Annotated in this window: 61 protein-coding genes (2 of these 61 cut by a window edge); 48 read left to right on the top strand and 13 right to left on the bottom strand. The window is 63.5% G+C overall.

Translation table 11 applies throughout. The annotated features are described in order from the left end of the window. The 12 genes from UNPA324_RS08015 to UNPA324_RS07960 all read right to left on the bottom strand — a co-directional run. On the bottom strand, positions 1-68 hold the start of the coding sequence (locus UNPA324_RS08015) for a class I SAM-dependent methyltransferase (RefSeq protein ID WP_141934322.1). 598 nt of this gene lie to the left of the window's left edge; the window shows 68 of its 666 coding nt (coding positions 1-68); the start codon lies at positions 66-68; the stop codon falls past the left edge of the window. A gap of 25 nt (positions 69-93) precedes the next feature. Further along, a complete protein-coding gene (locus UNPA324_RS08010) occupies positions 94-486 on the bottom strand; it encodes an LIC12192 family sporadic carbohydrate cluster protein (RefSeq protein ID WP_141934321.1) in 393 nt (130 codons plus the stop codon). Then, complete coding sequence (locus tag UNPA324_RS08005) at positions 479-1,285, bottom strand: sporadic carbohydrate cluster 2OG-Fe(II) oxygenase (protein ID WP_141934320.1); 807 nt, start codon at positions 1,283-1,285, stop codon at positions 479-481. The genes UNPA324_RS08010 and UNPA324_RS08005 overlap by 8 nt, the downstream gene beginning before the upstream one ends. Beyond that, the gene (locus UNPA324_RS08000; protein WP_141934319.1) at positions 1,282-2,400 is read right to left on the bottom strand and encodes a DegT/DnrJ/EryC1/StrS family aminotransferase; all 1,119 of its coding nucleotides are present in this window, start codon (positions 2,398-2,400) and stop codon (positions 1,282-1,284) included. Before UNPA324_RS08000 ends, UNPA324_RS08005 begins: the two co-directional genes overlap by 4 nt. Further along, positions 2,390-3,496 carry a DegT/DnrJ/EryC1/StrS family aminotransferase gene (locus UNPA324_RS07995; RefSeq protein ID WP_141934318.1) on the bottom strand — a complete coding sequence of 369 codons (1,107 nt, stop codon included), beginning with the start codon at positions 3,494-3,496 and terminating at the stop codon, positions 2,390-2,392. The genes UNPA324_RS08000 and UNPA324_RS07995 overlap by 11 nt, the downstream gene beginning before the upstream one ends. Before the next feature lie 8 nt (positions 3,497-3,504). Then, the gene (locus tag UNPA324_RS07990; protein ID WP_141934317.1) at positions 3,505-4,464 is read right to left on the bottom strand and encodes a transketolase family protein; all 960 of its coding nucleotides are present in this window, start codon (positions 4,462-4,464) and stop codon (positions 3,505-3,507) included. A gap of 10 nt (positions 4,465-4,474) precedes the next feature. Continuing rightward, the gene (locus tag UNPA324_RS07985) at positions 4,475-5,323 is read right to left on the bottom strand and encodes a transketolase (RefSeq protein WP_141934316.1); all 849 of its coding nucleotides are present in this window, start codon (positions 5,321-5,323) and stop codon (positions 4,475-4,477) included. After that, the gene (locus tag UNPA324_RS07980) at positions 5,298-6,335 is read right to left on the bottom strand and encodes an aminoglycoside phosphotransferase family protein (RefSeq protein ID WP_181769328.1); all 1,038 of its coding nucleotides are present in this window, start codon (positions 6,333-6,335) and stop codon (positions 5,298-5,300) included. Before UNPA324_RS07980 ends, UNPA324_RS07985 begins: the two co-directional genes overlap by 26 nt. Further along, positions 6,332-6,943, bottom strand: coding sequence for an HAD family hydrolase (locus UNPA324_RS07975; protein WP_246667137.1), 612 nt, complete (start codon positions 6,941-6,943; stop codon positions 6,332-6,334). The genes UNPA324_RS07980 and UNPA324_RS07975 overlap by 4 nt, the downstream gene beginning before the upstream one ends. 5 nt (positions 6,944-6,948) lie before the next feature. Beyond that, positions 6,949-7,950, bottom strand: a complete 1,002-nt coding sequence (locus tag UNPA324_RS07970; RefSeq protein ID WP_141934314.1) for an NAD-dependent epimerase/dehydratase family protein — start codon at positions 7,948-7,950, stop codon at positions 6,949-6,951. Positions 7,951-7,977: 27 nt separating this feature from the next. Continuing rightward, positions 7,978-9,543: a PfkB family carbohydrate kinase gene (locus UNPA324_RS07965; protein WP_141934313.1), complete on the bottom strand. Its 1,566-nt coding sequence runs from the start codon at positions 9,541-9,543 to the stop codon at positions 7,978-7,980. Between the two features lie 82 nt (positions 9,544-9,625). Continuing rightward, a complete protein-coding gene (locus tag UNPA324_RS07960) occupies positions 9,626-10,642 on the bottom strand; it encodes an SDR family oxidoreductase (RefSeq protein WP_141934312.1) in 1,017 nt (338 codons plus the stop codon). A gap of 141 nt (positions 10,643-10,783) precedes the next feature. Here UNPA324_RS07960 and UNPA324_RS07955 point away from each other — a divergent pair, with 141 nt between their 5' ends. The 45 genes from UNPA324_RS07955 (at position 10,784) to rplQ (ending at position 52,366) form a co-directional block, all read left to right on the top strand. Continuing rightward, positions 10,784-11,395 carry an SIS domain-containing protein gene (locus tag UNPA324_RS07955; protein WP_141934311.1) on the top strand — a complete coding sequence of 204 codons (612 nt, stop codon included), beginning with the start codon at positions 10,784-10,786 and terminating at the stop codon, positions 11,393-11,395. 12 nt (positions 11,396-11,407) lie between these two features. Then, positions 11,408-12,427: a lysylphosphatidylglycerol synthase transmembrane domain-containing protein gene (locus tag UNPA324_RS07950; protein WP_141934310.1), complete on the top strand. Its 1,020-nt coding sequence runs from the start codon at positions 11,408-11,410 to the stop codon at positions 12,425-12,427. Between the two features lie 85 nt (positions 12,428-12,512). Then, a complete protein-coding gene (locus UNPA324_RS07945; protein WP_141934308.1) occupies positions 12,513-13,781 on the top strand; it encodes a class I SAM-dependent methyltransferase in 1,269 nt (422 codons plus the stop codon). Positions 13,782-14,148: 367 nt separating this feature from the next. Continuing rightward, complete coding sequence (secE, locus tag UNPA324_RS07940) at positions 14,149-14,340, top strand: preprotein translocase subunit SecE (protein ID WP_128919604.1); 192 nt, start codon at positions 14,149-14,151, stop codon at positions 14,338-14,340. Beyond that, positions 14,340-14,894 (top strand): transcription termination/antitermination protein NusG, encoded by a 555-nt coding sequence (gene nusG, locus UNPA324_RS07935; RefSeq protein ID WP_141934307.1) that lies wholly within the window; start codon positions 14,340-14,342, stop codon positions 14,892-14,894. The genes secE and nusG overlap by 1 nt, the downstream gene beginning before the upstream one ends. 133 nt (positions 14,895-15,027) lie before the next feature. Further along, positions 15,028-15,456 (top strand): 50S ribosomal protein L11, encoded by a 429-nt coding sequence (gene rplK / locus UNPA324_RS07930; protein ID WP_128919605.1) that lies wholly within the window; start codon positions 15,028-15,030, stop codon positions 15,454-15,456. Between the two features lie 6 nt (positions 15,457-15,462). Next, the gene (gene rplA / locus UNPA324_RS07925; protein WP_141934305.1) at positions 15,463-16,155 is read left to right on the top strand and encodes a 50S ribosomal protein L1; all 693 of its coding nucleotides are present in this window, start codon (positions 15,463-15,465) and stop codon (positions 16,153-16,155) included. A 104-nt stretch (positions 16,156-16,259) separates the two neighbouring features. Continuing rightward, positions 16,260-17,213: a 2-hydroxyacid dehydrogenase gene (locus UNPA324_RS07920; protein WP_141934303.1), complete on the top strand. Its 954-nt coding sequence runs from the start codon at positions 16,260-16,262 to the stop codon at positions 17,211-17,213. Positions 17,214-17,797: 584 nt separating this feature from the next. Continuing rightward, positions 17,798-18,316, top strand: a complete 519-nt coding sequence (gene rplJ / locus UNPA324_RS07915; RefSeq protein ID WP_128919608.1) for a 50S ribosomal protein L10 — start codon at positions 17,798-17,800, stop codon at positions 18,314-18,316. 54 nt (positions 18,317-18,370) lie between these two features. Continuing rightward, positions 18,371-18,748, top strand: coding sequence for a 50S ribosomal protein L7/L12 (gene rplL / locus UNPA324_RS07910; RefSeq protein WP_100177007.1), 378 nt, complete (start codon positions 18,371-18,373; stop codon positions 18,746-18,748). Between the two features lie 516 nt (positions 18,749-19,264). Continuing rightward, entirely contained in the window at positions 19,265-23,383 is a 4,119-nt protein-coding gene (gene rpoB / locus UNPA324_RS07905; RefSeq protein ID WP_128919609.1) for a DNA-directed RNA polymerase subunit beta, read from the top strand. A gap of 129 nt (positions 23,384-23,512) precedes the next feature. Then, entirely contained in the window at positions 23,513-27,709 is a 4,197-nt protein-coding gene (gene rpoC, locus UNPA324_RS07900) for a DNA-directed RNA polymerase subunit beta' (protein WP_128919610.1), read from the top strand. Between the two features lie 192 nt (positions 27,710-27,901). Next, a complete protein-coding gene (locus UNPA324_RS07895; RefSeq protein ID WP_141934301.1) occupies positions 27,902-29,962 on the top strand; it encodes an FAD-dependent oxidoreductase in 2,061 nt (686 codons plus the stop codon). A gap of 134 nt (positions 29,963-30,096) precedes the next feature. Continuing rightward, positions 30,097-32,136 (top strand): ABC transporter ATP-binding protein, encoded by a 2,040-nt coding sequence (locus UNPA324_RS07890; RefSeq protein WP_141934299.1) that lies wholly within the window; start codon positions 30,097-30,099, stop codon positions 32,134-32,136. 879 nt (positions 32,137-33,015) lie between these two features. After that, on the top strand, positions 33,016-33,387 hold the full coding sequence (gene rpsL, locus UNPA324_RS07885) for a 30S ribosomal protein S12 (protein WP_007603006.1): 372 nt from the start codon (positions 33,016-33,018) through the stop codon (positions 33,385-33,387). A gap of 15 nt (positions 33,388-33,402) precedes the next feature. Next, on the top strand, positions 33,403-33,873 hold the full coding sequence (gene rpsG / locus UNPA324_RS07880; protein ID WP_008136420.1) for a 30S ribosomal protein S7: 471 nt from the start codon (positions 33,403-33,405) through the stop codon (positions 33,871-33,873). A gap of 33 nt (positions 33,874-33,906) precedes the next feature. Continuing rightward, a complete protein-coding gene (gene fusA / locus UNPA324_RS07875; RefSeq protein WP_128919614.1) occupies positions 33,907-35,979 on the top strand; it encodes an elongation factor G in 2,073 nt (690 codons plus the stop codon). Positions 35,980-36,019: 40 nt separating this feature from the next. Continuing rightward, the gene (gene tuf / locus UNPA324_RS07870) at positions 36,020-37,210 is read left to right on the top strand and encodes an elongation factor Tu (RefSeq protein WP_126258104.1); all 1,191 of its coding nucleotides are present in this window, start codon (positions 36,020-36,022) and stop codon (positions 37,208-37,210) included. 83 nt (positions 37,211-37,293) lie between these two features. After that, positions 37,294-37,602 (top strand): 30S ribosomal protein S10, encoded by a 309-nt coding sequence (rpsJ, locus tag UNPA324_RS07865; RefSeq protein WP_002712302.1) that lies wholly within the window; start codon positions 37,294-37,296, stop codon positions 37,600-37,602. A 99-nt stretch (positions 37,603-37,701) separates the two neighbouring features. Then, positions 37,702-38,415 carry a 50S ribosomal protein L3 gene (gene rplC, locus UNPA324_RS07860; protein ID WP_128919615.1) on the top strand — a complete coding sequence of 238 codons (714 nt, stop codon included), beginning with the start codon at positions 37,702-37,704 and terminating at the stop codon, positions 38,413-38,415. 1 nt (position 38,416) lies between these two features. Beyond that, the gene (rplD, locus tag UNPA324_RS07855) at positions 38,417-39,037 is read left to right on the top strand and encodes a 50S ribosomal protein L4 (RefSeq protein ID WP_074116741.1); all 621 of its coding nucleotides are present in this window, start codon (positions 38,417-38,419) and stop codon (positions 39,035-39,037) included. Beyond that, positions 39,034-39,336 (top strand): 50S ribosomal protein L23, encoded by a 303-nt coding sequence (locus tag UNPA324_RS07850; protein ID WP_028137022.1) that lies wholly within the window; start codon positions 39,034-39,036, stop codon positions 39,334-39,336. Before rplD ends, UNPA324_RS07850 begins: the two co-directional genes overlap by 4 nt. Before the next feature lie 12 nt (positions 39,337-39,348). Continuing rightward, entirely contained in the window at positions 39,349-40,182 is an 834-nt protein-coding gene (rplB, locus tag UNPA324_RS07845) for a 50S ribosomal protein L2 (RefSeq protein ID WP_028137021.1), read from the top strand. 12 nt (positions 40,183-40,194) lie between these two features. Beyond that, complete coding sequence (gene rpsS, locus UNPA324_RS07840; protein ID WP_008136357.1) at positions 40,195-40,473, top strand: 30S ribosomal protein S19; 279 nt, start codon at positions 40,195-40,197, stop codon at positions 40,471-40,473. A gap of 10 nt (positions 40,474-40,483) precedes the next feature. Beyond that, the gene (gene rplV / locus UNPA324_RS07835) at positions 40,484-40,867 is read left to right on the top strand and encodes a 50S ribosomal protein L22 (protein WP_128919616.1); all 384 of its coding nucleotides are present in this window, start codon (positions 40,484-40,486) and stop codon (positions 40,865-40,867) included. Between the two features lie 17 nt (positions 40,868-40,884). Beyond that, positions 40,885-41,610: a 30S ribosomal protein S3 gene (gene rpsC, locus UNPA324_RS07830; protein ID WP_014494500.1), complete on the top strand. Its 726-nt coding sequence runs from the start codon at positions 40,885-40,887 to the stop codon at positions 41,608-41,610. A gap of 30 nt (positions 41,611-41,640) precedes the next feature. After that, positions 41,641-42,054: a 50S ribosomal protein L16 gene (rplP, locus tag UNPA324_RS07825; RefSeq protein WP_008136349.1), complete on the top strand. Its 414-nt coding sequence runs from the start codon at positions 41,641-41,643 to the stop codon at positions 42,052-42,054. A 5-nt stretch (positions 42,055-42,059) separates the two neighbouring features. Continuing rightward, positions 42,060-42,266, top strand: a complete 207-nt coding sequence (gene rpmC / locus UNPA324_RS07820; RefSeq protein ID WP_011088144.1) for a 50S ribosomal protein L29 — start codon at positions 42,060-42,062, stop codon at positions 42,264-42,266. A gap of 13 nt (positions 42,267-42,279) precedes the next feature. Beyond that, the gene (gene rpsQ, locus UNPA324_RS07815) at positions 42,280-42,528 is read left to right on the top strand and encodes a 30S ribosomal protein S17 (RefSeq protein ID WP_128919617.1); all 249 of its coding nucleotides are present in this window, start codon (positions 42,280-42,282) and stop codon (positions 42,526-42,528) included. An 83-nt stretch (positions 42,529-42,611) separates the two neighbouring features. Beyond that, positions 42,612-42,980, top strand: a complete 369-nt coding sequence (gene rplN, locus UNPA324_RS07810) for a 50S ribosomal protein L14 (RefSeq protein WP_063682754.1) — start codon at positions 42,612-42,614, stop codon at positions 42,978-42,980. After that, on the top strand, positions 42,980-43,294 hold the full coding sequence (gene rplX, locus UNPA324_RS07805) for a 50S ribosomal protein L24 (protein ID WP_007603031.1): 315 nt from the start codon (positions 42,980-42,982) through the stop codon (positions 43,292-43,294). Before rplN ends, rplX begins: the two co-directional genes overlap by 1 nt. Continuing rightward, positions 43,287-43,844 carry a 50S ribosomal protein L5 gene (rplE, locus tag UNPA324_RS07800; RefSeq protein WP_011088141.1) on the top strand — a complete coding sequence of 186 codons (558 nt, stop codon included), beginning with the start codon at positions 43,287-43,289 and terminating at the stop codon, positions 43,842-43,844. Before rplX ends, rplE begins: the two co-directional genes overlap by 8 nt. A 46-nt stretch (positions 43,845-43,890) precedes the next feature. Continuing rightward, complete coding sequence (gene rpsN / locus UNPA324_RS07795; protein ID WP_018322268.1) at positions 43,891-44,196, top strand: 30S ribosomal protein S14; 306 nt, start codon at positions 43,891-43,893, stop codon at positions 44,194-44,196. Between the two features lie 14 nt (positions 44,197-44,210). Continuing rightward, the gene (gene rpsH / locus UNPA324_RS07790) at positions 44,211-44,609 is read left to right on the top strand and encodes a 30S ribosomal protein S8 (protein WP_128919618.1); all 399 of its coding nucleotides are present in this window, start codon (positions 44,211-44,213) and stop codon (positions 44,607-44,609) included. Between the two features lie 16 nt (positions 44,610-44,625). Next, entirely contained in the window at positions 44,626-45,159 is a 534-nt protein-coding gene (rplF, locus tag UNPA324_RS07785) for a 50S ribosomal protein L6 (RefSeq protein ID WP_128919619.1), read from the top strand. An 11-nt stretch (positions 45,160-45,170) separates the two neighbouring features. After that, entirely contained in the window at positions 45,171-45,533 is a 363-nt protein-coding gene (gene rplR, locus UNPA324_RS07780; protein ID WP_007603036.1) for a 50S ribosomal protein L18, read from the top strand. A 47-nt stretch (positions 45,534-45,580) separates the two neighbouring features. Further along, on the top strand, positions 45,581-46,177 hold the full coding sequence (gene rpsE / locus UNPA324_RS07775; protein ID WP_014494507.1) for a 30S ribosomal protein S5: 597 nt from the start codon (positions 45,581-45,583) through the stop codon (positions 46,175-46,177). Between the two features lie 25 nt (positions 46,178-46,202). Continuing rightward, positions 46,203-46,397: a 50S ribosomal protein L30 gene (gene rpmD / locus UNPA324_RS07770; protein WP_011088137.1), complete on the top strand. Its 195-nt coding sequence runs from the start codon at positions 46,203-46,205 to the stop codon at positions 46,395-46,397. A 76-nt stretch (positions 46,398-46,473) separates the two neighbouring features. Next, positions 46,474-46,959 carry a 50S ribosomal protein L15 gene (gene rplO, locus UNPA324_RS07765; RefSeq protein ID WP_028137015.1) on the top strand — a complete coding sequence of 162 codons (486 nt, stop codon included), beginning with the start codon at positions 46,474-46,476 and terminating at the stop codon, positions 46,957-46,959. 151 nt (positions 46,960-47,110) lie between these two features. Then, entirely contained in the window at positions 47,111-48,442 is a 1,332-nt protein-coding gene (secY, locus tag UNPA324_RS07760; RefSeq protein ID WP_100176995.1) for a preprotein translocase subunit SecY, read from the top strand. Positions 48,443-48,716: 274 nt separating this feature from the next. Next, on the top strand, positions 48,717-49,616 hold the full coding sequence (locus UNPA324_RS07755) for an adenylate kinase (protein WP_141934297.1): 900 nt from the start codon (positions 48,717-48,719) through the stop codon (positions 49,614-49,616). 185 nt (positions 49,617-49,801) lie between these two features. Beyond that, a complete protein-coding gene (gene rpsM, locus UNPA324_RS07750; protein ID WP_008549231.1) occupies positions 49,802-50,170 on the top strand; it encodes a 30S ribosomal protein S13 in 369 nt (122 codons plus the stop codon). A gap of 122 nt (positions 50,171-50,292) precedes the next feature. Then, a complete protein-coding gene (gene rpsK, locus UNPA324_RS07745; RefSeq protein WP_007603045.1) occupies positions 50,293-50,682 on the top strand; it encodes a 30S ribosomal protein S11 in 390 nt (129 codons plus the stop codon). A 114-nt stretch (positions 50,683-50,796) separates the two neighbouring features. Further along, the gene (locus UNPA324_RS07740; RefSeq protein ID WP_128919621.1) at positions 50,797-51,828 is read left to right on the top strand and encodes a DNA-directed RNA polymerase subunit alpha; all 1,032 of its coding nucleotides are present in this window, start codon (positions 50,797-50,799) and stop codon (positions 51,826-51,828) included. A gap of 121 nt (positions 51,829-51,949) precedes the next feature. Further along, positions 51,950-52,366, top strand: a complete 417-nt coding sequence (rplQ, locus tag UNPA324_RS07735) for a 50S ribosomal protein L17 (RefSeq protein ID WP_011088131.1) — start codon at positions 51,950-51,952, stop codon at positions 52,364-52,366. Between the two features lie 79 nt (positions 52,367-52,445). Here the strand turns inward: rplQ and UNPA324_RS07730 are convergent, their stop codons facing one another. Next, positions 52,446-53,423 (bottom strand): Bug family tripartite tricarboxylate transporter substrate binding protein, encoded by a 978-nt coding sequence (locus UNPA324_RS07730; RefSeq protein WP_128919623.1) that lies wholly within the window; start codon positions 53,421-53,423, stop codon positions 52,446-52,448. A 202-nt stretch (positions 53,424-53,625) separates the two neighbouring features. On the opposite strand from UNPA324_RS07730, the gene UNPA324_RS07725 reads away from it, so the two are divergent. The 3 genes in view from UNPA324_RS07725 to UNPA324_RS07715 are tightly spaced (at most 54 nt apart) and all read left to right on the top strand, a layout consistent with a single transcriptional unit that may run on beyond the window. Further along, positions 53,626-54,414, top strand: a complete 789-nt coding sequence (locus UNPA324_RS07725; RefSeq protein ID WP_141934295.1) for an SDR family NAD(P)-dependent oxidoreductase — start codon at positions 53,626-53,628, stop codon at positions 54,412-54,414. Positions 54,415-54,422: 8 nt separating this feature from the next. Further along, entirely contained in the window at positions 54,423-54,719 is a 297-nt protein-coding gene (locus UNPA324_RS07720) for a DUF1330 domain-containing protein (protein ID WP_141934293.1), read from the top strand. A 54-nt stretch (positions 54,720-54,773) separates the two neighbouring features. Then, positions 54,774-54,882: the 5' end (the start) of a chloride channel protein gene (locus tag UNPA324_RS07715; protein ID WP_141934291.1), read on the top strand. It continues 1,220 nt past the right edge of the window; the window shows 109 of its 1,329 coding nt (coding positions 1-109); it begins with the start codon at positions 54,774-54,776; the stop codon falls past the right edge of the window.

The following is a 54,882-nucleotide window of genomic DNA, read 5'->3' as shown; positions in this document are numbered from 1 at the left end:
ACCACGCGCTGGACGTAGTTCCGCCTCGTCGAGGCGTGCATCGGCTGGAGCAGGTTGATCTCGGTCATGGGGCCCAACCGGTCCGCGGCACCGTCACAGGATGGTCGCGTATCTATTGACCAGCAGGATGTCCTCGACGGCCTGGATGTCCTTCTGCGACGACAGCGTGATCTCCTCGACCGCTGCGTGGAGGTCGCAGCCTTCGCGCAGCACGCGGTCGTAGATTTCCCGCCGGCGAGCCTCGTCGGGCGGCAGCATGAAGATGCTGTAGAGAATCATGCCGCGCAGCTGCGGCAGCTCGTCCAGGATATCCTCGAGCACCATGTAGCTGCCTGGCATGGTGTGCTCGGCGGCACTGAGGAGATAGTGCAGATTCTTTCGCCGCGCGTAGTCGCGGATCACGATGTTCTGGACGTGCTGCGGGGTGCGGCTGCCGTTCAGCGGCCGGGCGCCGATATAGCCGCGATGGCCGGTGCGTTCAGCCATGGAAGCCTCCCGGCAGCTTGTACTGCATGCCGACCCGCGTCGCCGGGCGCAGCAGGATCGGCTCGAAGAACTCGCCGAAGCGCTTGTCCGCGTAGGGCGACATGATGCTCTTGAAGCGGCAGTTCATGCTCCAGCGCGTGCCGGCTTCCTCGTTGATGCGGTTGCCGTGCATCAGGGTCTGGTTGAACAGCATCACGTGACCGTAGGGAATCTCGATGAAGGTCGCGTGCGGCTTGATCGTCTTGTACAGCTCCTCGGCGCTGCGCAACGCCGCCATCCGGTCCTGCATCTCGCCGTTCAGGGAGGGCGGCAGCAGATACATCGATTTGGTCCGGTGCACGTCGACCAGCGGCACCCACACCACGACCTCGAACGGCGAGTCGCCCGACCAGACGTCGGAATGGGTGGCGAGCAGCGACGAGCTGTCGCCGGGAAGCTGGATGCTCAGATTGACGCGGCGCTGCATGCAGAGCTCGTTGCCGACGATGGTCTCGATCGTCGAGCGCGCCAGACGGAAATAGGTCGGCCGAAACCACGGCTCGGCATTGAGGCCGTTGAAGACGTGCAGCCGCAGGCCGTTGAGATCGTCCACGCTCACGCGGGTGTGGATGGTATCGAGCATCGCGTAGGGATCGTTGCTGTGCGGCAGCTTCAGATAGTCCGCCGCGAGCTCCGCCGCGCGCCGTTGGATCCTGTCGAGCCCGGCGCGATCGTCGGCCGGCGTGGTGACGAAGCCATCGTCGATGAAGCGCTGCGCCAGCGCCTGCTCGTCGGCCTGAAGGAAGTCCGTATCCGTCATGCAAAGTACTCCCGGGCGGTCGCGCAAATATAGCTGATGTCGGCGGCCGACAGGAACTGGTTGATGGGAAGCGTCAGGATCTGGTCCGCCTGCCGCTCGGTCACCGGGAACGCGCCGCGGCCATGACCGAGATGCGCGGCCGCCGGCTGCAGGTGGATCGGGACCGGATAGTGGATGGCGGTCTCGATGCCCTTGTCGGCGAGATATTTCTGGAAGTCGTTGCGGCGGTCGGTCTGCACCACGAAGGTATGGAAGGTGTTGAACTCGATGTTGCGGCAGGGCGGAATGAACAGAGGCAGCCCCGCGAGCTCGGCGCGGTATTGCGTGGCATTGCGCCGCCGGCGTTCGATCACCGAGGGCAGGTGACGCAGGCGAATGCGCAGCACCTCGGCCTGGAGCGTGTCGAGCCGTGACACGATGCCCCATTCCTGGACGTCGCTGCGGTTGATCAGGCCGTGATTGCGCAGCCGGCGGATTCTGGCGGCGAGCTCGGCGTCGGCGGTGACGAGGAAACCGGCATCGCCGGCCGCGTTGAGATTCTTCAGCGGATGGGCGGAGAAGCAGCCGAACGTGCCGATGGTACCGCTCATCCGGCCGTCATAGGTCGAGCCGACGGCCTGGGCGCTGTCCTCGATCACGGCGAGCGCGTGCTTGTCCGCGATCGCCATCAGCGGGGTCATGTCGGCCATGCGCCCGGTCAGATGCACCGGCATGATCGCCTTGGTGCGCGCCGTGACGGCGGCCTCGACTGCGGCCGGATCGATGTTCTGGTCCGGCAGCACGTCCGCAAACACCGGCGTGGCGCCGACCGCGATGATCGCGGCGGTCGATGCCACGAACGAATTCGGTGGGGTGATGACCTCGTCGCCGGGGCCGATGTCGAGCGCCCGCAAGGCCAGGATCAGTGCGTCGGTGCCGGAATTCAGCGTCACCACATGCGGCGAGCCGAGATAGGCCGACAATTCCTCCTCGAGCTTTCCGACCGCCGCGCCACCGATGAAATCGCCGCGTTGGAACACGCCCTCGACCGCCTGCATGATCTCGGCGCGCTCTTCCTCGAACTGCGCGGGAAGATTGACGTAACCGATGCGCCGGCGGCCGGTGTCAGCGTCCATGACAGAACTTCCTGACGGTCTCGATGACGCGGTCCTGCTGGGCGCGCGTCAGATGCTGGTCGACGGGGAAGCTGATGACCTCCTTGGCGTGGCGGTCGGTGACGGGGAAGGTGCCGGGCGCGTAGCCGAGATGCTTCAGACCTTCCTGCTGATACAGCGGGATCGGGTAGTGGATCTTGGCCTCGATGCCGTTGTCCAGGCAATATTTGTAGAGCTCGTCGCGGCGTTCGGCGAACACCATGTAGAGATGGTAGACGTGCTTCACGTTGGGCCGGCGCGGCGGGATGCGCAGGCCGGGCAGGCCGGCAAGGCCCGCGTCGTAATAGGCGGCATTCTCGATCCGGCGCCGCGTGATCTCGCTGGTCTGGCCGATCAGCCAGTTGCCGACGACCGCCTGGAGGGAATCGAGGCGCGAATTGCAGCCGAGGATCGCGATCTCGTCGCGGTTCTTCATGCCGTGGTTGCGGATCAGGCGAAGCTTCTCGTTCATGCCGTCGTCATTGGTGACGACGACGCCGGCATCGCCCCAGACGTTGAGGTTCTTGAGCGGATGCAGGGAGAAGCCGGCCGCGATGCCGTGGGTGCCGGACCGCTTTCCCGCGAACTCCGACAGGATGCCCTGGCAAGCGTCCTCGACCACGGGCAGGTTATGGCGCTGCGCGATCGGCATCAGCTTGCCCATGTCGGTGACCTCGCCAGTCAACTGCACCGGCATGATCGCCTTGGTCTTCGCAGTGATGGCGGCCTCGACCTGGTCGACATTCATGCAGAAGGAATCGTCGCAGTCGACCAGCACCGGCGTCGCGCCGGTTTCGGCGATCGCACCGACGGTGGCGATGAAGGTGTTGGCGGCGGTGATGACCTCGTCGCCATGACCGATGCCAAGCGCCTTGAGCGGCAGCTTGAGCGCATCGGTGCCGGATCCGACGCCGATGGCGTGACGCACGCCGATCAGTTCGGCAAAGCGCTTCTCGAATTCGGCAACGGGCTTGCCGAGGGTGAAATCACCGGTCGCAACCAGCCGGCCGATCTCGGCGAGGATCGGAGCGGGGTCGGAGAATTGCTCGAGCAGATAGGAATATCGAACGTCGTACATGTGACCCGTCAGGTGGAATGAAGTTGAGGGGAGGAGGCGCGCGAGGCCGCGAGCGCGTGCTCGATCGACGTCGCGATGGCGCCAGCGGAAAGACCGTGCTTCTTCAGCAGCGAATCCTGCGAGCCGTAATTGTGCATGAAGCGGTCCGGCAGCGACAGCCGCAGCATTGCAGGGAAGCCGGAGCCGAGCCTGTCGATCAGCGCTTCGGCGACGGCGCTGCCGAGACCGCCGGAGGGAACGTGCTCTTCCAGCGTCGCCACGAGCCTGGTGCCGCGGACTGCCTGCAGCAGCGCCTCGGCATCGAGCGGCTTTACCGTATGCATGTGCAGGATGCCGGCGCGAATGCCTTGCGCGGCCAGCAGGTCGGCGGCGGCGATGGCGCGCTGAAGCATGATGCCGGTCGTCACCATGAGGACGTCGCCGGGCGGCCGCATCAGGATGGCTTTGCCGATCTCAAAGCCGTGCTCGGCCTTCGAGACGATCGCGTCGCCGCCCTTGCCGAGCCGAATGTAGATTGGGCCCTTCCAGTCCAGCGTCTGCTCCATCATGCGCGCCGCCTCGTCGGCGTCGCACGGGCAGATCACCGTCATGTTTGGCAGCGCCCGCATGATGGCGATGTCTTCGATCGCCTGGTGAGTCGGGCCGAGCGGCGCGTAAACGAGGCCGCCGCCGTTGGCGATCAGCCGTACCGGCAGGTTGTGCAGGCAGAGATCGACGGCCACCTGCTCGTAGCAGCGGCGGGTGAGGAATGTCGCGATGGTGTTCACGTAAGGAACAAAATCTTCCATCGCGAGACCGGCCGACATGCCGATGATGTGCGCTTCCGAAATGCCCTCGATCAGATGGCGCTTGGGAAATTCCTTGCTCATCGCGCGCAGCGTGCCGGCGCCGGGGTCGGAGCCGATGTAGAGCACGCGCTCGTCGCGCGCGGCGAGCTTGTGGACCATGTTCAAGGCGGTGTTGCGCATGGGGAGCCGATCAAAAATCGCCGACGGCGACGCGGATGGCGTCGAGCTCGCTGTCGGTCAGCTTGTTCTTGTGATGCCAATCGGCATTGGATTCCGCGGCCGGCAGACCCTTGCCCTTGACGGTATGGCAGATGATCGCGGTGGGCTTGCCCGGAACGGCTGGGACCTGCTTCAGGACGGTGCGCAGGGCGCCGACGTCGTGGCCGTTGAGCTCCTGCACGGCAAAGCCGAAGCTGCGCCATTTGTCCGCGAGCGGCTCCAGCGGCAGCACATAGTCGGTGGGCCCGTAGCTCTGAAGCTTGTTGTAGTCGATCAGCGCGACGAGGTTATCCAGCCCGTGCTTGGCCGCGCCCATCGCGGCCTCCCACACCGATCCCTCGTTGATCTCGCCGTCGCCCAGTAGGACAAAGGTCCGGTAGCTGCGCTCGCGCATGCGGGCGGCGAGCGCAAGGCCGACGCCGATCGACAGGCCGTGTCCGAGTGCGCCGGTCGAGGCCTCGACCCCCGGCACCATGCCGTATTCGGGATGTCCGCCCAAAATACTGTCGGAGCCGCAAAAGCCGTCCAGCTCCGACAGCGGAAAGAAGCCGCGATCGGCGAGCAGCGCGTAGAGCGCCAGGCAACCGTGTCCCTTGCTGAGGATGGCGCGGTCGCGATCGGGATCTTGCGGGTTGTTCGGATCGATCCGCAGCACGTCGTCGTAGAGCACGCGGACCATTTCGATCAGCGACAGGGCCGGACCGACATGGCCGCGTCCCGCCGAACGAACAGAACCGAGGACCAGGCGGCGCAAGTAAAGGCTACGCTCGTCCAGCGTGCAGGTGAGGGCGGCTTCAGCGTGGGGTGAGATCTGGATCACGTTGGCAAATCGTTTGATGGAGCCGGCGGGCTTTGTCGAGCTGGCCGGCAAGGCGGACCGTCAGATCGCCACCTTGCGCGGCCATGGCGCGCCGGGAGCGGCTTTCCGGCAAATAAGCATTCAGGACAATCAGGCACCAAATCGCCCCGAACACAGGATACAGTACGTCCCGGCGGATCGCAAACGCGTCATCCCTAGCCGCGAAAGCTTGCGTGAGGCGTTCGATCAAGCGATTCGCGCTGGCTTCCGGCAGATCGCTGCCCGGGTGAATCGCGGTGTCGGACACGAGTTTGACCGGATCGTCCCAGCCGAAATATTCGAAGTCGATGAAGCGCAGCCGGCCGTCCTCGCCGCGCAGCGCGTTGTGCAGTCCGAAGTCCGAGGGGCTCAATGCGCGATGTGAGGGCAAAAGGTCCGCAGCGGGATCCCGCCCCAGTTCCGCATAGCGCTGGCGGAGTCGTCGAATGGCGGCGGCAGTGCTGGGAACCAGGTTGCCGTCGATGAACGCGCGCAGATCCGGATAATCATTCGAGGCCCGCCGCAGTCCGTCGAGGCGCTGCTCGTACTGGGCGATGGCTTCCTCGGGCGAAAAGATGCTGGCTGAGGCGTTCCGCAAAGCCTGCGCACCTTCGGCGTCGCGCAGCTTCTGTAATTCGATCAGGAAATCGGCCAGCTGATCGGCGTCGTCCTCCTGGGGATGCAGGACCGCCGCCTCACCGTCGAACCATTGATACAGCGCGCAGAACGCATCGGCATCTTTTGCGATCGGCCGCGGCGTCGACGAGATGCCGTGGCGCGACAGAAACGTGAGCGCGTCGTATTCCTGTCCGAGGCGATCGCGCCCGTCGGACGGATAATGCTTGAGGGCGAGGGGCGGTCCTTTCGCCATCTCCAGCCGAAACACCCTGTTGTTGCCGCCGGACCGTGCCGGTTGAGCGGCCACGACCTGCGCCCCCGCCAGGCGGTTGCCGATCGAAATTGCATCCTGCGCGTTCAGGTCCGGCTCGCTCATGGCGCGAACACCCCGCGGCCTATATCCGCCCAGCTCGCGATCGGCTCGCAATGGTCGGGATGAGGCGGCCGCGACTGCGTGAACAGGATCGATCGCGTCGCCTTCGGGAAATGCGGCTGCTCGAAGACGTCGACGAGATCGTCAATGAAGATATCGAGCTTAAGACTCGCGAGCCGTTCGACCTTGGCCGCCAGCGTGTCCTCGAAATAGACGTTGCCCGCCGTCAGCGCCGCATCCGCGGCGTCGATGAGACCGGCGCCCCTCAACCAGCCGCGCGCGGCCTCGCGCAGATCGACGCGGTCGGGGTCCTGATGGCCGAACTGGGTCTTGTGGCTGACGATGTAGACGCTCGCGCCGGCCTTGCGGCAGCTTGCGAGGAACTCGCGGACTCCAGGATAGATCTCGGCGCCGCCGATGCCCTTGCCGTAGACGAAGCCCTGCAGCCCCTGCCAAGCCAGCTCGCCGCCGGCACGCGACCGCAACAGATTCCGTACCTCGGTCTTCAGCCCCACCCAGCCCTCCGGCACCAGGCCACGCTGACGCGCGACGGCGGCAAAGACCTTGTCGTAGCAGATGATCGTGTTGTCGAAATCGATGCCGATCCGCACGCCGCTCACTTCAGGCTGATGTTCTGCATCATCTTGATGTTGAAGTACCGGGGATCGCTCAGCGAGTTCGGCAGGCGGCCGGCCTTGAAGGCGTCCACGAGGCCGGACACGGCCTGCTCGATCGTGTGGGTCGGCGCAAATCCGAGCTCGCGGCGGATTTTCTCCGACGACACGTGGTAGGAGCGCAGATCGTCGGTCGGCTCGACGGCCACGTCGACGTTGTCTCCAACCACCGATTTGACGATGTCGGCGATCTTCATCAGCGAGTGGTTTTCGTAGCCGATGTTGTAGGTCTTGCCGTCGATCTTCGCGTCATCCTGCTGCAGCAGGAACAGATAGGCCGCGGACATGTCCTGGATGTGCAGATTGGGCCGCTTCTGGGTTCCGCCGAACACGCGGATGCGGCCGGTGTTGACCGCGAGGTTGGTCAGGATGTTGACGACGACGTCGAGCCGCTGCCGCGGAGCGTAGCCGCAGACGGTCGCGGGACGAACCGTGCAGGTGACAAAGCCGGACGCCGCCTCGTCGGCGAGGTCGGTCTCGCACATCGCCTTGAACTTCGAATAGTCCGTGAGCGGCTCGCAGGCCAGTTCCTCGGTCACCTCGGCCTCGTCCTTGATGCCGTAGACGCTCGACGAGGAGGCGTAGATGAAGCGCTTGACGCCGGCCTTCTTGGCGGCGCGCACCATCGGCCGGAAGCAGTCGTAGTTGATGGACTTGCCGAGCGTAGGATCCAGCTCGAACGAGGGGTCGTTGGAGATGCAGGCGAGGTGGATCACCGCGTTGTTGCCGCGCAGCGCCTCGTTGATCGCGGCCTCATCGCGGATGTCGCCCTTGATCAGGCGCAGGTTCGGGTTGTCGCGAACGGCGTTGAAGACGTCGTCGCCGTACATGAAGAGGTCGAGCACCGTGACCTTGTGGCCGGCGGCGAGCAACTGGGGAACCAGCACGCTGCCGACATAGCCGGCGCCACCGGTGACCATCACGTTCCATTTCCGATCAATCACTGTCGTTCTCCAGATTTTCCGTTCGCGTCACTTCAACAACGCGGTGACGAACTTGACCAGCGGTGCCTTTTCGACCGAGCTGCGGTGACCGACGATGCCGACCTTGATCGCGCCCGCCGCATTGCCGATGAAGGCGACGTCCTCGATATTGCCGCCGGCCGCCACCAGCGGCGCCGTAATCGTCAGGAAGGCGTCGCCGGCGCCGACCGTGTCGACCACGGTCTTGGTGAAAGCGGGCACGCGCGCGACGCCGGTCTTCGACGAGAAGGGGTAGCAGCCGAAGGAGCCGTGCGTGATGATCATGTTGGCGCAATCGATCTTGCGGTGCAGGCCGTCCTCGATCACCGATGCGATGTCGTTGAACTTGTCGGTGGCGGCCAGCCGCGCTTCCGGCGCGTCGATGCAGACGTAGTCGGCCCGCGGATACTTCGTGATCAGATTGTAGCCGTGGTTGCCGCTGTTGCTCTGGGCGTTGACCGCCAGGAACTTGGAGTTCGCAATCAACGCGTCGATCGTGCTGGACGCGATCATGCCATGACCGAAATCGGTGACGATGACCACGTCCGCGCCGCGCACGCGCTCGGCCGTGACGCGGTCGATCTCCTTGCGCGTGGTCTCCTCGAGCGGCGTGTCGTCCATCGTATAGACTTCGAACAGCTTGTGTAGATAGCCCATCTCGACGTACCGCAACTTGCGGGTCGTCGGACGGCCCTGAATGCGGATCGGCGTCAGCGTGACATTCGGGCGGACATGCGCGCGAATGAACTCTTCAGGGTAGTCGTTGCCACCCAGCGTCGTGACGATCTCGACCGACTTGCAGAAGCTCGCGACGTGATTGGCGGCGGCAATGACGCCGCCGGCAAATTGCTCGCCATTCTTGAACTGGGTGGCGACGATGTTCTCCTTCGAAGCCTTCCCGAGCGCCGTGACGTACTGGTATTCGTCGATGATGGTATCGCCGACCAGCACGACGTGCATGTCCTGGATCTTGTCGATCAGCTTCAGCAGCCGTTCGGCGCCGCCGCTTTCGCGCACCTTCTGGAGGTAGTCGCGCAAGGGGGGATCGTAGATGTCGAAGTAGCGGTTCAGCAGCGACGACGAGCTGAAGGTCACGTCGCGCGTGAAGACGATTCGCCCGCCATGACGTTCGACGGCCTCGCGCTCGATGGCGATCTTGCCGGTAACGTCGTCCTCGGGATTCTCGTAGTCCGAGCCCTTCACGTAGATGTCGGGACGCACGGTATCGAGCACCGGCTCGGCACTGGAGGTCTGGTTGATGCCGACCCAGTCGACCGTGCCGAGCGCGGCCAGCATCTCGGCACGCATGTTCTCCGGGAAGATCGGCCGTCCCGGGCCCTTGTTGACGAAACGGTCGGCGGTGATGGTCACGATGACCACGTCGGCCTCGTTGCGCGCCGCCAGGATGTGCCGGACGTGGCCGAGATGCACCAGATCGAACACGCCGTGGCAGAGCGCGACGGTCAGGCCCTTGGCCTGCGCGGCGCGCGCGACCTCGCCGAGCTCCTCGATGGTCTTGATCTTATCGTGCGGTGCCGGATGAACGGCCGGCTTGTCTGTCTGAGCATTAGCCATGTGAATTACCCAAAGCGCCGGTAGGTCTCAGATGGCCGCCCGGAAATGATCGAATCGCGGCAACGATATCCCGCGAACCTGTTCAAGAGCTTGCCTTCTGCGGCGAGCCGTTGTCGTCACCGAGATATTTGAACCAGTCCTTGGTGGCGTCGGCGATCTTGTCGACCGTCCACAGCGGCGCGTCCTTGTACTGATCCATCGATTTCAGCATCGTCGCAACGCCGTCCTCGAATTTCACCTTCGGTGCCCAGTTCAGGACCCGTTTGATCTTGGTAATGTCGGCGTAGGTGCAATCGGGCTCGCCCGGACGTTTTGGAATGTGGACCTTGTCGCCGCCGAGAAGCTCGACCAGCCGGTTGACGCTGTAAGTGTTGTCCGAGCCGACGTTGAATATCTCGTGCGAGATATCGGAGCGCGCGGCGGTCACGAAGGCGTCTGCTACGTCGCTGACGAAAGTGAAGTCGCGCGTCTGCTCGCCGTCGCCGACCACCGTGAAGGGCTTGCCGGCGAGCTTCTGCGCCATGAACACGCCGAACACGGCGCCGTAGGTGCCGGTGGTGCGATGGCGCGGCCCGTAGACGTTGAACAGGCGCAGCGCGACCGCGGGCAGCTTGTAGACCTGGCACCAGTGCATGACGCACTGCTCGCCGAGATTCTTGGTAAGGGCGTAGGGATACATCGGCCGGATCTCGGCGCTCTCCGGCGTCGGGTAGACGTCGGGAATGCCGTAGCAGGACGACGACGCGGCATATACGAAGCGGCGGACGCCCGCGTGCCGTGCCGCCTCGAGGACGTTGACCGTGCCGTCGACATTGGCGCGATGATACGGGATCGGGGACTCGATCGAGGGAACGATGTCGGCCAGTGCCGCGAGATGGAAGACCCAGTCGATACCGTGGAAATACGGTCTGATCGATTCGAGGTCGGTAACGTCCGCCCGCACGACCTTCAACTGGCTCGAATTGACGCGCGAGGCCAGATTTTCCGGGCGGCCGATGACAAAATTGTCGAGCGCGACCACCTCGTGGCCATCGTCGAGGAGGCGATCGACGAGGTGACTTCCGATGAAACCTGCGCCACCAGTGACAATGCATTTCATGGGGAACATCCGTGACGCGAATGCCCAGCGAAGCAGGCCGGCCAATGTTGAGTGAAACCCGAACGCCGACTATCAGCCGCTCGCCCACTTTGCAAGCATTATGCCTTTGCAATCCCTGGTGATAGCCGGTATCAGGGCGTCATGTTCCAGCCGAGCCGCCAGACCATGCCTGTCGAGTCCGTCGATCCCGATCACAAGGCTTTCCTCGACGATTATGTGGGACGCCTGCATCGCGCGACGGCTGTCGACGACGGCGTTTTTGCCAGGATCTCCGCCACCCGCGCCATCTGGTTGCGGACGCGCGAGCAGGGCGGCCGCGTCATCTTCATCGGCAACGGCGGTTCGGCCGGCATCGCCTCGCATCTGGCGATCGATCTTTCGAAGAACGCAGCGGTGCCTGCACTCTGCTTCAGTGACGCGAGCATGATATCGTGCCTCGCCAACGATTACGGCTTCGAGGATTGGATCGCGCACGCTGTGCGATTGAACGGGCGTGCCGGCGACTGCCTCGTCGCGATCAGCTCGTCGGGGCGCTCGAAGAACATCCTCAATGCGGTTGCGCAGGCGCGGACGATGAAGCTCGACGTGATCACGCTGTCGGGGATGAATGCGGACAATCCGCTGCGCAATCTCGGCGACGTCAATTTCTTTGTCGACAGCCGCAGCTACAACATTGTCGAGACGACGCACCAGTTCTGGATGATGGCCGCGATCGACCTTGTCATAGGTCGCGCGGAATATCCGGCATCCTGAGGCGGGCACCCGATGCAGTCGCGGTTCAAGCAGGCGGCCCTGTTTTCGGTAAAGCTGCTGCTGTCGATCGCCGTGCTGGCCTACATCGCGCGCGGTCTCGACCTGCAGCAGTTGCGCCGCCATCTCGTCTCGGTCGATCCTCTCCTGTTCGTCCTCGCGCTGACGCTGATCTTCTTCCAGACCTTCGTGCTCAACGGCCGGTGGGAGCTGATCATGCGTGCGCTCGGCGTCTCGCTGGACTGGCTCGCGGGCTGGCGCATTCTCATGATCAGCCTCTGGTTCAATCAGGTGTTGCCGTCGTCGGTCGGCGGGGACGCTGTGCGGATCTGGCTGCTGCGCCAACGTGGCGTGCAGTGGTCAGGGGCGGTCAAGGGCGTCGCGGCTGATCGTTTCACCGCCTTGATCGGGCTGATCGTGCTGATGGTGGCCGGATTGCCGTTCCTCACGTCACGCGTGTCCAATCAGGCTGCGATTCTGGCCATTGGCGGGCTGACGCTGGCGGGCGTCGCCGGCACCGCGGTTCTGTTGACGCTCGACCGTCTGCCGCGGCGCCTCGTTGCGCATCCGGCGATCGCAAGCTTCGTCCGGTTCGGAACGCTGGTCAGGTTTCTTCTCCTGCAGTCCGAGGCTCGCGCTTTGCTGTTCGGATCGGCGCTCCTCATCCATCTCGTGACCGCGGCGGCCTGCTACGCCTTGGCGCGCGGTGTCGGCGCGCAGCTCTCGGTGACGGACGCGGGCGTCCTGATTCCGCCGGTGGTGCTGTTGACGGCGGTCCCGATCTCCATCAGCGGCTGGGGCGTTCGTGAGGGGGCGATGGTCGCCTGCCTCGGTCTGGCGGGTGTCCCTTCCGAGCAAGCGCTGTCGGTTTCGCTGCTGCTGGGCGCCATCAGCGTGATCATCGGGCTTGTCGGAGGTGCGATCTGGCTGGCAAGTCCGGAGCGCGGATCGTATTCCGCGGACAACGCCGCCAAGGCGGCAGAGGAAGCCCCCAGCTACGACGGGCTGGGCAAGGAAGTCTCGAGCCAACCATGACCCGCTTGAGCCCGTTGCTGCCGGTCTGGTTTTCACGGGGTGGGGTTGCCTCACCCGATCGCCTATCTCATTTTTCGGTTCCACGATGAAAAATCTGTTCTACGTCCGCCAAACCTGCCGCCTCTGTCATTCGGACAAGCAAGAGCTGGTCGTCCCGATGGCAGGCATGCCCATCGGCACGCCGAACTTCCAGGTCCCCGACGCCAGCGTCGACGATCCGGTGTTCCGCGCCGCGGTGCCGATGGCGCTGCATCTGTGCAGGGATTGCGGCCATCTCCAGATTCTCCATGTCGGCAATCCGGAGATCCAGTACCGCAACTACGTCTACACCACCTCGCTCTCGCTCGGCCTGCGCGAGCATTTCGCGGGCTATGCCAACGACGTCGTCAGCCGCTTCGCCATCGCGCCGGGCTCGCTGGTCGTCGAGCTCGGCAGCAACGACGGATCGCTGCTCGGCTTCTTCAAGGAGCGCGGGATGCGGGTGCTGGGCGTCGATCCCGCTGTCGAGATCGCGCGGCGCGCGACGGAGGCGGGAATCGAGACCATCGGCGATTTCTTCACCGATGCCATCGGTCGCCGCATCCTGCAGAGCCATGGTGCGGCGAGCGTGGTGATCGCCAACAACATGATCGCCAATGTCGACAATCTCGATCCCTTGGTGATCGGCGTTCGCGACGTGCTCGCGCCGGACGGATTGTTCGTCTTCGAAACGCAATACGGCGTCGACGTCACCGAGAAGAACCTGCTCGACACCGTCTATCACGAGCATCTGTCGTATTTTAACATCAAGCCGCTGATCCGTTTCTTCGCCCGGCTCGGCATGGAGCTGATCGACGTCCAGCACATCTGGACCAAGGGCGGCTCGATCCGCGTGACCGTGCAGCGCGCCGGTGGCGCCAAGAAACCGTCGGCGGAGGTCGCGCGCTTCGTTGCCGAGGAAGAACGGCTCGGCGTCGATCAGCCCGCCTATTATGCGCCCTACGTGAAGCGGATCGCCGCCATCCGCGACGAGCTGGTCGCGATGGCCGACGCCGCCCATGCGCGGGGTCAGCTCGTCGCCGGCTACGGCGTCTCGGTCGGCACCACGACCCTGCTGCCGCAGTTCGGCCTCGAGAACAAGATCGACTTCCTGGTGGACGACGACCCCAAGAAGGGGAACGTGATGGCCGGCCCCGGCTATGACATCCCGATCCTGCCGCCTGCCGCCCTTTACGAGCGCAAGCCGGCGTTCGTGGTCGTCTTCGCCTGGCGCTACGTCGACCCGATCCGGGCCAAGCACGCCCGCTATTTCGCCGAAGGCGGAAAGTTCGTGGTGCCGCTGCCGGGTGTTTCGATGGTCGACCGGGCCGACTGATCGCGGCGGCCGAAGCGGCAGAGCACCCCGATGGGGCGCTCTGAAGGCGGCGGTTGGGAGCAGCGGTCACGCCGTGCCAGGGTGGGGCAGATAAGCCTTTGATCCGCCTTGGCTCTGCTCTCCCGCCCGGGGAGGTCGGCTGGCCTGGGCGCGCCCTCTATATCTTGACCTTTGGTCCTATCCGCAGTAGATAGCCCGCACTCGCAGCCGGCCCGTTAGACGCGGATCTCCGGCGCGGCTTTGAAATCCCCGAACAATCGAGCCCGGTTTCCGGCTCATCCTTCGAGACAGAGGGCTGGGCCAACGGCGGCTGTTCGGATCCCTGAAATTCATTCGCGTCTTTCGACGGACGTTGGACATTAAAACGATGGCAGTCAGCCCGTTCAAGTTCTTGCAGGAAGTGCGCTCGGAGACCGCCAAGGTCACCTGGCCGACCCGCCGCGAGACCACGATCACCACCATCATGGTGTTCGTCATGGTCGCCGTGGCCTCGATCTTCTTCTTCGCCGCCGACCAGTTCATCCGTTACCTCGTCACCTTCCTTCTGGGCATTCACTGATGGCAACAGCAACCGCTCAACTGTCCGACAAGCGCTGGTACATCGTCCACGCCTATTCGAACTTCGAGAAGAAGGTCGCCGAATCGATCCGCGAACAGGCCAAGCAGCGCGGGCTCGAGGAGCTGTTCGAGCTGGTGCTGGTGCCGACCGAGAAGGTCACGGAAGTGCGCCGCGGCCGCAAGATCGACGCCGAGCGCAAGTTCTTCCCCGGCTACGTGCTGGTGAAGATGAAGCTGACCGACGAAGCGTTTCATCTGATCAAGAACACGCCGAAGGTCACGGGCTTCCTCGGCGCTGAAAACAAGCCGATGCCGATCTCGGAGGCCGAAGCCTTGCGCATCCTGCACCAGGTGCAGGAGGGCGTGGAACGGCCGAAGGCGTCGGTGTCGTTCGAGATCGGCGAGAACGTGCGCGTGGCCGATGGCCCGTTCGCCTCGTTCTCGGGCGTCGTCGAGGAAATCGACGAGGCGCGCTCGCGCGTGAAGGTCGCGGTGTCGATCTTCGGTCGCGCCACGCCGGTCGAACTGGAATTCGGTCAGGTCGAGAAGGTCTGATCGGGTAATGCGTGAGACTTCGGTCTTGCGCAACGAGAGGCCGTGGGAGGACGAGGGCGGTTGCCAGCCGCCCGTTGATCCCGACCACGAACCTGAAACCGCCGGCGACATGCCGGCACAACAGGAGTGATACATGGCAAAGAAAGTGACCGGATACCTGAAGCTTCAGGTCCCGGCCGGTGCGGCGAATCCTTCGCCCCCGATCGGTCCCGCGCTCGGTCAGCGCGGTCTCAACATCATGGAGTTCTGCAAGGCGTTCAACGCCCAGACCCAGAAGGAAGAGAAGAACACCCCGATTCCCGTGGTGATCACGATCTACGCCGATCGTTCGTTCACCTTCGAGATGAAGACGCCCCCGATGTCGTTCTTCCTCAAGCAGGCTGCCAAGATCCAGTCCGGCTCGAAGGCGCCGGGCCGTGACAAGGCCGGCAAGGTGACCCGCGCGCAGGTGCGCGAGATCGCCGAGAAGAAGATGAAGGATCTCAATTGCGATTCCATCGAATCGGCCATGAAGATGGTCGAGGGCTCCGCCCGTTCGATGGGCCTGGAAGTTGCGGGGTAAGCGGTCATGGCAATCGGAAAGCGTTTGAACAAAGCCCGCGAAGGCGTTGACCGCGAGAAGCTTTATCCGCTCGCGGACGCCATCAAGATGGTCAAGGAGCGCGCGAAAGCGAAGTTCGACGAGACCATCGAGATCGCAATCAACCTCGGCGTCGATCCGCGTCACGCCGACCAGATGGTCCGCGGCGTCGTGACCCTGCCGAACGGCACCGGCCGTACGCTCCGCGTCGGCGTGTTCGCCCGCGGCGCCAAGGCCGATGAGGCCAGGGCTGCGGGTGCCGACGTCGTCGGCGCCGAAGACCTGGTCGAGAAGGTGCAGAACGGCTCGATCGATTTCGACCGCTGCATCGCCACCCCCGACATGATGCCGCTGGTCGGCCGTCTCGGTAAGGTGCTCGGCCCGCGCGGCCTGATGCCGAATCCGAAGATCGGCACCGTGACCATGGACGTCACCGGCGCGGTGAAGGGTGCCAAGGGCGGCTCGGTCGAGTTCCGCGTCGAGAAGGCCGGCATCCTGCAGGCTGGCGTCGGCAAGGCCTCGTTCTCCGAGGAAAAGCTGGTCGAGAACATCAAGGCCCTGGCTGACGCCGTCTCCAAGGCCAAGCCCGCCGGCTCCAAGGGCACCTACATCCAGCGCGTTGCGGTGTCCTCGACGATGGGCCCCGGCGTGAAGGTCGAGCCGGGCACCATTCTCGGCTAAGACTTCGAAGTGACGTGAGGCGAGGGGCGGAATTGGGCAACCGATTCCGCCCCTCGTCGTTTGTGGCGGCGCTCGTCGGAAACAAGAACCGGGAAACAAGAACAATGCCTGACAAGGTCCTGATCTATTCGCGCTTTCCCAAGACGATGATGGCGCGCTTCGCCGAGCGCTTCGAGCTGCTCGATACCGGCGGCAAGCCCGCGCGAGACGTGTTTCCGGCCGAGGAGCTCGGCGGCATCCGCGCGCTGCTGACCGCGGGCGGCACACCGCTCGGTGCGGAGGCGATGGACATGTTTCCCAAGCTCGGTGCGATCGTCTGCTACGGCACCGGTTATGACGGCGTCGACCTGACCGCGGCCGCCAGCCGCAACATTGCGGTCGGCCACAGTCCCGGCGCCAATGCGGCTTCGGTCGCCGACATCGCGATGACCCTGATGCTGGCGACGACGCGGCGGATCCTGGTCGCCGACCAATATGTCCGCAGTGGCGATTGGGCCGCCTCGAAGCCGTCGCCGATGATGCGTCCGCAAGCCGGCATGCCCGGCCGCCGCATCGGCGTCTACGGCATGGGCGAGATCGGCCGCAAGATCGCCGCGCGCTGCGCCGCTTTCGAGAGCGAGATCGGCTATTTCAGCCGCAGCAAGTATGATTTGCCCTATCAATATTTCCCGTCGCTGGAGGCGCTCACGGAGTGGTGCAGCGTGCTGATGATCGCGGTCCGGGCAGGCGCCGAGACCCAGCACGTCGTCAACGCCGACATCCTGAAGCGCCTCGGCGCGGACGGCTATGTCGTCAACATCGCCCGCGGCTCTGTCATCGACCAGAAGGCCCTGGTCGCGGCGCTCGCCGACAAGACCATCGCCGGCGCCGGCCTCGACGTCTTCGAGAAGGAACCGCACGCGCCAGATGCATTGACCGCGCTGCCGAACGTGGTGTTCGCCCCGCATATCGGCGGCCATACCCTCGAATCACACGTTGCCATGCAGAACTGCGTGCTGGCGAACCTGACCGCGTTCTTCGAGGGGAAGCCGCTGCCTTATGGGGTGAAATCGGCTTGAATCGGTCCATATCGGCCCCGGTCAAGCCCATCCGGCAACGGATTGGAACTGGTGTGAATTTTGCTCTTGGCAAGCGGGCCCCGAGCGGTTAAAGAACCGCCTCCGAACGTGCCGGCTTCGGCTGGCGCGTTCGTGCACGCATTCCGAAAACCTGACACGACAGGAGATCATTCCTTTTCAGGACGTCCGTGAGGATTTGCCCGAAAAGGAAGGAAAACCCGTCGGTTGGAGGAATGTGGGCAGAGGTCGGGCGGTTCGCCGGCTGACCTTGTCCTGTCCAAGACTGCAGGCGCCCGCGGGGAATTTCGATTTCTCAACGGCTTAATCGCATGGCCTGCATAGACGGGTGAAGACCGGATTTCACTTCGCATACAGCTTTAAGGGCTGATCTGCGAAACGGGTCTGGTTCGGACCTCGACACGCCGTGGGCGCCTTCAGGTGCTCCCGGAGGGCAGGCTTTGAATTGTCGTCTTGCCCGGCGTGTCCTTAGGGTTTTGGCCCGGAGGTTCAGGTTTGGGCGGGACGATGGGTGCAACCCGGCGGTCCCGCTTTTCGCGATGGCCGCCAACCGGAGAGAGCTTGCTGTGGAACGAGCGGCAAAAAAAGAGGCGGTCGAACAGCTCAATGAGGTCTTCAAGACCACGAGCGTCGCGGTCGTTGCTCAATATTCCGGCCTGACCGTTGCCCAGATGCAGAAGCTGCGCATGCAGATGAAGCAGGCTGGTGCCGCGGTGAAGGTCTCGAAGAACCGTCTCGCCAAAATTGCTCTTGAAGGCACTGACGTCGTTGCCATCGGCCCCATGCTGAAGGGACCGACCGTGATCGCCACTTCGAACGATCCGGTAGCGGCGCCAAAGGTCGCCGTCGAATTCGCCAAGGCGAACGAAAAGTTCGTCATCATTGGCGGCTCGATGGGAAAGACCGTCCTGAATGTCGACAGCGTGAAGGCGCTTGCCTCACTGCCGTCGCTTGATGAGCTGCGCGCCAAGATCGTCGGCCTGCTTGTGGCCCCGGCGACCAAGATCGCTCAGCTCGCCAATGCGCCCGCGGGCAAGCTCGCGCGCGTCATCCAGGCTCATGCCTCAAAGGGCGAAGCGGCCTGACGCCCTTCGCAAAACTCAAACCCGAACCAGACTTACACGTAAGGAAACTGAACAATGGCTGACTTGCAGAAGATCGTTGACGACCTCTCGAGCCTCACCGTGCTCGAAGCTGCTGAACTGGCGAAGCTTCTCGAAGAGAAGTGGGGCGTTTCGGCTGCCGCGGCCGTCGCCGTGGCCGGCCCGGCTGGCGGTGGCGCTGCTGCCGCTCCGGCGGAAGAGAAGACCGAGTTCACGGTCGTTCTCGCCAGCGCCGGCGACAAGAAGATCGAGGTCATCAAGGAAGTCCGCGCCATCACCGGTCTCGGCCTGAAGGAAGCAAAGGACCTCGTCGAGGGTGCTCCGAAGCCGCTGAAGGAAGGCGTGAACAAGGAAGAAGCCGACAAGATCAAGGCCCAGCTCGAGAAGGCTGGCGCGAAGGTCGAGCTGAAGTAACGCAAGTTACTTCAGCGAAATCCCGGGCTCGCGCAGCGAGACCCGGGATCTCGTCCCAAGATCGTGGATGGCCGGGTCAAGCCCGGCCATGACGATCGGAAAGACTGGGGCCTAATGCAAAAGGCGTGCGACGGAACGTCCCGACGCGGGCTGAACACGAAAAAGTGTGGGGATTTGAGGGTCTACCCCTCGAATCTCCACTATTGTCGCCCCATATCGGGTCGGCAGCACGAAAGCGCGGTGGGCAGGGTGCTGGATTCCCTGTAAGCCGTTGGGAGAGCAAGCTATTTCGGGCTTTTGCAGTCCGTGAAGACGATCGTTGTGACGGGCGGGCGCGCACCAGCGCCCCGCGCGTCGTTTTGCGTTTTGAAGGTCTGAAGAACAGATTCAGGACATTCTCGCCTGAAACTGAGTCTGCGGCCCCCAAAACGGGTTCGAAAAATTCAACCCGGGGAGCGGTGGCAGCCGCGTCCTGGACGGCGCGCCCAGATCGGGCGACGAAAATGAGAGGCCACGATGGCGCAGCAGACATTCACCGGTCGCAAACGCGTTCGCAAGTTCTTCGGACATATCAAGGAAGTGGCCGAGATGCCGAACCTCATCGAGGTTCAGAAGGCGTCCTATGATCAGTTCTTGATGGTCGATGAACCCCAGGGTGGCCGTCTCGACGAGGGTCTGCAGGCGGTGTTCCGCTCGGTGTTTCCGATCTCCGATTTCTCGGGCACCTCGATGCTGGAATTCGTCCGCTACGAGTTCGAGCAGCCGAAATACGACGTCGACGAGTGCCGCCAGCGCGGCATGACCTTCGCGGCGCCCCTCAAGGTGACGCTGCGCCTCATCGTGTTCGATATCGACGAGGAAACCGGCGCGAAGTCGGTGAAGGACATCAAGGAGCAGGACGTCTACATGGGCGACATCCCGCTCATGACGATGAACGGCACCTTCATCGTCAACGGCACCGAGCGCGTCATCGTCTCGCAGATGCACCGCTCGCCCGGCGTGTTCTTCGACCACGACAAGGGCAAGACCCATTCCTCGGGCAAGCTGCTGTTTGCCGCCCGCGTGATCCCGTATCGCGGCTCCTGGCTCGACATCGAGTTTGACGCCAAGGACATCGTCTATGCGCGTATCGACCGTCGCCGCAAGATTCCGGTGACGTCGCTGATGTTCGCCCTCGGCCTCGACGGCGAAGCGATCCTGTCCACGTTCTACAAGAAGATCCTCTACAAGCGGACCAAGGAAGGCTGGCGCGTTCCGTTCGACGCCAACCGTTTCCGCGGCTACTCGACCGTCAACGATCTGATCGACGCCGATACCGGCAAGGTCGTGCTCGAGGCCGGCAAGAAGCTCACCGTCCGTGCCGCGCGCCAGCTCCAGGAGAAGGGGCTGAAGGCGCTGCGCATGTCCGATGAGGAGCTGGTCGGCAACTATATCGCGGAGGACCTCGTCAACCCGAAGACCGGCGAGATCCACGCCGAGGCCGGCGAGGAAATCACCGACAAGTCGATGAAGGTGCTCAACGAGCACGGCTACAAGGAATTGCCGCTGCTCGACATCGACCACGTCAATGTCGGCCCCTACATCCGCAACACGCTCTCGGCGGACAAGAACATGACGCGCGAGGACGCGCTGTTCGACATCTACCGCGTGATGCGCCCGGGCGAGCCGCCGACGCTGGATTCGGCGCAGGCGATGTTCCAGTCGCTGTTCTTCGACGCCGAGCGTTACGACCTGTCCGCGGTCGGCCGCGTCAAGATGAACATGCGCCTCGACCTCGATGCGCCCGACACCCAGCGTACGCTGCGCAAGGAAGACATCCTCTCCGTCATCAAGACGCTGGTGGACCTGCGCGACGGCAAGGGCGAGATCGACGACATCGACCATCTCGGCAACCGCCGTGTGCGTTCGGTCGGCGAGCTCATGGAGAACCAGTACCGCATCGGCCTCTTGCGCATGGAGCGCGCGATCAAGGAGCGCATGTCCTCGGTCGACATCGACACGGTCATGCCGCAGGACCTGATCAACGCCAAGCCCGCGGCTGCCGCCGTGCGCGAGTTCTTCGGCTCCTCGCAGCTCTCGCAGTTCATGGACCAGACCAACCCGCTCTCGGAGATCACCCACAAGCGCCGCCTGTCGGCACTTGGACCGGGCGGTCTGACCCGCGAGCGCGCCGGCTTCGAAGTCCGCGACGTGCATCCGACCCATTACGGCCGCATCTGCCCGATCGAGACGCCGGAAGGTCCGAACATCGGCCTGATCAACTCGCTCGCGACCTTCGCGCGCGTGAACAAGTACGGCTTCGTCGAGACGCCGTATCGCAAGGTCAAGGACGGCCGCGTCACCGACGAGGTCGTGTACCTCTCGGCGATGGAAGAGGGCCGTTACACGGTCGCGCAGGCCAACGTGCCGCTCGACCCGAAGGGCCGCTTCACCGAAGACCTCGTGGTCTGCCGTCATGCCGGCGAAGTCTTGCCGGTGACGCCGGACAAGGTCGACTACATGGACGTGTCGCCGAAGCAGCTCGTTTCGGTCGCCGCGGCGCTGATCCCGTTCCTCGAGAACGACGACGCCAACCGCGCGCTGATGGGCTCGAACATGCAGCGCCAGGCGGTGCCGCTGGTTCGCGCCGAGGCGCCGTTCGTCGGCACCGGCATGGAGGGCGTGGTCGCGCGTGACTCGGGCGCTGCGATCGCGGCGCGCCGTTCGGGCGTGATCGACCAGATCGACGCGACCCGCGTCGTCATCCGCGCCACGGAAGATCTCGATCCGACCAAGTCGGGCGTCGATATCTACCGTCTGATGAAGTACCAGCGCTCCAACCAGTCGACCTGCATCAACCAGCGTCCGCTGGTGAAGGTCGGCGACATCGTCAAGAAGGGCGACATCATCGCCGACGGTCCCTCGACCGATCTCGGCGAGCTCGCTCTGGGGCGGAACGTGCTCGTCGCGTTCATGCCGTGGAACGGCTACAACTTCGAAGACTCGATCCTGCTCTCCGAGCGGATCGTGAAGGAAGACGTCTTCACCTCGATTCACATCGAGGAGTTCGAGGTGATGGCCCGCGACACCAAGCTCGGGCCTGAGGAAATCACCCGCGACATTCCGAACGTCTCGGAAGAAGCGCTGAAGAACCTCGACGAAGCCGGTATCGTCTACATCGGCGCGGAAGTGCGCGCCGGCGACATCCTGGTCGGCAAGATCACGCCGAAGGGCGAAAGCCCGATGACGCCGGAAGAAAAGCTGCTGCGCGCCATCTTCGGCGAGAAGGCTTCCGACGTTCGCGACACCTCGCTGCGCGTTCCTCCGGGCGTGCAGGGCACGATCGTGGAAGTTCGCGTGTTCAACCGTCACGGCGTCGACAAGGACGAGCGTGCGCTGGCGATCGAGCGGGAAGAGATCGAGCGTCTGGCCAAGGACCGCGACGACGAGCAGGCGATCCTGGACCGCAACGTCTACAACCGTCTTGCCGAGCTCCTCGAAGGGCGGCAGGGCATTGCAGGTCCCAAGGGCTTCAAGAAGGACACCAAGATCACCCGTGCGGTGCTCGAGGAGTACCCGAAGTCGCAGTGGTGGCTGTTCGCTTCGCCGAACGACAAGCTGATGGCCGAGATCGAGGCCATGCGGAAGCAGTACGACGAGTCGAAGAAGGGGCTTGAACAGCGCTTCCTCGACAAGGTCGAGAAGCTTCAGCGCGGTGACGAATTGCCGCCCGGCGTGATGAAGATGGTCAAGGTCTTCGTCGCGGTGAAGCGCAAGATCCAGCCCGGCGACAAGATGGCCGGCCGCCACGGCAACAAGGGCGTGGTGTCGAAGATCGTGCCGATCGAGGACATGCCGTTCCTCGAAGACGGTACGCATGCCGACATCGTGCTCAATCCGCTCGGCGTGCCCTCGCGCATGAACGTCGGACAGATCCTCGAGACCCATCTCGGCTGGGCGTGCGCCGGCCTCGGCAAGCGTATCGGCCAGACGGTCGATGCCTATTTGTCGAAGCAGGACATCAAGCCGTTGAAGGAGACCTTGAAGAAGGTCTACGGCGACGACGAGACGATCAAGTCGCTCAACGACAACGAGCTGCTCGAGCTCGGCCACAACTTAAGCCGCGGCGTGCCGATCGCGACGCCGGTGTTCGACGGCGCCAAGGAAGCCGACATCGAGGAGATGCTGAAGCTTGCCGGTCTCGACGCTTCGGGTCAGTCGACCGTCTATGACGGCCGCACCGGCGATCCGTTCGATCGCAAGGTGACAGTGGGCTACATCTACATGCTCAAGCTGCACCATCTGGTCGACGACAAGATCCACGCGCGTTCGATCGGTCCGTACTCGCTCGTCACCCAGCAGCCGCTGGGCGGCAAGGCGCAGTTCGGCGGCCAGCGCTTCGGCGAAATGGAGGTGTGGGCGCTCGAGGCTTACGGCGCGGCGTACACGCTCCAGGAGATGCTGACGGTGAAGTCGGACGACGTCGCCGGCCGTACCAAGGTGTACGAGGCGATCGTGCGCGGCGACGACACGTTCGAGGCCGGTATTCCGGAATCGTTCAACGTGCTGGTCAAGGAAATGCGCTCGCTCGGCCTCAACGTCGACCTGCACAACTCCAAGATAGGACCGGCGCCGACGTCGGAAGCGGCCGAGTAATTCGACCTGTCATGCCCGGCCTTTGCGGCCGGGCACCGGCGCCCCGTCCGAGGCCTTGAGGGCAGGGCGCCCTGCAGAAGTGATTTTCGAATTTGCGGCCGGAGGCGACCGGCACGCGAGGAGAAGACGATGAACCAAGAAATTATGAATCTCTTCAACCCGACGACGCCGGCTCAGGTCTTCGACCAGATCCGGATCTCGATCGCGTCTCCAGAGAAGATTCTGTCCTGGTCCTACGGCGAGATCAAGAAGCCGGAGACCATCAACTACCGTACCTTCAAGCCCGAGCGCGACGGCCTGTTCTGCGCCCGCATCTTCGGGCCGATCAAGGATTACGAGTGCTTGTGCGGCAAGTACAAGCGCATGAAGTACAAGGGCATCATCTGCGAGAAGTGCTCGGTCGAGGTGACGCTGTCGCGCGTCCGGCGCGAGCGCATGGGCCATATCGAGCTCGCAGCCCCCGTCGCCCACATCTGGTTCCTGAAGTCGCTGCCCTCGCGCATCGGCCTTCTGCTGGACATGACGCTGAAGGATCTGGAGCGGATCCTCTACTTCGAATACTACGTCGTGCTCGAGCCTGGTCTCACCGCGCTCAAGGACCGTCAGCTGCTGTCCGAGGACGAGTATCTCAAGGCGCAGGACGAATACGGCCAGGACTCCTTCACCGCCATGATCGGCGCTGAAGCGATCCGCGAGCTGCTCAAGGGCATGGACCTCGAGAAGCTGGAGGCTTCGCTCCGCATCGAGATGCAGGAGACCGACTCCGACATCAAGCACAAGAAGCTCGCCAAGCGCCTGAAGATCGTGGAAGCGTTCCGCCACTCCGGCAACAAGCCGGAATGGATGATCATGACCGTGGTTCCGGTGATTCCGCCGGACCTGCGTCCGCTGGTGCCGCTGGACGGCGGCCGCTTCGCGACCTCGGACCTCAACGACCTCTATCGCCGCGTCATCAACCGCAACAACCGCTTGAAGCGGCTGATGGAGCTGCGCGCGCCCGACATCATCATCCGCAACGAGAAGCGCATGCTTCAGGAAGCGGTCGATGCGCTGTTCGACAACGGCCGCCGCGGCCGCGTCATCACGGGTGCCAACAAGCGCCCGCTGAAGTCGCTCGCCGACATGCTCAAGGGCAAGCAGGGCCGCTTCCGTCAGAACCTGCTCGGCAAGCGCGTCGACTATTCCGGCCGTTCGGTGATCGTGGTCGGTCCCGAGCTGCGCCTGCATCAGTGCGGCCTGCCGAAGAAGATGGCGCTCGAGCTGTTCAAGCCGTTCATCTATTCGCGGCTCGACGCCAAGGGCCTGTCCACCACGGTGAAGCAGGCCAAGAAGCTGGTCGAGAAGGAGCGGCCCGAAGTCTGGGACATCCTGGATGAGGTGATCCGCGAGCATCCGGTGCTGCTCAACCGCGCGCCGACGCTGCATCGCCTCGGCATCCAGGCGTTCGAGCCCGTGCTGATCGAGGGCAAGGCGATCCAGCTTCACCCGCTGGTCTGCTCGGCGTTCAACGCCGACTTCGACGGCGACCAGATGGCCGTGCACGTTCCGCTGTCGCTCGAAGCGCAGCTGGAAGCGCGCGTCCTGATGATGTCGACCAACAACATCCTGCATCCGGCCAACGGTCAGCCGATCATCGTGCCGTCGCAGGACATCGTGCTCGGTCTCTACTACGTTTCGATCATGCGCGAAGGCCTGCCCGGCGAGGGCAAGATCTTCGGCGACATGGCCGAGCTCGAGCACGCCCTGCACGCGAAGGTCATCCACCTCCACACCAAGATCAAGTACCGGTGGCAGGGCATGGACGAGACCGGCAAGGTCTCGACGCGCTGGATCGAGACCACCGCCGGCCGCGTCATGCTCGGCAATCTGCTGCCGAAGAACCCGCGGATTTCGTACGAGATCATCAACAAGCTGATGACCAAGCGCGAGATCTCGGGCGTGATCGACCAGGTCTACCGTCACTGCGGTCAGAAGGAGACGGTGATCTTCTGCGACCGCATCATGGCGCTGGGCTTCTACAACGCGTTCAAGGCCGGCATCTCGTTCGGCAAGGACGACATGGTCGTGCCGCACGGCAAGTGGAAGATCGTCGACACCACGCGTACGCTGGCGAAGGATTTCGAGCAGCAATACAACGACGGTCTGATCACCCATGGTGAGAAGTACAACAAGGTCGTCGACGCCTGGTCGAAGGCCACGGAAGAAATCGCCAAGGCGATGATGAAGGAGATCTCCTCGACCAAGAAGACGGCGAGCGGGGCCGATGCCGACATCAACTCGATCTACATGATGGCTCACTCCGGTGCCCGCGGTTCGCCGGCCCAGATGCGCCAGCTCGCCGGCATGCGCGGCCTGATGGCCAAGCCGTCGGGCGAGATCATCGAGACGCCGATCATCTCGAACTTCAAGGAAGGCCTCTCGGTGCTCGAGTACTTCAACTCGACCCACGGTGCCCGTAAGGGCCTCGCGGACACCGCGTTGAAGACCGCCAACTCCGGCTACCTGACCCGTCGTCTGGTCGACGTCGCGCAGGACTGCATCATCACGCAGAGCGATTGCGGCACCAAGCTCGGCATCAAGATGCGCGCCATCGTCGATGCCGGCACCGTGGTCGCTTCGCTCGGCTCGCGCATCCTCGGACGCACGGCCTGCGAAGACATCCGCGACAGCTCCGGCAAGGTGATCATCAAGCGCGATACGCTGATGGAAGAGAGCCATCTGGACGCCATCCAGCAGGGTGGCGTGCAGGAGGTGAAGATCCGCTCGGCGCTGACCTGCGAACTCGTCAACGGCATCTGCGGCAAGTGCTACGGCCGCGATCTCGCCCGCGGCACGCCGGTCAACCACGGTGAAGCGGTCGGCGTCATCGCGGCGCAGTCGATCGGCGAACCGGGCACCCAGCTCACCATGCGCACCTTCCACATCGGTGGTGCGGCGCAGCTCAACGAGCAGTCCTTCGTCGAAGCCAACTTCGACGGCAAGATCGTGATCCGGAACAAGGCCATTGCCCGCAACAGCGAAGGCCATCTGATCGCGATGGTGCGCAACATGGTGGTGGCGATCGTCGATGCCGACGGCACCGAGCGTGCGACGCACCGCGTCCAGTACGGCTCGCGCCTGCACGTCGACGAGGGCGACATGGTCAAGCGCGGTCAGCGCATCGTCGAGTGGGATCCCTACACCCGTCCGCTCCTCACCGAAGTCGAAGGTACCATCGGCTTCGAGGATCTGGTCGAGGGGCAGTCGATCTCGGAAACGCTCGACGAAGCAACCGGTATCGCCAAGCGCGTGGTCATCGACTGGCGCTCCACCCGCGGCGGCTCGGACCTGCGTCCGGCCATCGTGGTCAAGGGCAAGGACGGCAAGGTGCTCAAGCTCGCCCGTGGCGGCGATGCCCGCTACATGCTGTCGGTCGACGCCATTCTCTCGGTCGACGTCGGAGCCAAGGTCAATCCGGGTGACATTCTCGCCCGTGTCTCGACCGAAAGCGCCAAGACGCGTGACATCACCGGCGGTCTGCCGCGGGTGGCGGAACTGTTCGAGGCACGGCGTCCGAAGGATGCGGCGATCATCGCCGAGATCGCGGGCACCATCCGGTTCGGGCGCGACTACAAGAACAAGCGTCGCATCTCGATCGAGCCGATGGACAAGACCGACGAGCCGCGCGAGTACCTGATCCCGAAGGGCAAGCACATCCACCTTCAGGATGGCGACGTCGTCGAAAAGGGCGATTTCATCGTCGAAGGCAACCCGGCACCGCACGACATTCTGGCGGTCAAGGGCATCGAGGAACTGGCGGCCTATCTGGTCAACGAGATCCAGGAGGTCTATCGGCTCCAGGGCGTGCTCATCAACGACAAGCACATCGAGGTGATTGTCCGTCAGATGCTCCAGAAGGTGGAAGTCACCGACCAGGGCGATACGGACATGATCTCGGGCGAGCAGGTCGACAAGATCGAGTTCGACGCGTTGAACGAGAAGGCCAAGGAAGAGGGCAAGAAGCCTGCCACGGGAACGCCGGTTCTGCTCGGCATTACCAAGGCGAGCCTCCAGACCCGTTCGTTCTTCTCGGCGGCCTCGTTCCAGGAGACCACCCGCGTCCTCACGGAAGCGGCGGTCAACGGCAAGGTCGATCCGCTCGAAGGCCTCAAGGAAAACGTCATCGTCGGCCGGCTGATTCCGGCAGGCACCGGCGCCTCCATGGCCAAGATCCGCGAAGTCGCCATGAAGCGCGACAAGCTGATCCTGGACGAGCGCGAGAAGCAGGCGGCCGTCGTGTCGCCCGCTCCGGAAGCGGAGCTTCCTGCGCTGCCGCCCGCGGAATGATCGTTCATCCGTAGGAATACTGAGGACAGTGAAAAGGCCGGCGAAAGCCGGCCTTTTTGCCGCATTCTTTGCCTGCTGCGATGCAGGATCAACGTTTGTTCATCTTTCCTTCAGGCGTAAAAGCGCTTCTGCTAGGAGAGTTTAGACCGGTGGTCCCGTGAAGGGGGGCGGACCGGAGACCACGGAACTCACATGCTTGATCTCGCAATCGTAGGCGGCGGCCCTGGCGGGCTGATGAGCGCTTGGTATCTGAAGCGCAAGCTTGGCGATCTCTGTCGCGTCACCATCTACGAGGCCTCCGACCGGCTCGGCGGCAAGATCGTCACGCGCAAGTTCGATTCCGCGCCCGCGATGTACGAGGCCGGCGTGGCCGAGATCTACGATTACTCGATGACGGGTCCGGATCCGCTGCGCGAGTTGATCCAGCATTTCGGGCTGCAGACCATTCCGATGGACGCCGAGCAGGTGCACCTCGGCGGCGAGCTGCTGAACGACGTGCCCGGCATGCGCCGCAGATACGGCGCCAAGACCGCTTCTGCGATCGAGGCCTTCCGCAAGCGTTGCACCGAGATGATGTCGCCGATCGAATATTACGAGGGCGTCGGCGCGCACGACAACGAGAATCCCTGGGCCTACAAGACCGCCGAGCAGGTGCTCGACGAGGAGGTCGAGGACGAGACGGCCAAGCGCTTCTTCAAGGTGATGGCGCGCTCCGACATCGCGACCGAGAGCCACAACACCAACGGCCTCAACGCGCTCAAGAACTACCTGATGGATGTCGACGGCTATATCGGCCTCTATTCCATCCAGAATGGCAATGAGCAGCTGATCGAGTGCCTGCAGTCGGAGGTCAACGCCGACATCCAGCTCAATCATCGCGTGCTCGCGGTGGGCAAGGCGCCGACCGGCCGCTACCAGCTCAAGATGATGAACGGCAAGGGACCGGAGACCCGCGACTTCGATCTCGTGCTGGTCTGCCTGCCGCATTCCTGGCTCGCCACCATGGGGTGGGAAGGCGAACAGCTGCGCAAGTCGATGGTCAAGCACGTCTCCTACTTCGACCGTCCCGCGCATTACCTGCGCGTCTCGATCCTGTTCGACACGCCATTCTGGGGTGAGAAGATTCCCGGCGCCTGGTTCATGTCGGAAGCTTTCGGCGGTTGCTGCGTCTACAACGAGGGCGCGCGCCACGACGTCGGCAAGCACGGCGTGCTGAACTGGCTGATTCCCGGCTCCGACGCGCTGGCCTACGCCAATCTGTCGGACCAGGAGCTGATCGACGCCGCGCTGAAGTCGCTGCCGGCTTCGCTCGGCGATGCGCGTTCGCATTTCATGGAAGGCAAGATCCACCGCTGGCTGTCGTCAGTGAACGCGATACCGGGCGGTCTGCCCGTGCGCGACGTCATGACCAACCACCGGCCGGAGCCGAAGGAGCATCCCGGCATCGTGGTGGTCGGCGACTATCTGTTCGACTCGACGCTGAACGGCCTGCTCGATTCCTCGGACGCCGCCACCGACATCATCCTGACCGAGATGATGCGCCTGCGCCGGGAGCGCGCGCAGGAGGACAAGCCGCTCTCCGACAAGATCGATCGCGGTTATTTCGAAAACTATCGCGGCCTCGGCCCCTATCACGAGGCTTGGCGTCACTTTACCGACCCCGATTATCTCACCAAGCTGCTGGGCATCGTCTGGGGTAAGACGAAGGGCGCCAAGCTGCTCGTCGCGGGCTCCGCCAGCGGCGAGCTGATCGGCGCGCTGCGCGAGCGCGGCATCGATGCCTTCGGCATCGAGAACAACCGTGCCATCCACGCCAAGACGCCGAAGGCGCTGATGACGTACAACAAGCTCGGCTCGATCACCGACATGCCGTTCAAGGACGGCGCGTTCGACTTCGTGTTCGAGACCAGCCTCTGCCACGTTTCCCCGAAGCAGGTGGTCCGCGCGATCCGCGAGCTCAACCGCGTGGTCAAGACCGGCCTCGTGTTCGGCTCGATCACCTCGGACATGGCTCCCGCTCTGATCGACCGCTACGACCTGCTGCGCGGGGTCAAGAAACTCGGCACCTGGTGGGAATGGTCCGAACTGTTCTTCGGCAATGGTTTCGACCTCTCGATGCACCGCAAGGATTGCACCGATGCGCTCTGGGAGGCGACGCTCGCCGCCAACAAGGGGCCAGGGCAGTGGTACGCCGACGCCGACAGCTTGCGCTATTCCTTCTTCGACAAGGTCGAGGACGAGGACGAGGAATAGCCGCGGGACACGCGTCGAATTCGCCAATTGTTTTGCCGAATTCATCCTGATCGCATAGAATCGGTGCAATAGCGGCTTTCCGCTACGTCCTGCTTTCTCTGCGGTCATGCCGGCCGTCAGCATCGGTTGGTTTCATGGCATCCAAGCCTCTTTCGCCCGACAAGCCTCTCTCGCCCGACAAACAGAAGCTCGCCGCAGAAGAGGCGGCCGAGCTCGACGACAAGCTCGCCGCTTCTGCCAAGCCGGACCTCGACGACGAGGAGGATGACGAAGACGAGGCGGATGACGGGCTGGAACTCGAGGACGACGATGAGGACGAGGATCTCGTCGTCTTTACCGCCCGCGAAGCCGCCGGCGCGCTCGCGACCATCCTCGGGTTCGTCAAACCCTATCTGACGAACTACAAGCGAATGCTGTCATTCGTGGCGTTTGGCGTCTGCGTCGAGACGCTGTTCAACGTCATCATGCCGCTCAGCCTCAAGTTCCTGATCGACGACGCGCTCGGCGAGGAGGACTTCCAGGCACTGTACAAGATCCTCGGCGTGCTCGCCGTCGCCGGCATCTTCACCTCGATTGTCGCAGTCTGGTATGAGCGCTGGGATGCGCGGCTGGCGGCCTGCATCATCTCGGACGTCCGCAAGCGCCTGTTCGAGCACGTCCAGGACCTGCCGACGGCCTATTTCGGCCGCACCAAGCGCGGCGAGATCTTGTCGCGCTTCTCGGTCGACCTCTCGGCGTTCGAAGGCTCGGTCAAGACCTTCGCCAACAGCGCGGCGCTGCCGTTCCTGGAATTGATCGCCGGCATCATCCTGATGTTCTTTTTGAACTGGCAGCTCGCGGTCGTCGCGCTGCTCGTGTTCCCGATCACGCTGATCGGCCCGCGCATTCTCACCCCGAAGGCGGTGCAGGCCAATTACGAGCAGAAGCTCAACGAGAGCGCGCTGCTCGGCATGGTGCAGGAGAACGTGGCGGCGCAGGCCGTGATCAAGGCATTCAGCCTGCAGCGCAAGATGTTCGGCTTCTTCGCCTTCCGCAACGACGAGACGCGCAACAAGATCGCCTCGGCCGGGTTCCTGTCGACCATGGTGGAGCGCACGGTCACCATCTCGGTGCTATTGCTGCACCTCGTGGTGCTCGCGATCGGCGCGTATCTCGCGACCAAGGGGCAGATCACCATCGGCACCTTCGTCACCTTCGAGAGCGCATTCTGGGAGGTCTCCTACAACATCGCCCATGTGATGCATTTCATCCCGGTGTCGATCTCCTCGGCCGCCGCGGTCCGCCATATCCAGGAGCTGCTGGACGAGCCGACCCGTAGTGCCGATCGTCCCGGTGCGCCTGATTTGCCGCGCATCACCAACGACATCACCTTCGACCACGTCACCTTCCAGTACGAGGGCAGTCAGACGCCGGTGCTGGACAATCTCAGTCTCAAGCTCAACGCAGGCAAGCGCATCGCGATCGTCGGCCCCAGCGGCTCTGGCAAGAGCACGTTGCTCAACCTGATCCTGCGGCTCTACGTGCCCGACGAGGGGCGCGTCACCATCGACGGTGTCGACGTCCGCAAGGTGACGCTGGATTCGCTGCGCCGGAGCATGGCGGTGGTGTTCCAGGAGAACATGCTGTTCAACATGTCGATCCGGGAGAACATCCGGCTCGGCAAGGAGGGCGCGACCGACGAGGAGGTGGAGGACGCCGCCAAGAAGGCCGAGATCCACCGCTACATCATGGGTCTGCCGCAGCGATACGACACGCCGGTCGGCGAGCGCGGCGACACCCTGTCTGGCGGCCAGCGCCAGCGCATCGCGATCGCGCGCGCGATCATCCGCAACCCCTCGGTGCTGCTGCTGGACGAAGCCACTTCAGCGCTGGACCAGACCACGGAAGCGGCGATCAACCGCACGCTGCTCAAGGTCGCCAAGGGCCGCACCATGATCTGGTCGACCCACCGTCTGACGTCGGTGGTCGAGATGGACGAGATCATCGTGATTTCCGGGGGCAGGGCGATCGAGCGCGGCTCTCATGCCCAGCTGCTCGCCAGGAACGGCACCTATCGCAAGCTGTGGAACGACCAGATCCACCAGCCGCATGGCGCGGCTGCCCTCGCCGACGATAGCACAGACGATGACGACGAAGACGACCTCGAGGAGGATGAGGACGACGAGAAGGAGTGATCGGGCTCAGCACCGATTCCGTGATTCCGGTCATCGGCGCTGGCTTGATTCCCGACGTGACGATGAGCATTTCGATTCGAAAAACACGTCGATGGCTCTCATGCGGATTGGTCAGGACCATCGAAAACGCCGCGAGCCGATATCGCTGGCGTCGGTCGCGCCGGACAATCGTCCGTCGATCCTGGTGAAGTCCCCCGCCGCCGGGTGCTGCTGAAGCGGACAGATTTGCGCTTACAGGTCAAAAACACCGTCCGGCGGGACATAAAAGTACTTTTTACCCGGATATAAATTACAGCGAGGCTGGCGAAGTGAAGTCTGCGGTCTCGTGTCGGGGGGCACGGTGAGGGCGGCAAACAGCGATTTTGAGAGGCTCCTGAAGCGCTTCCTGACTGTCGTTTCGCCTTGACTTGAGCGACTCTCACTTATAGAAAGCGCCTCACTTAACGACAGGCGGTGAGCATCGCCAGCGTCGGAACGGGCCACCCGTTAGACCCCATGGACTTGATCCAGAAGGGTCGCTTAAGGCGGGCACCAACCTCGACGAATGCCGCTCAAACGCTGTCGATCATAGCTAGGCAATGCCAGTGCGATTCTAGTTCTCTTGAGCACGTTCTCTTGAGATCGAATTCGGATGCATGACCTCAGTGCGCGGGCCACGGCTTTACGCTGACCGGCCTCAATACTGCGGTCCTCTGTGGCGTCGAAGCGCTTTCCGCCCGTTGATGGGGTGGTTGGCGCGATTTCGCTTTGTGCGGTTAGTTCCGCGGAAGGTGACCTCGTCGAGCAGGTAGCTCGAAAGAATTTGCAGTCCCGGCAACGGGCTGCGGCAAGACAGCGGATCCCAATAGGGGCTGCGACAGAACAAAGGGTAAGGCCAGGATGCCGACGATCAACCAGCTGATCGCTCAACCGCGTGAAGTGCAGAAGTCGCGCAAGAAGGTGCCGGCGCTGCAGCAGTCGCCGCAGAAGCGTGGTGTTTGCACCCGCGTCTACACCACGACCCCGAAGAAGCCGAACTCGGCGCTTCGTAAGGTCGCCAAGGTGCGCCTGACCAACGGCTTCGAGGTGATCGGCTACATCCCCGGCGAGGGCCATAACCTCCAGGAGCACTCGGTGGTCATGATCCGCGGCGGCCGCGTCAAGGACTTGCCCGGCGTGCGCTACCACATCCTCCGCGGCGTTCTGGATACCCAGGGCGTCAAGAACCGTAAGCAGCGTCGTTCGAAGTACGGCGCGAAGCGTCCGAAGTAAGCGGGAACCAGGTCCATGTCTCGTCGCCACTCAGCGGAAAAGCGCGAAGTCCTTCCCGATCCGAAGTTCGGGAACATCATCGTCACGAAGTTCATGAACTCGGTGATGTACGCCGGCAAGAAGTCGGTCGCGGAAGGCATCGTTTACGGTGCGTTCGGCATCATCGAATCCAAGACCAAACAGAACCCGCTCGGCGTGTTCGAGCAGGCGCTCGAGAACGTCATGCCGACGATCGAGGTTCGCTCTCGCCGCGTCGGCGGCGCGACCTACCAGGTTCCGGTCGAGGTTCGCTCGACCCGCCGGCAGGCGCTCGGCATCCGCTGGCTGATCTCGGCTGCGCGCGAGCGCAACGAGAAGACCATGACCGAGCGGCTTTCGGCCGAGCTGCTGGACGCATCGAACAACCGCGGGAACGCCGTCAAGAAGCGTGAAGACGTGCACCGGATGGCGGAAGCCAACCGCGCCTTCTCGCATTATCGCTGGTAACGGCGACACACTCGGACTTGCAAGGAACGACCCATGCCCCGCCAACATGCCATCGAGGACTACCGTAACTTCGGTATCATGGCGCATATCGACGCCGGCAAGACCACGACGACCGAGCGCATCCTCTATTACACCGGCAAGAGCCACAAGATCGGCGAAGTGCACGAAGGTGCTGCGACGATGGACTGGATGGAGCAGGAGCAGGAGCGTGGCATCACGATCACCTCGGCTGCGACCACCGCCTTCTGGGCCGGCAAGCGCCTGAACATCATCGACACTCCCGGCCACGTCGACTTCACCATCGAGGTCGAGCGCAGCTTGCGCGTGCTCGACGGCGCGGTTTGCGTGCTCGACTCCAACCAGGGCGTCGAGCCCCAGACCGAGACAGTCTGGCGCCAGGGCGACAAGTACAAGGTTCCGCGCATCGTCTTCGCCAACAAGATGGACAAGACCGGCGCCGACTTCTTCAAGTGCCTGGCCGACATCGTCGACCGCCTCGGTGCCAAGCCGATCGCGATCCAGCTTCCGATCGGCGCCGAGAACAACTTCAAGGGTCTCGTCGACCTCGTGAAGATGCAGGGCATCATCTGGAACGATGAATCGCTCGGCGCGAAGTTCGATTATGTCGACATTCCCGAGGATCTCGTCGAGCAGGCCAAGGAATATCGCGAGAAGATGGTGGAAGCCGCCGTCGAGCTCGACGACGACGCCATGGCCGCCTATCTCGACGGCAAGGAGCCGGACGAGGCGACGCTGAAGCGGCTGATCCGCAAGGCGGTGCTGACCGGCGCGTTCTATCCGGTGCTGTGCGGCTCGGCCTTCAAGAACAAGGGCGTGCAGCCGCTGCTCGACGCCGTCGTCGACTATCTGCCGTCGCCGATCGACGTGCCCGCGATCAAGGGCACCGACGACCGCGGTAACGAGGTCGTGCGCAAGGCGGACGACAAGGAGCCGCTGGCGCTGCTCGCGTTCAAGATCATGGACGACCCGTTCGTCGGCACCATCACCTTCTGCCGCATCTATTCCGGCGTCCTGCAGAGCGGCACCGGCGTCGTGAACTCGACGCGCGAGAAGAAGGAGCGCATCGGGCGCATGCTGTTGATGCATGCGAACAACCGCGAGGACATCAAGGAAGCCTATGCGGGCGACATCGTCGCGCTGGCGGGCCTGAAGGAAGCGCGCACCGGTGACACGCTGTGCGATCCCGACAAGCAGGTGATCCTAGAGAAGATGGAATTCCCCGAGCCGGTCATCGAGATCGCGATCGAGCCGAAGTCCAAGGCCGACCAGGAAAAGCTTGGCGTGGCGCTGGCCAAGCTCGCCGCGGAGGATCCGTCCTTCCGCGTGTCGACCGACCAGGAGTCCGGCCAGACCATCCTCAAGGGCATGGGCGAACTCCATCTCGACATCAAGGTCGACATTCTCAAGCGTACCTACAAGGTCGACGCCAACATCGGCGCCCCGCAGGTTGCGTTCCGTGAGCGCGTCACCAAGAAGGCCGAGGTCAAGTACACCCACAAGAAGCAGACCGGCGGTACCGGTCAGTTCGCGGAAGTGTCGATCGTGGTCGAGCCGAACGAGCCCGGCAAGGGCTACGAGTTCGAGTCCAAGATCGTCGGCGGTGCGGTTCCGAAGGAATACATCCCCGGCGTCGAGAAGGGCCTCAACAGCGTGATGAGCTCTGGCGTGGTCGCGGGCTTCCCCGTGGTCGACGTCAAGGTTCAACTCGTCGACGGCAAGTATCACGACGTCGACTCGTCGGCGCTCGCCTTCGAAATCGCATCGCGCGCGGCATTCCGCGAAGCCTTGCAGAAGGGCAAGTCCGTCCTGCTCGAGCCGATCATGAAGGTCGAAGTCGTGACCCCGGAAGACTACACCGGCTCGGTCATCGGCGACCTGAATTCCCGGCGCGGTCAGATCCAGGGTCAGGACATGCGCGGCAACGCCAACGTCATCAACGCGATGGTGCCGCTCATGAACATGTTCGGTTACGTGAATAACCTGCGCTCGATGAGCCAGGGTCGCGCGACCTTCACCATGCAGTTCGACCACTACGCAGAAGCGCCGGCCAACGTGTCGGCAGAAGTCCAGAAGAAGTTTGCCTGATTGTCGTCGGTCTAAAGCTGACGATTGAACGGAGAGTCAAATGGCCAAAGCAAAGTTTGAACGTAACAAGCCGCACTGCAACATCGGCACCATCGGTCACGTCGACCATGGCAAGACGTCGCTGACCGCGGCGATCACCAAGGTTCTCGCCGAAGCCGGCGGTGCGACGTTCACCGCGTACGACCAGATCGACAAGGCGCCGGAAGAGAAGGCGCGCGGCATCACCATCTCGACCGCGCACGTCGAGTACGAGACGCCGAACCGCCACTATGCCCACGTCGACTGCCCCGGCCACGCCGACTACGTCAAGAACATGATCACCGGCGCCGCTCAGATGGACGGTGCGATCCTGGTCGTGTCGGCTGCCGACGGCCCGATGCCGCAGACCCGCGAGCACATCCTGCTCGCCCGCCAGGTCGGCGTGCCCGCGCTCGTCGTGTTCCTCAACAAGTGCGACATGGTCGACGATCCGGAGCTGCTCGAGCTCGTCGAGCTCGAAGTCCGCGAGCTGCTCTCGAAGTACGACTTCCCGGGCGACAAGATCCCGATCATCAAGGGCTCGGCGCTCGCCGCCCTCGAAGATTCCGACAAGAAGCTCGGCCACGACGCCATTCTCGAGCTGATGAAGAACGTCGACGAGTACATCCCGCAGCCGGAGCGTCCGATCGACCAGCCGTTCCTGATGCCGGTTGAAGACGTGTTCTCGATCTCGGGCCGCGGCACCGTCGTGACCGGCCGTGTCGAGCGCGGCGTCGTCAAGGTCGGCGAGGAAATCGAGATCGTTGGTCTGCGCGCCACGCAGAAGACCACGGTCACCGGCGTCGAAATGTTCCGCAAGCTGCTCGATCAGGGCCAGGCCGGCGACAACATCGGTGCGCTGCTCCGCGGCACCAAGCGCGAAGACGTCGAGCGCGGCCAGGTGCTGTGCAAGCCGGGTTCGGTCAAGCCGCACACCAAGTTCAAGGCTGAGGCTTACATCCTCACCAAGGAAGAGGGCGGTCGCCACACCCCGTTCTTCACCAACTACCGTCCGCAGTTCTACTTCCGCACCACCGACGTGACCGGTGTCGTGCATCTGCCGGAAGGCACCGAGATGGTGATGCCGGGCGACAACATCGCGATGGAAGTGCACCTGATCGTGCCGATCGCGATGGAAGAGAAGCTCCGCTTCGCGATCCGCGAAGGTGGCCGCACCGTCGGCGCCGGCGTCGTCGCCTCGATCATCGAGTAACAAGCGAATAGGGAATGGTGAGTGGCGAATAGGGATCTCTATTCGCTACTCGCTACTCGCCACTCACTAGAGAAAGCACGGCAATGAACGGCCAAAACATTCGTATCCGTCTCAAGGCGTTCGACCATCGTATCCTCGATACGTCGACCCGCGAGATCGTGAACACGGCGAAGCGCACCGGCGCGCAGGTCCGCGGACCCATTCCGCTGCCCACCCGCATCGAGAAGTTCACCGTCAACCGTTCGCCCCATGTCGACAAGAAGAGCCGCGAGCAGTTCGAGATGCGCACTCACAAGCGACTGCTCGACATCGTCGATCCGACCCCGCAGACCGTCGATGCTTTGATGAAGCTCGACTTGGCCGCCGGTGTCGACGTCGAGATCAAGCTCTGAGCATGCCCCCGAAAAGTGGGCACCGGTTTTCGGATCGGGTCATGCTCACTTACGAAGATTAGCTAGTCCGCAAGGACAGAAAGAACAGGAAGCAAGCCGATGCGCTCCGGAGTGATCGCACAAAAGGTCGGGATGACGCGGGTCTTTACGGAGACCGGCGAACATATCCCCGTGACCGTGCTGAAGCTCGGCAATTGCCAGGTCGTAGGCCACCGCACCGAAGAGAAGAACGGTTACGTCGCGCTCCAGCTCGGTTCTGGCAGCCGCAAGACCGTTTACATGCCCAAGGCGGAACGCGGCCAGTTCGCGGTCGCCAAGGTCGAGCCGAAGCGCCGGGTCGAGGAATTCCGCGTCTCGCAGGACGCGATGATCCCCGTCGGCGCCGAGATCCTTGCGGATCACTTCGTCGTCGGTCAGTTCGTCGACGTCACCGGCACCTCGGTCGGTAAGGGGTTCGCCGGCGGCATGAAGCGCTGGAACTTCGGCGGTCTGCGCGCCACCCACGGCGTCTCGGTCTCGCACCGTTCGATCGGTTCGACCGGCGGCCGTCAGGACCCCGGCAAGACCTGGAAGAACAAGAAGATGCCCGGCCACATGGGTGTCGACCGCATCACCACGCTCAACCTTCGCGTCGTCCAGACCGATGTCGAGCGCGGCCTGATCCTCGTCGAAGGTGCCGTTCCCGGCTCCAAGGGCGGCTGGATCCGCGTGCGCGACGCCGTCAAGAAGCCGCTGCCGAAGGATGCTCCGAAGCCCGGCAAGTTCAAGGTTGCTGGCGACGCGGAAGCCGCTCCGGCTGCGCAGGAGGCGTGAGATGGAATTGAAGGTCACCACCCTCGAAGGTAAGGAAGCCGGCTCGGTCCAGCTCTCCGACACCATTTTCGGCCTCGAGCCGCGCCAGGACATCATTGCACGTTGTGTGCAGTGGCAGCTCAACAAGCGCCAGGCCGGTACGCACAAGGCCAAGGGCCGCGCGGAGATCTGGCGCACCGGCAAGAAGATGTACAAGCAGAAGGGCACCGGCGGTGCTCGTCACGGCTCGGCCCGCGTGCCGCAGTTCCGCGGCGGCGGTCGTGCCTTCGGTCCGGTGGTGCGCTCGCACGCCACCGACCTGCCGAAGAAGGTCCGCGCGCTCGCCCTGAAGCATGCGCTCTCGGCCAAGGCCAAGGACGGCGATCTCGTCGTGATCGACAAGGCCGCGCTGGAAGCCGCCAAGACCAAGGCGTTGCTCGGTCATTTCTCGGGTCTGGGCCTGACCAACGCGCTGATCATCGACGGTGCCGAGCTCAACAACGGTTTTGCCGCTGCGGCCCGCAACATCCCGAACATGGACGTGCTGCCGATCCAGGGCATCAACGTCTATGACATCCTGCGCCGTCAGAAGCTGGTTCTGACCAAGGCCGCCATCGATGCGCTGGAGGCGCGCTTCAAATGACGAAGAACATCGAGGCTCGCCACTACGACGTGATCGTGGCGCCGGTCGTGACCGAAAAGGCAACGATCGCATCCGAGCACAACAAGGTGCTGTTCAAGGTGGCCGCGAAGGCGACCAAGCCGCAGATCAAGGAAGCGATCGAGAAGCTGTTCGACGTCAAGGTCAAGAGCGTCAACACGCTGGTCCGCAAGGGCAAGACCAAGGTCTTCCGCGGCAATCTCGGCTCGCAGTCGAACACCAAGCGCGCGATCGTGACCCTCGAAGAGGGCCACCGGATCGACGTCACCACCGGTCTGTAAGGTCGTACGACGATGGCACTGAAGAAATTCAACCCCACGACGCCGGGCCAGCGCCAGCTGGTCATGGTCGATCGTTCGGCCCTCTACAAGGGCAAGCCGGTCAAGGCGCTCACCGAGGGCAAGCATTCCTCGGGTGGCCGCAACAACACCGGTCGCATCACCGTGCGCTTCCGTGGCGGCGGCCACAAGAAGACGCTGCGCACCGTCGATTTCAAGCGCGAGAAGATCGACGTTCCCGCGACCGTCGAGCGGCTCGAGTATGATCCGAACCGCACCGGCTTCATCGCGCTGATCAAGTATCAGGACGGCGAGCAGGCCTACATCCTCGCGCCGCAGCGCCTGGCCGTGGGCGACACGATCATCGCCGGCAACTACGTCGACGTGAAGCCGGGCAACGTCATGCCGCTCGGCAACATGCCGGTCGGCACGATCATCCACAACATCGAGGTCAAGATCGGGAAGGGCGGCCAGCTCGCCCGTTCCGCGGGCACCTACGCCCAGCTCGTCGGCCGCGACCAGGACTACGTGATCATCCGCCTGAACTCGGGCGAGCAGCGCCTGGTGCACGGCCGTTGCCGCGGCACGATCGGCGCGGTGTCGAACCCGGATCACATGAACACCTCGATCGGTAAGGCCGGTCGCAAGCGTTGGATGGGCCGTCGCCCGCACAACCGCGGTGTCGCGATGAACCCGATCGACCATCCGCACGGCGGTGGTGAAGGTCGTACCTCGGGCGGCCGTCACCCGGTCACTCCGTGGGGCAAGCCGACCAAGGGCAAGAAGACACGCACCAACAAGTCGACCAACAAATTCATTCTCCTAAGCCGCCACAAGCGGAAGAAGTAAGGAACGCCGGACATGGTTCGTTCAGTCTGGAAAGGCCCGTTCGTCGAGGGTTCTCTGCTCAAGAAGGCAGATGCCGCGCGCGCGTCAGGCCGTCACGACGTCATCAAGATCTGGAGCCGTCGCTCGACGATCCTGCCGCAATTCGTCGGCCTGACCTTCGGCGTCTACAACGGTCAGAAGCACGTGCCAGTGGCCGTCAACGAGGAAATGGTCGGTCACAAGTTCGGCGAGTTCTCGCCGACCCGGACCTTCCATGGCCACTCCGGCGACAAGAAAGCCAAGAAGGCTTGAGGATTAAACGATGAGCAAACCTAAGCGCGAACGGAGCCTCGCCGACAACGAGGCCAAGGCGGTCGCCCGGATGCTGCGGGTGAGCCCGCAGAAGCTCAACCTGGTCGCCCAGCTCATTCGCGGCCGGAAGGCTGCTGCTGCGCTCGCCGACCTGCAGTTTTCGCGCAAGCGGATCGCGGTCGACGTGAAGAAGTGCCTGGAATCGGCTATCGCCAACGCCGAGAACAACCACGACCTCGACGTCGACGATCTCGTCGTGGCGCAGGCCTTCGTCGGCAACGGCCTGGTGATGAAGCGCTTCGCCGCTCGCGGCCGTGGCCGCTCGGGTCGTGTCTACAAACCATTTTCGCAGCTGACGATCATCGTTCGTCAGGTCGAAGCTGAAGCCGCTTAAGGGCGCAGGAGAACACGATGGGTCAAAAGATCAATCCGATCGGTCTGCGCCTCGGCATCAACCGTACCTGGGATTCCCGCTGGTTCGCCGGCAAGCAGGAATACGGCAAGCTGCTGCACGAGGACGTCAAGATCCGTGAGATCCTGCACAAGGAGCTCAAGCAGGCGGCCGTCGCCCGCATCGTGATCGAGCGTCCGCACAAGAAGTGCCGCGTCACCATCCACTCGGCCCGTCCGGGCGTGGTGATCGGCAAGAAGGGCGCCGACATCGACAAGCTGCGCAAGAAGGTCGCGGACATCACCTCGTCCGACGTCGTCATCAACATCGTCGAGATCCGCAAGCCGGAGCTCGACGCGACGCTGGTGGCCGAGTCGATCGCGCAGCAGCTGGAGCGCCGCGTGGCGTTCCGCCGCGCCATGAAGCGCGCCGTGCAGTCGGCAATGCGTCTCGGCGCGGAAGGCATCCGCATCAACTGCTCGGGTCGTCTGGGCGGTGCGGAAATCGCGCGCATGGAGTGGTACCGCGAAGGTCGCGTGCCGCTGCACACCCTGCGCGCCGACATCGACTACGGCGTTGCGACCGCGTTCACGACCTTCGGCACCTGCGGCGTCAAGGTCTGGATCTTCAAGGGTGAGATCCTCGAGCACGATCCGATGGCCCAAGACAAGAGAATGGCCGAAGGCGAGACGGGCGGCAGTGGTGATCGTGGTGGCCGTCAGCGCCGCGATACGGCCGCAGCCTAAAGCCGCACAGGAATTTGAGGGCTCAAAGCCATGATGCAACCTAAGAAAACGAAGTTCCGGAAGGCGCATAAGGGCCGCATCCACGGCGTTGCGTCTTCGGGCGCGACGTTGGCGTTCGGCCAGTTCGGGCTGAAGGCGACCGAGCCTGAGCGCGTCACCGCGCGCCAGATCGAAGCCGCTCGCCGCGCGCTGACCCGCCACATGAAGCGCGCCGGCCGCGTCTGGATCCGCGTGTTCCCGGACGTTCCGGTGTCGAAGAAGCCGGCCGAAGTCCGCATGGGCTCCGGCAAGGGTTCGCCGGAATTGTGGGTCGCGCGCGTCAAGCCGGGCCGGGTGCTGTTCGAGATCGACGGCGTCAACACCCAGACGGCGCGTGAAGCGCTGACCCTGGCGGCCGCCAAGCTGCCGATCAAGACGCGCTTCGTCGAGCGCATTGCGGAGTAATGCCCATGGCCCAGATGAAGATCGAAGACATCCGCGCGATGAGCCCCGACCAGCAGGATGACGCCATCCTGAACCTGAAGAAGGAGCGCTTCAACCTGCGCTTCCAGCGCGCCACCGGGCAGCTCGAGAACACCTCGCGCCTGCGCGAGGCCCGCCGTGACATCGCCCGGATCAAGACCGTCGCCGCGCAGACGCGCGCGAAGAAGAAGTAAGAGGCTTACGAAGATGCCGAAACGTACTTTGCAGGGCGTGGTCGTCAGCGACAAGCAGGCCAAGACCATCGTGGTGCGCGTTGATCGCCGCTTCACGCACCCGATCTACAAGAAGACGATCCGCCGTTCGAAGAACTACCACGCGCACGACGAGAGCAGCCAGTTCAAGCCGGGCGACATGGTGTGGATCGAGGAATCGAAGCCGATTTCGAAGTTGAAGCGCTGGGTCGTGATCCGGGGCGAACACAAGAAAAGCGCCTGATCTGTTGGCTTTAGCCGACTGACTTCAGGGAAATGTTGAGCGCCGGCTGGGCTGGCGCAAAGAGAAGAGGACGAGGTGCATCAATGATTCAGATGCAGACCAACCTCGACGTGGCCGACAATTCTGGCGCACGCCGTGTCATGTGTATCAAGGTGCTCGGGGGCTCCAAGCGCCGCTACGCCACGATCGGCGACGTCATCGTCGTATCGATCAAGGAAGCGATTCCGCGTGGCAAGGTGAAGAAGGGCGACGTGATGAAGGCCGTCGTGGTGCGCGTCCGCAAGGACATCCGCCGCGCCGACGGTTCGGTCATCCGTTTCGACCGCAACGCCGCCGTTCTGATCAACAACCAGTCCGAGCCGGTCGGCACCCGTATCTTCGGGCCCGTGCCGCGCGAGCTGCGCGCCAAGAACCACATGAAGATCATCTCGCTCGCGCCGGAGGTGCTGTGATGGCTGCGAAGATCCGCAAGGGCGACAAGGTCGTCGTGCTGACCGGCCGCGACAAGGGCCGGACCGGCGAAGTGTTCGAAGTGCGTCCCGACGCCGGCACGGCGCTGGTGCGCGGCATCAACATGGTCAAGCGTCACCAGAAGCAGACGCAGGCCCAGGAGGGCGGCATCATCTCGAAGGAGTCGCCGATCCAACTGTCCAACATCGCGTATGTCGGCAAGGACGGAAAGCCGACCCGCGTCGGATTCAAGATTCTGGCGGACGGCAAGAAGGTCCGCATCGCCAAGAGCTCGGGAGCTGAGATCGATGGCTGAGGCCGCTTACACCCCGCGCCTGCGCGCGGAATACGACGCGAAGATCCGCACGGCCATGACCGAGAAGTTCGGTTATGAGAACGTCATGCAGGTTCCTCGCCTGGACAAGGTCGTGCTGAACATGGGCGTTGGCGACAGCGTCAACGACCGCAAGAAGGCCGAGACCGCCGCTGCCGAGCTGACCCAGATCGCCGGCCAGAAGGCGATCGTGACCTATTCGCGGATCGCGATCGCGACCTTCAAGCTGCGTGAGAACCAGCCGATCGGCTGCAAGGTCACGCTGCGCAAGGCCCGCATGTACGAGTTCATCGATCGCCTGGTGACGGTCGCGCTGCCGCGCGTCCGCGACTTCCGCGGCCTGAACCCGAAGAGCTTCGACGGCCGCGGCAACTACTCGCTCGGCATCAAGGAGCACATCATTTTCCCCGAGATCGACTTCGACAAGGTCACGGAAGCCCGCGGCATGGACATCACCGTCTGCACCACGGCCAAGACCGACGAAGAGGCGAGGGCCTTGTTGACCGCTTTCAATTTCCCGTTCCGGCAGTGAGACGCTGACCTAAAGCCTCTCAAACGCGGATACCCAGGAGCCAAGCATGGCAAAGAAGAGTTCAGTCGAGAAGAACAACCGGCGCAAGCGGATGGTGAAGAACGCCGCCGCCAAGCGCGAGCGGTTGAAGGCGATCATCGCCGACAAGAAGCTGCCGATGGAGGAGCGTTTCGCTGCGACGTTGAAGCTGGCGGAAATGCCGCGCAACTCGTCGGCGACCCGCATCCGTCTGCGTTGCGAACTGTCGGGCCGCCCGCGCTCGAACTACCGCAAGAACAAGTTGTCCCGTATCGCGCTGCGCGAACTTGGCTCCAAGGGCATGGTCCCGGGCCTCGTGAAGTCCAGCTGGTAAGGAGGGTCGTTTAGATGTCTACGCACGATCCAATCAGCGATCTGATCACCCGTATCCGCAACGCGCAGATGCGCGCGAAGACCAAGGTCTCCACGCCTGGCTCGAAGATGCGCGAGAATGTGCTCGAAGTCCTCAAGTCCGAGGGTTACATCCGCGGCTACGCCACGCTCGAGCATTCCTCGGGCCGCAGCGAGATCGAGATCGAGCTGAAGTATTTCGACGGCGAGCCCGTCATCCGCGAGATCGAACGTGTCTCCAAGCCCGGGCGTCGTGTCTACGCCTCGGTGAAGAACCTGCCGCGGGTCAACAATGGGCTCGGCATTTCGGTGTTGTCGACGCCGAAGGGGATCATGGCCGACCACAGCGCGCGCGACGCGAATGTGGGCGGTGAAGTCCTCTTCACGGTGTTCTGAGAAGGATTTTTGATCCATGTCACGTGTTGGCAAAAGGCCTGTGGCGGTGCCGTCGGGTGTTACCGCGACCGTCGATGGGCAGACCGTCAAGATGAAGGGCCCGAAGGGTCAGCTTCAGTTCGTCGTCCATGACGACGTCGAGGTGAAGCTCGAGAACGGCCAGGTGAAGGTGAACCCCCGGGTCGAGACCAATCGCGCGCGGGCGCTGTACGGCACCGCTCGCGCCCAGGTCGCGAATCTGGTCGAAGGCGTCACCAAGGGCTTCGAGAAGAAGCTCGAGATCACCGGCGTCGGTTACCGCGCCGCGATGCAGGGCAAGAACCTGCAGCTCGCGCTCGGTTACAGCCACGACGTGGTCTATGCGATCCCGGATGGGATCACGATCACGGTGCCGAAGCCGACCGAGATCACGGTGACCGGCAGCGACATCCAGCGTGTCGGCCAGGTCGCGGCCGAGATCCGCAGCTATCGTCCGCCGGAGCCCTACAAGGGCAAGGGCGTGAAGTATGTTGGCGAATTCATCTTCCGCAAGGAAGGCAAGAAGAAGTAACGGAGCCGGTCATGTCCAAAGCCAAGGTTACCAATGCCCGGCGCAAGCGGAGTGTGCGGCTGAAGCTGCGCCGCTCCGGTGGCGGTCGTCCGCGTCTGTCGGTGTTCCGCTCGTCCAAGCACATCTACGCCCAGGTCATCGACGACCTGAAGGGCGAGACGCTGGCCTCTGCCTCGTCGCTCGAGAAGTCGATGCGCGACGGCGGCAAGACCGGCGCCGACATCGATGCGGCGAAGGCGGTCGGCAAGCTGCTGGCCGAGCGCGCCGCCGAGAAGGGCGTCAAGGAAGTCGTGTTCGATCGCGGCAGCTACCTCTATCACGGGCGCGTCAAGGCTCTTGCCGACGCTGCGCGTGAGAGCGGGCTGAGCTTCTAACAGAATTTGAGGATTGAGGCGTAAGCCTCTGAAGGATTGGAAAAACCATGGCAGCTGAACGCGAACAACGTGGTGGACGCGATCAACGCGGCGGCGGACGTGAACGCAGGGAGCGCGAGGAGCGCGACAGCGAGTTCGTCGACAAGCTCGTCCACATCAATCGCGTGGCCAAGGTCGTCAAGGGCGGCAAGCGCTTCGGTTTTGCGGCGCTGGTCGTGATCGGCGACCAGAAGGGCCGCGCCGGCTTCGGTCACGGCAAGGCGCGCGAAGTGCCGGAGGCGATCCGCAAGGCCACCGAGTCCGCTAAGCGCAACCTGACCCGCGTGTCGCTGCGCGAAGGCCGCACGCTGCATCACGACATCGCCGGCCGTCATGGCGCGGGCCGTGTCTACCTGCGTGCAGCTCCGGCCGGTACCGGCATCATCGCCGGCGGTCCGATGCGCGCCGTGTTCGAGACGCTCGGTGTCCAGGACGTGGTGGCGAAGTCGATCGGCTCGTCGAACCCCTACAACATGGTTCGTGCGACCTTCGATGCGCTGAAGCACCAGGACTCGCCGCGTTCGGTCGCAGCCCGCCGCAATATCAAGGTGTCCACCCTCCAGTCGCGCCGTATCGGTGGCGATGCCGAGGCGGCTGCCGACTAACGGAAGCTTTTCGGAGTAGACTCCCATGGCCAAGGCCGCAAAGACGATCAAGCTCGAGCAGACCGGCAGCGCGATCCGCCGCCATCACTCGCAGCGCTCGACGCTGATCGGGCTCAAGCTCAACAAGATCGGCCGCACCAGCGAACTGCCTGACACCCCGGCGGTCCGCGGCATGATCGAGAAGGTTCACCATCTCGTCCGCATCGTCGACGAGAAGTAAGCAAAGGCGCACGATCCCGAACAGCGGGCTACCCGTCTTCGGCGAAGATCAGGCGCAAGACACAAGGAGAAGGGCGATGAAGCTCAGCGATATCGCCGACAACGCCGGCTCGCGCAAGAAGCGTATGCGCGTCGGCCGCGGCATCGGTTCGGGCAAGGGCAAGCAGTCCGGCCGCGGCGGCAAGGGCCAGACCGCGCGTTCGGGCGTGCGCATCAAGGGTTTCGAAGGCGGCCAGATGCCGATGCATCGCCGCCTGCCCAAGCGCGGCTTCAACAACATCTTCCGCGTCGAGTTCGCCGAGATCAATCTCGACCGGCTCCAGGAAGCGGTCGATGCCAAGAAGATCGACGCCGGCAGCGTCGTGAACGTCGAGGCCCTGGTGAAGGGCGGCGTGCTGCGCCGCGCCAAGGGCGGCCTGCGGCTGCTCGGCCGTGGCGAGCTCAAATCCAAGCTCAACATCGAAGTCCACGGCGCCAGCAAGACCGCGATTGAAGCGGTCGAGAAGGCCGGCGGCTCGGTGAAGATCCTCGCCCCTGCCAAGGAAGAAGGCGAGGCGGCGTAACAACTGCGTCATCGGCCCGCGGCTCGCGGGCCTTTACGCATGTGGGACGATGGACTTATCGAAGCCGAGCCCCAGATAATGTCCGGTGTCCGGTATAATGTAGCCCGGCCGCGGGCATGACGGCGCGATAGGCGGCGGGAGAAAGTCCAAGATGGCCTCTGCAGCGGAACAACTGGCAGCCAATCTCAATTTCGGTGCGTTTGCCAAGGCGGACGAACTGAAGAAGCGCATCTGGTTCACCCTGGGTGCGCTGCTCGTTTATCGGCTCGGGACCTATATCCCGCTTCCCGGCATCGATCCCAATATCTGGGAGCAGGTGTTCCGCTCCCAGGCGGGTGGCATCCTCGGCATGTTCAACATGTTCGCCGGCGGCGGCATCCACCGCATGGCGATCTTCGCGCTGAACATCATGCCGTATATCTCGGCCTCGATCATCATCCAGCTCCTCACCACCGTCTCGCCGCAACTCGAGGCGCTGAAGAAGGAGGGCGAGTCCGGCCGCAAGCTGCTGAACCAGTACACCCGCTATCTCACCGTGATCCTGGCCGCGTTCCAGTCCTACGGCATCGCGGTGGGCCTCGAAGGCGCCGGCAACGTCGTCAGCGATCCCGGCATGTTCTTCCGCCTGTCCACCGCGATCACGCTGACCGGCGGCACCATGTTCCTGATGTGGCTGGGCGAGCAGATCACCTCGCGCGGCATCGGCAACGGCATCTCGCTGATCATTCTCGCCGGCATCGTCGCCGAGCTGCCCGCCGCGCTCGCCAACATGCTCGAGCTCGGCCGTCAGGGCGCGATGTCGACCGGCCTGATTCTGGTCGTCATCGTCATGGCCGTCGCCGTGATCGCCTTCATCGTGTTCATGGAGCGCGCGCAGCGTCGCCTCCTGATTCAGTATCCGAAGCGCCAGGTCGGCAACAAGATGTTCGAGGGCCAGTCCTCGCATCTGCCGCTCAAGCTCAACACCTCCGGCGTGATCCCGCCGATCTTCGCGTCCTCGCTGCTGCTGCTGCCGACGACGGTCGCGAATTTCAACGCGGGCAGCGGGCCGGAGTGGTTCCAGTGGATCACCACCCAGCTCGGCCACGGCCGTCCGCTGTTCCTGATCATGTATCTGGCGCTGATCGTGTTCTTCGCCTTCTTCTACACCGCGATCGTGTTCAACCCGACCGAGACCGCGGACAATTTGAAGAAGCACGGCGGCTTCATTCCGGGCATCCGTCCCGGCGAGCGCACCGCGGAATATATCGACTACGTGCTGTCGCGCATCACCGTGCTCGGCGCGATTTATCTGGCGATCGTCTGCTTGATCCCGGAGATCCTGATCTCCTACGCCTCGGTGCCGTTCTACTTCGGCGGCACCTCGCTGCTGATCGTCGTCAGCGTCACCATGGATACGGTGGCACAGGTGCAGGGCTATCTGCTGGCGCACCAGTATGAGGGCCTGATCCGCAAGTCGAAGCTGCGCGGCCGCCGTCGCTAGAGGCGGCGTGCTCTCGAGGCGGCGCGACCGCGCCGCCGATTCGCCGCGCGGGCAACGCGCGGCGCCCCGGAGGCGACCAGCCAAGCGTTCGGTCGCTTCGGCAGAGCTGCTCTAACTGCAGCGCAATCACTGATTTCAAAGCTCTTCTTGGCGTCCACCCATCTGCTCTCCTATGATATGGGTAGCGGTGCGGCGCCGATTATGGTTTGCACTGTTTTCGATCTTCAAACACAGGTGCGCGACATATCGCTCACCAATCCGGGGGCGTATGTCGATGAGAATTATACTTCTGGGACCGCCGGGGTCGGGCAAGGGGACGCAGGCGCAGCTCTTGGTGCAGCGCTATGGCATCGTCCAGCTCTCGACCGGCGAGATGCTGCGCGCTGCGGTTGCGGCCGGAACGCCGGTCGGACTCAAGGCCAAGGAGATCATGGCCAGCGGCAGCCTCGTGCCCGACGAGGTCGTGGTCGGAATCATCTCCGATCGCATCGACCAGCCGGACGCCCAGAATGGCTTCATCCTCGACGGCTTCCCGCGCACCGTACCGCAGGCCGAAGCGCTGGACGAACTGCTCAAGGCCAAGCGCCTCAAGCTCGACGCCGTGATCGAGCTCCGCGTCAACGAGAGCGCGCTTCTGCACCGTGTCGAGACCCGCGTCGCCCAGATGCGGGAGCGCGGGGAGGAGGTCCGGCTCGACGACACGCCGGAGGTCCTGACCAAGCGACTCGCCAGCTACCGCAGCCAGACGGAACCGCTGATTCACTACTATTCCGAGCGGCGGAAGCTCTCGACCATCGACGGTATGATGGCCATCGACGAGGTTACCCGCGCCATCGATCGCCAACTCCAGGCGCTGGGGGCGGCCGAGGCCACGACCCGCGCCAAGAGCGCAGCCAAGGCGGCGCCGGCCAAAAAGGCGCGGGCGGCCAAGGCGGCGACCCCAGAGGCAGCCAAAAAGCTGGCGAAAACGGCTAAAAAGCCCGCCAAATCGGCTAAAAAGGCCGCCAAGGCGGTGAAGGGCCCAAAGACGGCCAAGAAAGCCGTCAAGAAAGCCGCCAAAAAGACCAGCAAGAAAGCAGCGAAGAGCGCCGTCAAAAAGACTGCCAAGAAGGCTGTCAAAAAGGGTGCCAAGAAGGCTGCAAAAAAGGTCACGAAAAAGCGAGCCAAGCGCTAGCAGCGGTTGACGAAAGCCCCCGGAATCCCCTAATAAGCCCCGCATCCAAGTCGGATAGTTTCAGACGATGCCGGGCCCCAGGAAGACCGGGGGAGGGCGTCGTGTTCGCGTTTGTGAACACCTGCCCGAGAACACAAGCACTTAAAGCCCGATCCTGACGAGGGTCGGCAACAGGAGAGAAGGCCGTGGCCCGTATTGCCGGCGTGAACATTCCCACCAACAAGCGCGTGCTGATCGCGCTCCAGTACATCCATGGCATCGGTCAGAAGATCGCCGGTGAGATCCTGGAGAAGGTGAAGATCCCCGTGGATCGTCGCGTCAATCAGCTCAGCGACGCTGAAGTGCTCCAGATCCGCGAAGTGATCGACCGCGACTATCTCGTCGAGGGCGACCTGCGCCGCGAGGTCGGCATCAACATCAAGCGTCTGATGGACCTCGGCTGCTATCGCGGCCTGCGTCATCGTCGCGGTCTACCGGTGCGCGGCCAGCGCACCCACACCAATGCGCGCACGCGCAAGGGGCCGGCGAAGGCCATCGCCGGCAAGAAGAAGTAAGTTTTCGAATCCAGTCACGGCGTGCGGCGAACAGGTGATCCCCGTTCGCTGCGCGCCTTTCGTTCCACAGGTGTAGCCGCTGGCATTACGGCGGCGTTTGAGATCTTCAGGAAAGGGACTCAATGGGCAAGGAAGCCACCCGCGTTCGTCGTCGTGAGCGCAAGAACATCGCCTCCGGCGTCGCGCATGTGAACTCGTCGTTCAACAACACGACCATCACCATCACCGACGCGCAGGGCAACACGATTGCCTGGTCCTCCGCCGGCACGATGGGCTTCAAGGGCTCGCGCAAGTCGACCCCGTACGCCGCGCAGGTTGCCGCCGAGGACGTGTCCAAGAAGGCGCAGGAGCACGGCATGCGCACGCTGGAAGTCGAAGTCGCCGGTCCCGGTTCGGGCCGCGAATCGGCGCTCCGCGCGCTTCAGGCCGCCGGCTTCACCGTCACCTCGATCCGCGACGTGACCACGATCCCGCACAACGGTTGCCGTCCCCGCAAGCGTCGTCGCGTTTGATTTTTACGAGTTGCGGGCGCATCGGCGCCCGCAATGACTTTGCAAGAAGCCGCAGGAATATTCTGCGGCCTTTCTCCAACGCCAGTATTTGATGCCTCAAATTGACTGGCCTGTATGGGTGAAACAGTGACGATCCAGAAAAATTGGCAAGAACTGATTCGGCCGAACAAGCTCCAGGTCACGCCCGGCAGCGATTCCTCGCGTTTCGCGACGATCGTCGCCGAGCCGCTCGAGCGTGGCTTCGGCCAAACCCTCGGCAACGCGCTGCGCCGCATCCTGCTCTCCTCGCTCCAGGGCGCGGCAGTGCAGTCGGTGCACATCGACGGCGTGCTGCACGAGTTCTCCTCGATCGCTGGCGTCCGTGAAGACGTCACCGACATTGTGCTCAACATCAAGGACATCTCGATCAAGATGCAGGGCGAAGGCCCCAAGCGCATGGTCGTGAAGAAGCAGGGCCCCGGCGTCGTCACGGCCGGTGACATCCAGACCGTCGGCGATGTCGTCGTGCTCAACCCGGACCTGCAGATCTGCACCCTCGACGAGGGCGCCGAGATCCGCATGGAGTTCACGGTCGCTACCGGCAAGGGCTACGTGCCCGCCGAGCGCAACCGTCCCGAGGATGCGCCGATCGGCCTGATCCCGGTCGACAGCCTGTACTCGCCGGTCCGCAAGGTCTCCTACAAGGTCGAGAACACCCGCGAGGGCCAGATCCTCGACTACGACAAGCTGACGATGACAATCGAGACCAACGGCGCGCTGACGCCGGATGATTCCGTGGCCTACGCCGCGCGCATCCTGCAGGATCAGCTCAACGTGTTCGTCAACTTCGAAGAGCCGCGCAAGGAAGTCGCCCAGGAGATCATCCCGGACCTCGCCTTCAACCCGGCCTTCCTCAAGAAGGTGGACGAGCTCGAGCTGTCGGTGCGTTCGGCCAACTGCTTGAAGAACGACAACATCGTCTACATCGGCGACCTCGTGCAGAAGAGCGAAGCGGAAATGCTCCGCACCCCGAACTTCGGCCGCAAGTCGCTGAACGAGATCAAGGAAGTGCTGGCCCAGATGGGCCTGCATCTCGGCATGGAAGTGCCGGGCTGGCCGCCGGAGAACATCGACGAGCTCGCCAAGCGCTTCGAGGATCATTACTGATCTGACTTCACCGTGACGGCCGGCGTCCCCGGCCGTCATTATTATGGGCGAACGCAGGAAGCCCACCTGAGCAACTGGTCCGACGAACCGTCGCGGCAGTTCTAACGTAAGGAATAGTTACATGCGTCACGGCAAGGTTCATCGGAAGCTCAACCGCACGGCCGAGCACCGCCGCGCGATGTTCGCCAATATGGCGGCGGCGCTGATCAAACACGAGCAGATCGTCACCACGCTGCCCAAGGCCAAGGAGCTTCGCCCGATCGTCGAGAAGCTCGTCACCCTCGGCAAGAAGGGCGGGCTGGCCATGCGCCGCCAGGCCATCTCCGAGATGCGCGACAAGGATCAGGTCAAGAAGCTGTTCGACGTCTTGGCGACCCGCTACAAGGACCGCCAGGGCGGCTACACTCGCATCATCAAGGCCGGCTTCCGCTATGGCGACAACGCGGCGATGGCTGTGATCGAGTTCGTCGATCGCGACGTCGATGCCAAGGGCCAGGACTCCGGTCCGGTGCAGGAAAAGGAAGCCGAGGCGGCGTAAGCCACTCAGCGAATACGGATTGAAAACGGCGCCCTCGGGCGCCGTTTTTGTTTTCCGGACTGACGCAGATTCGCTGGGACTATTCCTCCTTGATCCCCGCCTTTTGCGCGATGTCCTTCATGTCAGCGGTCTCCTTAGTGATGGCTCCCGCCCAATCGCTGTAACGCGCGAAGCCGGGTTCGAAGCCGACCTTGGCGAAGCGCTCGGCTACGGAGGGATTGTTGATCGTCTCCTCCAGGGTTGCCGAGAGCTTGTCGTGAACGGCCGGTGGCAGGCCCTTGGGAGCGACCACGGCGCCCCATGAGGCGAAGTCGATGTTGCCATAGCCGAGCTCGGCGAGCGTCGGCACGTCAGGCAGGAGCGGCGTGCGCTTGGCCGAGAACACAGCGAGCACCTTGACGGCGCCCGCCTCGATCTGCGGCTTGACCGCGATCACGGTGTCGACGTGGTACTGGATGTGCTTGCCGATGAGGTCGTTCATCGCCGGCGCGCTGCCCTTGTAGGGCAGGTGGACCATCTTGATCCCGGCCGCCGATTTGAACAGTTCGCCGGCAAAATGCGAGACGGTCGCGACGCCGAAGGAGGCCAGCGAGAGCTTGTCGGGATTGGCCTTGGCTTCAGTGACGAGTGCAGCCACGTCCTTTACCGGATTGTCCTTGTAGGTGACCAGTACCAGCGTGATCTTGCCGACCTGGCCGAGCGGCTCGAAATCCTTGGCCGCGTCGTAGGGCACGCTTTCCTTGACGGCTGCCGGCAGCGTGAAACTCGAGTTCGAGCTGAAGAACAGGGTGTATCCGTCCGGCGCCGATCGCGCGACTTCCCTGGCCGCAATCGTGGTGCCGCCGCCGGGGCGGTTCATGATGATCACGGGCTTGCCGAGCCGCGTCTCCAGTTCGCCGCCGATGATGCGCGCCACCACGTCGGAGGCGCCGCCGGGCGGGAAGGGGACGATCAATTGCAACGATTTGTCCGGATAGACCGCTTGAGCCGGCGCGAGCGAATTGCCGCACATCAGGCCGAGCAACCCGAGCGCAACAGTGAGGGTCGTTCTCTTCATCGCATGGTCCTTCCGCGTTCGCATGAGCAAGATGCTCGGGTGTGGTTTAGCAATAATCATTCCAGCTGCGGCCAAAACGGAGGCGGGTGAGGTCTCCACTTTGCCGGAACAGCTCCAGACAGTTTCACTGATTGGTGAGCGCCGATTGCGGCCCGATCCGTCGCGTCCGATATCCCCGTCATCGATCTGATGGAGATACTACATGAACATCGACCTTTCGGGAAAAACGGCGCTGGTGACCGGCTCGACCGCCGGCATCGGCCGCGCCATCGCCAAAGGCCTGGCAGCCTCCGGCGCCAGCGTCGTCATCAACGGCCGCGGCCAGGACAAGGTCGATGCGGCCGTGCGCAAGCTGGAAGGGACGGGCGCGAGGATTCGCGGCATCGCCGCCGACGTCTCGACCGCTTCGGGCTGCAAGGCGCTCGTTGCGGCGCTGCCGGATGTTGACATCCTCGTCAACAATGCCGGCATCTTCGAGCCGAAGGACTTTTTCGACATTCCCGACGAGGACTGGAGCCGTTTCTTCGAGGTCAATGTGATGAGCGGCATCCGGCTGTCGCGGGCCTACATGAAGGGCATGCTCAAGCGCAATTGGGGCCGCATCGTCTTCATCTCCTCGGAGTCCGGCCTCAACATTCCCGTCGAGATGATCCACTACGGCATGACCAAGACGGCCCAGCTCTCGGTTGCGCGCGGTCTGGCGCAGCTGACCCGCGGCACCGGCGTCACCGTCAACTCCGTGCTGCCGGGCCCGACCATGTCGGAGGGCGTCGAAGCTTTCGTGAAGGATCTCGCCAGGCAGAACGGACAGTCGGTGGACGAGGCCGCTACCAATTTCGTCAAGCAGCATCGCCCGAGCTCGCTGCTCCAGCGTTTCGCCGGCGTCGACGAGATCGCCAACATGGTGGTCTATGTCGCCTCGAAGCAGGCATCTGCCACCAACGGAGCGGCGCTGCGCGCGGAAGGCGGCATCGTCAACACCATTGCCTGAGGCCGTGCATGACAGCCTATGTGATCTCCGAAGTCGAGATGCGCGATCCCGATGGATTTGAAGCCTATCGCACGCTCGCCGCGAAGACGATCGCGCAGTACGGCGGACGTTATCTGGTCCGTGGCGGCAAGGCCGAGCTTGCCGAAGGCAACCTCCCGGCGAAGGCGATCGTCATCGTCGAATTTCCGTCGATGGCCAAGCTGAAGGAATGGTACGCCTCGCCGGAATATGCCGAGGCCCTCAAGCTGCGGCAGACGGCGCTCGAGCGGCGGCTGATCTTTGTCGAGGGGGCGGTTCCAGCCTAGCTGATCTGCCCACTTGCCCCTTTTATCCGGGGCGTAGCAGGCTAAAACCCAGCTATGCTCTGGCCCCTCTCGACTCGTCACAAACGCCTGTTCAGGCTGACATCCGCGCGATGGCAGCGGCGGGCGATCTTTCTCCTCGGTGGGATCGGGGTCGGCGCCACAG

Origin of the sequence: Bradyrhizobium sp. UNPA324 (assembly GCF_006658635.1) — a bacterium.
Classification (GTDB): domain Bacteria; phylum Pseudomonadota; class Alphaproteobacteria; order Rhizobiales; family Xanthobacteraceae; genus Bradyrhizobium; species Bradyrhizobium nanningense.
This window is presented reverse-complemented; position numbering and strand designations above follow the sequence as displayed.

What these genes read in the sequence shown, in the direction of transcription:
- UNPA324_RS07920 (WP_141934303.1), top strand. Translation starts at nt 16,260, where the DNA reads ATGCCTGACAAGGTCCTGATCTATTCGCGCTTTCCCAAGACGATGATG.
- secE (WP_128919604.1), top strand. Translation starts at nt 14,149, where the DNA reads ATGGCAGTCAGCCCGTTCAAGTTCTTGCAGGAAGTGCGCTCGGAGACC.
- rpmD (WP_011088137.1), top strand. Translation starts at nt 46,203, where the DNA reads ATGGCCAAGGCCGCAAAGACGATCAAGCTCGAGCAGACCGGCAGCGCG.
- UNPA324_RS07960 (WP_141934312.1), bottom strand. Translation starts at nt 10,642, where the DNA reads ATGAAATGCATTGTCACTGGTGGCGCAGGTTTCATCGGAAGTCACCTC.
- UNPA324_RS07730 (WP_128919623.1), bottom strand. Translation starts at nt 53,423, where the DNA reads ATGAAGAGAACGACCCTCACTGTTGCGCTCGGGTTGCTCGGCCTGATG.
- rplB (WP_028137021.1), top strand. Translation starts at nt 39,349, where the DNA reads ATGGCACTGAAGAAATTCAACCCCACGACGCCGGGCCAGCGCCAGCTG.
- rplA (WP_141934305.1), top strand. Translation starts at nt 15,463, where the DNA reads ATGGCAATCGGAAAGCGTTTGAACAAAGCCCGCGAAGGCGTTGACCGC.
- UNPA324_RS07980 (WP_181769328.1), bottom strand. Translation starts at nt 6,335, where the DNA reads ATGAGCGAGCCGGACCTGAACGCGCAGGATGCAATTTCGATCGGCAAC.
- rpoC (WP_128919610.1), top strand. Translation starts at nt 23,513, where the DNA reads ATGAACCAAGAAATTATGAATCTCTTCAACCCGACGACGCCGGCTCAG.
- rplR (WP_007603036.1), top strand. Translation starts at nt 45,171, where the DNA reads ATGTCCAAAGCCAAGGTTACCAATGCCCGGCGCAAGCGGAGTGTGCGG.
- rpsJ (WP_002712302.1), top strand. Translation starts at nt 37,294, where the DNA reads ATGAACGGCCAAAACATTCGTATCCGTCTCAAGGCGTTCGACCATCGT.
- rplE (WP_011088141.1), top strand. Translation starts at nt 43,287, where the DNA reads ATGGCTGAGGCCGCTTACACCCCGCGCCTGCGCGCGGAATACGACGCG.
- rplO (WP_028137015.1), top strand. Translation starts at nt 46,474, where the DNA reads ATGAAGCTCAGCGATATCGCCGACAACGCCGGCTCGCGCAAGAAGCGT.
- rpsC (WP_014494500.1), top strand. Translation starts at nt 40,885, where the DNA reads ATGGGTCAAAAGATCAATCCGATCGGTCTGCGCCTCGGCATCAACCGT.
- UNPA324_RS07890 (WP_141934299.1), top strand. Translation starts at nt 30,097, where the DNA reads ATGGCATCCAAGCCTCTTTCGCCCGACAAGCCTCTCTCGCCCGACAAA.
- rplC (WP_128919615.1), top strand. Translation starts at nt 37,702, where the DNA reads ATGCGCTCCGGAGTGATCGCACAAAAGGTCGGGATGACGCGGGTCTTT.
- UNPA324_RS07955 (WP_141934311.1), top strand. Translation starts at nt 10,784, where the DNA reads ATGTTCCAGCCGAGCCGCCAGACCATGCCTGTCGAGTCCGTCGATCCC.
- rplP (WP_008136349.1), top strand. Translation starts at nt 41,641, where the DNA reads ATGATGCAACCTAAGAAAACGAAGTTCCGGAAGGCGCATAAGGGCCGC.
- rplN (WP_063682754.1), top strand. Translation starts at nt 42,612, where the DNA reads ATGATTCAGATGCAGACCAACCTCGACGTGGCCGACAATTCTGGCGCA.
- UNPA324_RS07945 (WP_141934308.1), top strand. Translation starts at nt 12,513, where the DNA reads ATGAAAAATCTGTTCTACGTCCGCCAAACCTGCCGCCTCTGTCATTCG.
- UNPA324_RS07755 (WP_141934297.1), top strand. Translation starts at nt 48,717, where the DNA reads ATGAGAATTATACTTCTGGGACCGCCGGGGTCGGGCAAGGGGACGCAG.
- UNPA324_RS08005 (WP_141934320.1), bottom strand. Translation starts at nt 1,285, where the DNA reads ATGACGGATACGGACTTCCTTCAGGCCGACGAGCAGGCGCTGGCGCAG.
- rpsS (WP_008136357.1), top strand. Translation starts at nt 40,195, where the DNA reads ATGGTTCGTTCAGTCTGGAAAGGCCCGTTCGTCGAGGGTTCTCTGCTC.
- UNPA324_RS08000 (WP_141934319.1), bottom strand. Translation starts at nt 2,400, where the DNA reads ATGGACGCTGACACCGGCCGCCGGCGCATCGGTTACGTCAATCTTCCC.
- UNPA324_RS07965 (WP_141934313.1), bottom strand. Translation starts at nt 9,543, where the DNA reads ATGGCTAATGCTCAGACAGACAAGCCGGCCGTTCATCCGGCACCGCAC.
- rplF (WP_128919619.1), top strand. Translation starts at nt 44,626, where the DNA reads ATGTCACGTGTTGGCAAAAGGCCTGTGGCGGTGCCGTCGGGTGTTACC.
- rpmC (WP_011088144.1), top strand. Translation starts at nt 42,060, where the DNA reads ATGGCCCAGATGAAGATCGAAGACATCCGCGCGATGAGCCCCGACCAG.
- rplL (WP_100177007.1), top strand. Translation starts at nt 18,371, where the DNA reads ATGGCTGACTTGCAGAAGATCGTTGACGACCTCTCGAGCCTCACCGTG.
- rpsN (WP_018322268.1), top strand. Translation starts at nt 43,891, where the DNA reads ATGGCAAAGAAGAGTTCAGTCGAGAAGAACAACCGGCGCAAGCGGATG.
- rpsK (WP_007603045.1), top strand. Translation starts at nt 50,293, where the DNA reads ATGGGCAAGGAAGCCACCCGCGTTCGTCGTCGTGAGCGCAAGAACATC.
- tuf (WP_126258104.1), top strand. Translation starts at nt 36,020, where the DNA reads ATGGCCAAAGCAAAGTTTGAACGTAACAAGCCGCACTGCAACATCGGC.
- UNPA324_RS07720 (WP_141934293.1), top strand. Translation starts at nt 54,423, where the DNA reads ATGACAGCCTATGTGATCTCCGAAGTCGAGATGCGCGATCCCGATGGA.
- fusA (WP_128919614.1), top strand. Translation starts at nt 33,907, where the DNA reads ATGCCCCGCCAACATGCCATCGAGGACTACCGTAACTTCGGTATCATG.
- rpsE (WP_014494507.1), top strand. Translation starts at nt 45,581, where the DNA reads ATGGCAGCTGAACGCGAACAACGTGGTGGACGCGATCAACGCGGCGGC.
- rplV (WP_128919616.1), top strand. Translation starts at nt 40,484, where the DNA reads ATGAGCAAACCTAAGCGCGAACGGAGCCTCGCCGACAACGAGGCCAAG.
- rplQ (WP_011088131.1), top strand. Translation starts at nt 51,950, where the DNA reads ATGCGTCACGGCAAGGTTCATCGGAAGCTCAACCGCACGGCCGAGCAC.
- UNPA324_RS07850 (WP_028137022.1), top strand. Translation starts at nt 39,034, where the DNA reads ATGACGAAGAACATCGAGGCTCGCCACTACGACGTGATCGTGGCGCCG.
- rplD (WP_074116741.1), top strand. Translation starts at nt 38,417, where the DNA reads ATGGAATTGAAGGTCACCACCCTCGAAGGTAAGGAAGCCGGCTCGGTC.
- secY (WP_100176995.1), top strand. Translation starts at nt 47,111, where the DNA reads ATGGCCTCTGCAGCGGAACAACTGGCAGCCAATCTCAATTTCGGTGCG.
- rpsL (WP_007603006.1), top strand. Translation starts at nt 33,016, where the DNA reads ATGCCGACGATCAACCAGCTGATCGCTCAACCGCGTGAAGTGCAGAAG.
- rplX (WP_007603031.1), top strand. Translation starts at nt 42,980, where the DNA reads ATGGCTGCGAAGATCCGCAAGGGCGACAAGGTCGTCGTGCTGACCGGC.
- UNPA324_RS07995 (WP_141934318.1), bottom strand. Translation starts at nt 3,496, where the DNA reads ATGTACGACGTTCGATATTCCTATCTGCTCGAGCAATTCTCCGACCCC.
- UNPA324_RS07740 (WP_128919621.1), top strand. Translation starts at nt 50,797, where the DNA reads ATGGGTGAAACAGTGACGATCCAGAAAAATTGGCAAGAACTGATTCGG.
- rpsQ (WP_128919617.1), top strand. Translation starts at nt 42,280, where the DNA reads ATGCCGAAACGTACTTTGCAGGGCGTGGTCGTCAGCGACAAGCAGGCC.
- rpsG (WP_008136420.1), top strand. Translation starts at nt 33,403, where the DNA reads ATGTCTCGTCGCCACTCAGCGGAAAAGCGCGAAGTCCTTCCCGATCCG.
- UNPA324_RS07950 (WP_141934310.1), top strand. Translation starts at nt 11,408, where the DNA reads ATGCAGTCGCGGTTCAAGCAGGCGGCCCTGTTTTCGGTAAAGCTGCTG.
- UNPA324_RS07725 (WP_141934295.1), top strand. Translation starts at nt 53,626, where the DNA reads ATGAACATCGACCTTTCGGGAAAAACGGCGCTGGTGACCGGCTCGACC.
- nusG (WP_141934307.1), top strand. Translation starts at nt 14,340, where the DNA reads ATGGCAACAGCAACCGCTCAACTGTCCGACAAGCGCTGGTACATCGTC.
- UNPA324_RS07990 (WP_141934317.1), bottom strand. Translation starts at nt 4,464, where the DNA reads ATGCGCAACACCGCCTTGAACATGGTCCACAAGCTCGCCGCGCGCGAC.
- rpsH (WP_128919618.1), top strand. Translation starts at nt 44,211, where the DNA reads ATGTCTACGCACGATCCAATCAGCGATCTGATCACCCGTATCCGCAAC.
- UNPA324_RS08010 (WP_141934321.1), bottom strand. Translation starts at nt 486, where the DNA reads ATGGCTGAACGCACCGGCCATCGCGGCTATATCGGCGCCCGGCCGCTG.
- UNPA324_RS07895 (WP_141934301.1), top strand. Translation starts at nt 27,902, where the DNA reads ATGCTTGATCTCGCAATCGTAGGCGGCGGCCCTGGCGGGCTGATGAGC.
- rplK (WP_128919605.1), top strand. Translation starts at nt 15,028, where the DNA reads ATGGCAAAGAAAGTGACCGGATACCTGAAGCTTCAGGTCCCGGCCGGT.
- rpoB (WP_128919609.1), top strand. Translation starts at nt 19,265, where the DNA reads ATGGCGCAGCAGACATTCACCGGTCGCAAACGCGTTCGCAAGTTCTTC.